Origin of the sequence: Collinsella sp. LCP19S3_B6 (assembly GCF_052121815.1) — a bacterium.
In the GTDB taxonomy this organism is placed as follows: Bacteria; Actinomycetota; Coriobacteriia; order Coriobacteriales; family Coriobacteriaceae; genus Collinsella.
The window spans coordinates 57,672-115,342 of record NZ_JBQKDN010000003.1 but is presented as its reverse complement, the minus strand read 5'-3'; the positions used below and the strand labels follow the sequence as shown (position 1 = coordinate 115,342).

The window sequence follows — 57,671 nt, the reverse complement described above, 5'->3', positions numbered from 1 at the left end:
CTTGGCCTGACGGCGCTCGGCCTCCGAAACGCGGAGGCGGACATACCCCTCGCCAAGGTTTTCCTCGACGCGAAGGTTGCCCTCCCCCGACATCGACGCGATAAATGAGATGAGCTCGTTCGCGTCGCTCATGTTATTTAGCGATATCGACGGCACGGCTCTCGCGAATCACGACAACGCGCACCTGACCGGGATACTCCATCTCTTCCTCGATCTGATGGGCGATATCATGCGCAAGCACCGTGGACTGGGCATCGGAAATCTTGTCCGGCTGAACCATGACATGGACCTCGCGACCGGCCTGCATAGCATAGGTACGCTCGACGCCGTCATGAGAGTTGGCAATCTCCTCGAGCTTCTCAAGGCGCTTGATGTAGCTCTCGGCCGACTCGCGACGGGCGCCGGGACGAGAAGCGGAAACAGCATCGGCAGCCTGGACCAGAACGTCGAGCACCGTGTTGGGGTCGACATCGGCATGATGGGCCTCGATTGCGTGGACGATAACGGGCTTCTCGCCATAACGGCGGGCAAGCTCGGCGCCAATCACAGCATGCGGACCCTCAACGTCGTGGTCGATGGCCTTGCCCAGGTCATGCAGAAGACCCGCGCGCTTGGCGGTCACAACATCCAGACCAAGCTCGGAGGCCATGATGCCGCACAGGTCGGAGACCTCAAGCGAGTGCTGTAGCACGTTCTGACCAAACGAGGTGCGGTAGCGCAGAGCGCCCAGGGTTTTGACGATCTCGGGATGCAGGTCGTGGATTCCGGTATCGAAGGCGGCCTGCTCGCCGGCTTCGAGCACACGCTGCTGAACCAAGTCAGCGGCCTTGTGGTACATCTCCTCGATGCGGGCGGGGTGAATACGACCGTCGGCAATGAGGTTCTCGAGCGCCACGCGGGCGGTCTCACGACGGACCGGATCAAAGCTCGAAAGCACGACAGTCTCGGGGGTGTCGTCGATCACAAGGTTGACGCCGGAAACCTGCTCGAAAGTACGGATGTTACGACCCTCGCGACCGATGATGCGGCCCTTAAGGTCATCGGAGGGAATATGAACGGACGTGACGGTGACCTCGGCGGTATGGTCGGCGGCACAACGCTGGATCGCCAGGGAGAGAATCTCCTGAGCAGTCTTGTGGCACTCGGCGCGGACCTGTTGCTCGGACTCACGGATGATGGTGGCCGCCTCATGGGTAACCTCGCCGCGGACCTTGTCGAGCAGCTCCTTGTGAGCATCCTCGCGCGTAAGGTCGGCAATACGCTCGAGCTCGGAGGTCTGCTTGGCGCAAAGCTCCTCAAGTTCGCGAGAGCGCTTCTCGACCTGACCGGCCTGGCTGGACAGCTGATGCTCGCGCTTATCGAGCGCATCGTTGCGTCGGTCGAGCGATTCCTCGCGCTGCATCACGCGATTTTCGAGCGCGCGAATCTCGCTCTTACGCTGCTTGTCCTCGGCCTCGGCGGCCTGTTTGTTCTTGATGATCTCTTCCTTAGCCTCGAGCAGAGCCTCTTTTTTGAGGGTCTCGGCCTGACGCTTAGCATCACCGATCAGGGACTCTGCCTGCGCGTGTGCCGACTGAATCTTTTCTTCGGCCTCGTGAAGACTACCCTGCTTGGCGGTGCGCATGTAGGCAATGGCGACGATGGCACCCAAAACAATGCCAACGAGCGCTGCAATGATAGGCGGCATGCTCACTCCTTTTTATGGATTCGTTACACAACAAAGCGAACCGTCCATACGAACGGCTCGCGACATTTGAGTAATATGGGCGCAGCTTATGCGGGTCGGATACAGATAAACATATAAACAAACTCATCGCAGATGAGCACATATCACAATGCAAATGACAGTAATTATCCTACGTTGAACCGCAACAACTGTCAAATTAACGCACCCAGCACGGCGCCTATCGAGCGGTGAACGGCAGGAGCGTAACGTGCGCATGCTTAAACGTCGCATTTCTCGCTTAAGGCATCAAGGCGCGCCTTAACGGCATCCGCGGCAATGTGATAGGAAAAGCCCTTGCCCATCAAAAATCTGACGAGCTTTTCGAATGCACGTGCCTCGGGAACGCGACGCTTAGCGAGCAAAGCCGATGCGCGAGCCAAGTCGTCATCCTCGGCAAAATAAGCCTCGGGATACCCTGGAATCTCATCAAGTGCAACATGGCGACGCTTGAGTTCAGTCTCGATTTTGCGCTGTCCCCAACCACGACGCTTACGCTCCTCGATAAAGTACGAGCAAAAGCGGTTCTCATCTAAAAAACGATACTCGATGGCACGATTGACGGCAAAGTCGATCGCGGGCTGACGAAAGCCATAGCGCGCCAACTTATCGCGCACCTCGCCCGTAGCATGATCGCGACGCGAAAGCATCTCGGTCACCATGGTGAGCGCACATTTGCATTCGATAAGCTGTACCGCCTCGCGAAAGTCATCCCAGTCGCAGGGAAGATCGAGACGGTTCTGAACGTACACACGTGCCACACGCACGGGAATCCAAATGGACCGTTCAAAACCGCCCTCCAGATCGCAATCGATATGTGCACAGGGCTTTTTAGACGCATAACCGCTCGAGAACGAGGAGGCCGTCTTCTTATCCGGAAAAACGACCCTAGCCTCGGTCACCGTATACGACATGTCGGCATCCGTTACTCGTCGTCATCGTCGAGCATCGCGGAGCCATCGATGGCATACAGCTCGTCAAACTCCTCGGGGGCGGGCTGATCGGTCAACTCAACCTCGGAGGGGGCATCATCGTCATACTCAAGACCGCAGGCAAGGCGAACCTTGTGCTCGATCTCGTCGGCGCAATCGGGATGCTCGCGCAGGAACGTCTTAGCGGCCTCGCGACCGTTGCCGAGTTTGTCCTCACCATAGGCAAACCAAGACCCCATCTTTTTGCATATGCCGCACTCGACAGCCATATCCAGAATCGAGCCCTCTTTAGAAATGCCGGTGCCATACATGATGTCAAATTCGGCCGAGCGGAACGGAGCAGCCACCTTGTTCTTAACGACCTTGGCGCGTACGCGATTGCCGATAACCTCGTCCTTGAGCTTGATGGTATCGATTTTGCGAATATCGATACGCACGGAAGAGAAAAACTTGAGTGCGCGGCCGCCTGTGGTGGTCTCGGGGTTGCCAAACATGACGCCGATCTTCTCGCGCAATTGGTTAATGAAGATGCAGGTTGTGTTGGACTTGGCAAGCGAGCCGGCGAGCTTGCGGAGCGCCTGACTCATCAAGCGAGCCTGCAGACCCACCGTCGTGTCACCGATCTCGCCCTCGATTTCTGCACGCGGAGTCAAAGCGGCAACAGAGTCGACGACGATGGCGTCGATGGCACCGGAACGCACAAGCATGTCAACGATCTCGAGCGCCTGTTCACCCGTATCGGGCTGGGAAATCAGCACCTCGTCGATATCGACGCCGATGCGCGCGGCGTAGGTGGGATCAAGCGCATGCTCAGCGTCGATAAAAGCCACGACACCGCCCATGGCCTGCGCCTCTGCAAGAATCTCGAGCGAAAGCGTTGTCTTACCGGAGGACTCGGGGCCATAAATCTCAACGATACGGCCGCGCGGCACGCCGCCGATACCCAAGGCGGCATCGAGCGCCAGAGAGCCCGTCGGAATAGCCTCGACCTCGAGCTCGGGACCGCCGTCGCCATACCTCATAATAGAACCCTGGCCGAACTTCTTCTCGATCTCGGCCTTGGTAGTGGCGATCATCTCGTCGCGCTCTTTACCCGTCGTGCGCGTATGAACGGTACGTACGGGACCTGAATTCTTGGCCATGAATAGCCCTCCTCTTAACAACCTGAATCGATGATAAACGAACGGCTGTTCGTGGTCAACCGTTCAGGTTCATCATATGCACCCGTCCATTCCAAAACCCGACCAAACGCCGACCAATCACCGACCAAACGCTTGACCATGCCAATCGCAAATACGAGTGCTCGTTCAAATTAAAGACATGTGCCAGCGCAAGCGCATTCCTTGCCAAAGGTCCCTATCTCCACAATTAAGGGGCCCTAAGGCCCCTTAAAACACGTCTATTCCATGGAATTGAGCACGCGGACAATGCGTTCCAAAGCCTCGGCGACCGCATAGGCACGGACGCACGACCGATCACCCTCGTAGTGACAGCACGCAGACTCAACGACCGTCGCTCCCCCATCGGCCGCGCGATACGCCCAGCCGATATAGAACGTGCCGGCGGGGTCTTGCTCAGTACCGCCGCCGGGCCCAGCGTAGCCCGTTGCGCTCACGGCGACATCGCTCTGATAGAGGTCCAGCGAGCCCGCGGCCATCTCACGCGCCGTCTGATGCGACACGGCGCTAAACCGATCGAGTGTTTCCTGCTCGACGCCGAGCACGCGATGTTTGATCTCATCGCAGTAGGTCACCGCACCGCCACGAAGCACCGCCGAGGCACCCGGGATATCGGCAATCGTCGAGGCGATCATGCCCGCCGTCAGCGACTCCGCCGTCGACACCGTCACGCCGCGGGCACTCGCGCGCTCGACAATATCGCGCGCCAGCTCCTCGTTGTTTGCGGCGATCTGCAAATAAGACTCCGTCATACCCACCAGGACCTAGACCGAAAAGACGATCTTACGGCAGTTCCAGAAGTACTGGGCACCCGAGATAATGGTCAAAATGACGGCGATGACGTACAGGAAGCGCGACACCGAATAGACACCGAGCAGCAACGACGCCGGCCCCAGCTGAAGACCGGCCATCGCAAAGACGCACAGATAGCCACAGATGGAGACCATCGTGGTCGCCGTCTTGTACTTGCCGAGCTTATCGGCGGCAACGACCACACCGGCAGCACTCGCGACCATGCGAAGTGCGCTCACCAACAGCTCGCGGAACAGGATAATGAACACGGACCACACGGTCACCGCGCCAAAATCCAAGAACAGCAGCAAGGCCGAGAACACCAGCAACTTGTCGGCGATGGGGTCCAAGAACTTGCCGAAATCGGTGATCTCGTTGCGTGAGCGCGCCAGATAGCCGTCGACCTTATCGGTGCACGACAGGATCACATACAGAATGAAGGCAGCGGCGGCGAGCGGGCCGTCGAAGGTGCTCCAGTCCGTACAGGCAACGCTCGCGTGAGACAGAGCCGAGACGATCATGAACACCGGAATAAAGACGATGCGAACACACGTCACGATGTTGGCGGGCGTCCAAACGCTCGTCAGTTCCTTATTGCTCTCGTTTGCCACGACGCTCTCCTACTCCACAACATGGCCGATAAGCTCATAGCAGAAGCTATCGGTAAACTCGACGGTCAAAATATCGCCCACGGACGCCTCGCTGGCGTCCAGATGCACCGCGCCATCGGAATCGGGCGCCTGGAACCAGGCATGACCGATCAGCTCGGCGCCGTCCTCGGTCTCCTCGATACCGTCGACGATTACCTGGGCGCGCTCGCCCACATGGGCTGCCGTGGCGGCAAAACCCAGCGACTCGGCCAGATCCATGGCCTCCTGGGCGCGCTCGAGCTTGACCTCCTCATCGACCTGGCCCTCCATATTGGCGGCCAGGCTGCCCTCCTCCCGCGAGTAGGCAAAGACGCTCGTATAGTCAAAGCCGACGGTGTCCATAAAGTCGATAAGATCACGGAACTCGTCGTCGGTCTCGGTCGGAAAGCCGACCATGGCCGTGGAACGAATCACGATGCCGGGGATACGATCACGAAGATCGCGGAACAGTTCCTCGAGCTCCTGACGCGAACCGGAGCGACGCATGGCCTTGAGGATGCGCGCGTCGCAGTGCTGCACGGGGATATCGATATAGGGCAACACCTCGGGCGTATCGCGGATCGTCTCGATAAGCTCGTCGGTCATGCCCTCGGGCTGCAGATAGAGCACACGAACCCAGACGTTGTGCGGGCGCACAGCCTCGGCGACGGCGCGCAGCAGCTGCGCCAGATTGCGCGGTGAGGCCTCAGCGGCGTCCTCATCGGCAAAGTCGGTGCCCCAAATGCCCGTGTCCTGGCCGATCAGCACGATCTCGCGCACACCGCCGGCAACCAGGTCGCGCACCTCGGAGATAATGCTTTCGGCATTGCGCGAATGATAGCGACCGCGAATGTAGGGAATCATGCAGAAGCTGCAAAAACGATTGCAGCCATCGGAGATCTTGACGTAGGCGACAGCGCCCTCGACGGTACGCTTGACCTGCGGGATATAGGCAGCGATTTCACGCTCCACACCAAGAACGCCATCGATGACAGAGACGATACCGTCTTCCTCATCGGCCTTCACAAATGCCGCGACCTCGGGCAGCTCGTCGGGCAGGTCGTCGCCGTAACGAGACGGCACGCAACCGCACATGACAATGGGGCAGGAGCGAACGCCGTCCTGCACCTCGTTAGCGAGCTCGAGCGTGGTCTCGATGCTCTCAGACGTCGCCGAGGTAAGAAACGAGCACGTATTGACAATGGCGATATCGGCATCCTGAGGATCGAATGCCTCCTCGTAGCCCGCAGCGGCCAGCAGCGAACGCATGCGGTCGGTATCGACCTCGTTCTTGGCGCAGCCAAGCGTGATATAGAGTACGGAACCCAACGGAGTATCCATGTTGGAGAGCGGTCCTTTCGAGTAAATTAGCGGTAGTTGGTAAACTGCAGCGGCTGGCCGTAGTCCTGGTCGCGCAGGAACTGAATCACCGTCTGTAAAGCGTCCTTAGAAGCCGAGGAAACGCGCAGCTTATCGGCCTCGATGGTCACCTTGACCTTAAGCTTTTGATCCTTGATGTCTTTATTGATCTTCTTTGCGGTCACCTGGTCGATGCCCTCGACGATATGACCGAGCACGCGCACGGTACCGCCCGAAGCCGCCTGCGGGGTGTCCCAAGAGACAGCCTTGAGGTCGATACCGCGCTTGATGAGCTTGGAGCTCAAAACATCGATGATCTGCTTGGAGACAAAATCGGCCGGAGCGTTAATCGTAAAGAGCTTGTCGCCCTTCGAAAGCTCGATGGTGGCGCCGGAGTCTTTAAGGTCATAGCGCTGGGAGATCTCGCGGGCGGTCTGCTGGAAGGCGTTATCGACCTCCTGCATGTTAACCTCGGACACAACGTCAAAGCTGGAATCTTTAGCCATGGTTCTTCCTTTCGGTACGGGGAGCCTTAGTAGCTGTCGTACGAATAGTCATCTGTATTGTTCACTGTCTGGTCGTCGGATGCCGTGTCGGTGCCGACGGTAGACTGGGCATCGGTGCCGTCGGCATTATCGGTACCGCCGGCATTATCGCCGTTCGCGGAGTCAGCGGTCTCCTTCTTGGGAACGGTAATGGTCACGCGCGCCACACCCGATGTCTTGGTGTCATAGCGAACCTTTTCACCATTCTTGGTGACCGTGACATCGGAGGGCTTGGACGTGGTGATCTCAATCGAGGACTCGGGCGTGTACTCCTGCTCAAAAGGACCGGTCGCTTGAGCGCCATAGACCGATTTACCGTCGACCTTGACCTCGATCCAGGCGGTCTTGCCCTTGGCAACAGAGACCTTGACCTTGGTGACCTCGTCCTCTTCCTTTTCCACCGTCGCCTTGGCAGCATCGGAACCGGCCGCATCCGTCGCCTCGTCGGCGTCTTCATCCTCGTCAGTGGATTCGGTCTTCTTGGAAGATTTCTTAGTCGTCGTCTTGGTAGCCACGGGTGTCTCGGGCGTCGACTCGGGTGCAGCAGAGCCGCAACCACGCAGGAGTACCACGATGAGCAAAATCAACAGTAGCACCACGGCACCGATGCCGACGTAAATAATGCGCGGATCGATCGTGTTGTATTGAGAGGCGCGCCCAACGCCGCGTCCGCGATTGGAGCTACCACGACCATTACCCTGCGGTATGCGGCCGCGACCGCTATCGGGACGACCACGATAGCTACTCTGGCGCTGCGAACCCCGCCGGCCCGGACGCGGCGCAAGCTCGCCACGGCCCTGATAGCCGCGCTGGCCAGAGCGAGGCACCGAAGAGCGCTGCCCATAGGGCTGGGATTGCGAACGGAGGCGCGGCGTCACCTGCGTGGTATCGGCGTCGGAATAGCCATCGCGGGAACGCCCGGCGGGTACTCCGCGATAGCTACGACCGGAGTATCCACCGTCGCCGTAACCGGCGCGAGGATCGCGACTCAACCCGCGAGCGGCGGGAAGCGCACGGTCATCTGGCAGGGGCGTACTGCGAAAACGATCTCGCTGAGAACGAATTTCCTCGCTGGAGCCCGTCTCGGTGATATAGCCCGCCTGCGGAGGGCGCTGGCCGTACCGTGTCGTACGACCACCCTGAACCATCAAAAAACGACCGTTATCGACCGAAGAACGCGAGTTAACGTAGCCGGCAGCATCCTGAAAACGACCTCCCTGCTGCGAGGTATCGCGTTCATATGCCATGAGGTCGTCAAAATAAGCGTTGACGACCTCGCGCGGGTTAAGCCCCAAAAAGCGAGCGTAGCTCGAAATCATGCCCTGCGCATAGCCACGCGGGGGCATCGATGCAAAGTTACCAGTCTCGAAAAACTCGATGATCTGCGGCCTGATTTTGATGGTGTTGGCGACCTGCTGGATGGAAAGGCCCATCCGGCGACGCTGCTCGAGCAGCATGTCACCAAAGCGTGCAGCCATCAGAATCCTCCAAACTCACGATCTTCACGTACCATCTCGGCGTCGACAGACTCCAGCGCGGCAAGCCCTTCGTCATCCAGCAGGACCTCGCGCGGCTTGGAACCGTCGGGCGGGCCGACGACGCCCTTTTCTTCCAGCATGTCCATAATACGCCCGGCGCGCGCATAGCCAACCTTGAGGCGGCGTTGCAGGCCAGATGTGGAGCCAAGCTGCGATTCCACCACAATATGGGCGGCCTCCCAGATAAGCGGGTCGTCATCCTGCGGCTCGGCAACGCCCGTGCGGACAATACCGCCGCCACCAGCCATGGACATGGAAGCAGGCGCCACGGCAGACAGAATCTCCTCGTGGTAGTCGGGCTCGCTTTGCGACTTAACGAACTCGACGATCTCGTTGATCTCGTCATCCGAGACAAAACAGCCCTGGATACGGCGGGGCTTGCCCCAGTCGACCTTGGAGAACAGCATGTCGCCCAAACCGGTGAGCTTTTCGGCGCCCATCTGGTCGATAATGACGCGGGAATCGATGCCCGTGGCCACGTTAAAGGCGATACGATTGGTGATGTTGGCCTTAATGAGGCCCGTCACCACGTTGGAGCTGGGGCGCTGCGTAGCCACGATAAGGTGAATACCGGCGGCACGGCCCAGCTGGGCGATACGAACGATCGAGGCCTCGACATCCTTGCCGGCAACCATCATCAGGTCCGATAGCTCGTCGATGATAATGACCAGATAGGGCATCTTTTGCGGCGGGTTATCGTAGTGTTCGAACTCGCCGGCGGCCTGCTTTTCGTTATACGTCGAGATCTTGCGAACGTTGAGGCGCTCGAAGACCTTCAGGCGACGCTCCATCTCGGACACAGCCCATTGCAAGGCACTCGCAGCCTGCTTGGGTTCGGTCACCACGGGCACATAGAGATGGGGCAGGCCGTTATAGCCGGCAAGCTCAACGCGCTTGGGATCGACCATGATCAAGCGAACGTCCTCGGGAAGCGCGCGCATGAGCAGGGTCGTGATGATGGAGTTGATCATGACCGACTTACCGGAACCGGTGGTACCGGCAATAAGCAGGTGGGGCATCTTGGCGAGGTCGGCGACAACCGGCGTACCCTCGGCATCGCGGCCGATGGCCAGCTCGAGCGGACCGCCCTTCACATAGGGAAGCACGTCGCCCAGGTTAACGTTCTGGCGCTTGCGATTGGGAATCTCGATACCCACAAGCGAGGTGCCGGGAATCGGCGCAAAGATACGCACCGACTGGGCGGCAAGCGAAAGCGCGATATCGTCCTCGAGGCTCGAAATCTTGCTCACGCGCTCGCCCTCGCCGGGCTGCAGCTTAAAGGTCGTCACCGTGGGACCGGCAATCCAGCCGACGACGCGAGCGCTACGGCCAAACTCCAGCAAAGTGGACTGCAGCGACTCGGCCGTCTGCTCCAACTCCTTGTCAGAAGACGCGGCGGACGCCGACTGCGGGTTGGCGTGCAGGATTTCGAGCGGCGGGAGTTTGAGGCCATCCTCTTGCTCGCCCTCGACATCTGCAGCAGTGCCGTCAGCTCCCCCATCGCCGGCTGCAACAGGAGCAGCGGAAGCCGTTGGGGTGGAGGCGTCGGCAACCTTGGGGTGCTTCAGGAAATCGGGGATCTGCGGGGCAGCAGACACGGGGTTCACGGCAAACGGCGGCTCGGACTCGTCGACCTTGTCCGGGTCGTCTTCCATCGAAAGCTGTCCGGTGACCTGTCCTCGCCTGTCTTGCCGACGCGGCAGCAAAGTTGTCTTGGCGGTCTCGAGCGGACACTCGTCATCCTCGTCATCGCCCGCGGTGAGTTCGATTTCGCTATCGGACCAAGACGGGTCGGGCTCACTCGTGTTGAGCTTGGGCGCGGACTTGCCATGCTTGGCATGGCGACGCGGCAGCAGCGTGGTCTTGGCGCGCTCGGCCTCCACAGCCTCGGACACGTCGATAAACGGATCATCGTCCCCGTCGTCATCGTCCAGAACAGGGTCCACATCATTGCCCATCACCGTGGTCACGGCCATATCGGAGCCCTTCTGACGAAGAATGCTCAGGTGCGGACGGGCGACGCCGGGAACCGACAGGGCCTCTTCGTCGCCCCACGGGCTCGCATTGACATCGGCACGACGGCGCTCGGCAAAATCGGCAGCGCGATCGCGCGCAGAGCGCAAAACGCCACCCACCGAAAAGCCGATGATGACAAAGCCAACGACGGCCAAACCCAACAGGACCACCATCGCGATAGGTTTACCCAGGGCATTCTGCAGCGCACTCGCAATAAACGCACCGATGTAGCCACCCGAGGCGGACAGGTTTTGCGGCACAAACATGAGGTCGCACGAATCGCTCGTGCCCGGCACCATCAACGAAAGAATGGAGACGACGGCGATAAAGACAACGGCGCCACCCGCGACCGAGCGAATGTTGAGCGGCGAGTCCTCACCCAAAAAGAGCGTGGAGGCAAACAGCAAAATGACGATCGGCAGCACGTAGGCGCCCAGGCCAAAGCCAAGATGGTAGAAACCGGCAACCGCTGCCGTCACGGGTGCCGTTGCCGGAGAAATCACGGCAATGAAAGACGCAATCGCCAAAACGGCAATGACCACGCCGGCGATATCGCGGTTGGCCGAAGGCTCGACCAGGGGCTCGAAATCGTCGAACTCGGCCTCGTGGCCCTTATTGGCACGAAGATGGGAACCGGCACCCTTAGTAGATGCCGGTTGGTTGTTGGCTTTATTGCCTTTGGCGTTTTGTGCAGATCCGCGCGCCAAACTAAACCTCCATGACGACCGGGATGATCATCGGACGGGTGCGCGTACGGCTCCAAATGAAGTTGGAGAGCGAATCGCGCACGGCCTTGCGAATGGCATCGGAGCCGCTGCTCGTAAAGCTAAACTTGCCCTTCTCGATCGTCTTCATGATGGATGCGGAGGCATCCTCGGAGAACTGATCGTCGATGGCAAATGAAACACCACGGCCCGAGAACTCAATAGCCTCGATCTTCTTATGCTTGAGCGAGACGATGGCGACGGCTGTGACCATACCGTCATTGGCGAGCTTCTGACGATCGCGCAGGACGATGGGGTCGGTATCACCGATGCGCAGGCCGTCGACGTAGACGACGCCGGACTCGACGGGCGTGCCGCGCTTGACAATACCACCGCGCATCTCGAGCGTGTCACCGTTATCGAGGATAAAGATATGATCATCCTTAATACCCATCTTACGGGCAAGCTGGGCATGGGCACGCAGGTGCACGGCCTCGCCGTGAACCGGCATAAAGTAGGTGGGCTTGGCCATGGCCATCAGAAGCTTGAGCTCTTCCTGGCTGCCGTGACCCGAGACATGGACGAGGGCGCGATTCTTATCCCACACGTCGCAGCCAAGCTTGGCCAGGCTGTTGACGACCTGCTGGACGGCCTTCTCGTTGCCGGGAACAGGGGTCGCCGAGAGGATGACGGTATCGCCCTCGTGGATGGAGAGCGTCTTGTGCTCGCCGTTGGCCATGCGGGACAGCGCCGACAGCGGCTCGCCCTGAGAGCCGGTGCACATGACGACAATCTTGTCGTCAGGCAGGTTATCGATATCGAAGGCATCGATGATATCGGCATCGTCGATGTTGAGGTAGCCCAGCTCGCGCGCCACGCGGGTGTTGGTGAGCATGGAACGTCCGGTCACGACGACCTTGCGGCCGCACTTGCGGGCGGCGTCGCAGATCTGCTGCAGGCGATGGATATGGCTCGAGAACGACGCGACGAAAACACGGCCCGGGGCATTCTTGATGGCGTGCAGCAGGTTGGGACCGACCTCGGCCTCGGACTTGGTAAAGCCCGGAACCGTGGCGTTGGTGGAGTCGGAAAGCAACAGGTCGATGCCCTGCTTGGCAAAGCGACTGATGGCGGCATAATCGGGCGTGACGCCATCGATGGGCGTCTGGTCGAGCTTAAAGTCGCCCGTGTGCATAACGGTGCCCTGGTTGGTGCGAATGAATACACCCAAAGCGCCCGGAATTGAGTGCGTCATAGAGAAGAAGTCGAGCGAAATGCCACCAAGATTGACATGGCTACCGCCCTTGACCTCGCGGAACTTGGGCGCGCGGATGCGGAACTCGGAAAGCTTGCCCTCGATGAAACCAAGCGTCAGCTTGCTCGAGAAGATGGGCACCTTGTTGTTGAGGTCCTGCAGCAGGTACGGAAGCGAACCGGTATGGTCCTCGTGGCCGTGGGTGACGATGATGCCGCGGAGCTTCTCCTCGTTCTCCAGAACATAGGTGTAGTCGGGAAGCACCAAATCGATACCGGGCTGGGAGTCGTCGGGGAACATAAGGCCGGCGTCGACGAGCACCATGTCGTCGCCGCACTCGAAGACCGTCATATTCTTGCCGATGCCGTCAAGGCCTCCGAGCGGAATGATCTTCAAAGGAGATGATTTTTTAGCTGCCATAGGTTCGTGCGGTTTCCTTTCTTCGAAACGGGTCTGGAACAACCGACGGGGCGCTTCTGGCAAACCGACCGCCGGGAACGTACAAACATGCATCACGGAGTCGATGCAGTAACCGCATCATGATACCCATTTGCCCACCAACAGACCACCCATGCATCAAAGCCCCATCCAAACCGGTCTATCCCGCCGGTCTGGGGCCATCGGGGGCCGGGGCGGGTTAAGTTTGCTGCTCTACAGTCCTGCGCAAGACGGAAAGCACATTAAGTGCTTTCCTTTGCGTGCGGAACTCGCGACAAACTTAACCCGCCCCGGCCCCCGATGGCCCCAGACCTGCCAAAAAGGGACAGGTTTATTTTGGTCGGTTTTATCTGGGGTAATGCCGCGCATGCGATTATCTAAAGATCTGAATTCAGATAACTGAATAGACTATCTGACAAAATCGAAACCCGCACCAACCAGCGCTTTTGCTATTCCCGGCGGGGGCCGCGGGTAAAGTTTATCGCGAGTTCCGCACGAGCCGGAGAGCACTTAATGTGCTCTCCGTGCGAGCAGGACTGTAGAGCAGGAAACTTTATCCGCGGACCCCGCCGGGAATAGTAAAAGGGCGACCCCTGTCCAGAGTCGCCCTTGTTGAGCCGCTTATGTGTAGCTGTTACTCGGCGTCGTGGTGACGGCGGGGCTTGCGGCCTCCGTTGTCGCCGGGACGGCGCGGACGGTCGCTGCGCTCGGAGCGCTCGCGACGCGGACGCTCACGGCGCTGGAAGTGCTCACCGTCGCCCTCGGAGGCACCCTCGGCACGAGCCGGGGCCTCGGGCTTATCCAGACGATCGAGCGAGATCTTGCCGCGATCGTCGACCTCGATGACGACGACCTTAACCTCGTCGCCCACGTTGAGGACATCCTCGACCTTCTCCACGCGACCCTTGGCAACGCGGGAGATGTGCAGCAGGCCGTCCTTACCGGGCAGCAGGTTAACAAAGGCGCCGAAGGGCTGGATGGAGACCACGCGACCGGTGTACTCCTCGCCCGGCTCGGGAACCTTGATGATGAGCTTGATGCGCTCGACAGCCTGGTCGACGGACTCGCCGGTGCCGCCGACAAAGACAGTGCCGTCCTCCTGGATGTCGACCAAAGCACCGGTCTCGTCTTGGATGCCGCGGATGACCTTACCGCCGGAACCGATAACGTCGCGGATCTTGTCGGTCGGAACCTGGATGGAGACGATGCGCGGAGCGGTGCTGCGCGTGGTGTGGCGCGGCTCGGGGATCACATCGAGCATCTTCTGCAGGATGAAGGCGCGACCCTCCTTGGCCTGCTGCAGGGCGCGGGCCAGGATGTCAAAGGTAAGGCCGGTGGCCTTGTTGTCCATCTGCAGAGCGGTAATGCCCTCGGTGGTGCCGGTGACCTTAAAGTCCATATCGCCCAGGAAGTCCTCGAGACCCTGGATGTCGGACAGGACCACGGTCTTGCCCTCCTCCTGGATCAGACCCATGGCGATACCGGAGACCGGGCGCTTAATGGGCACGCCACCGTCCATAAGGGCGAGCGTGGAGCCGCAGGTCGAAGCCATCGAAGAGGAGCCGTTGGACTCCATGACCTCGGAGACCACGCGGATGGCGTAGGGGAACTCGTTCTCGTCGGGGAGCACCGGAAGCAGGGCGCGCTCGGCCAGGTTGCCGTGGCCGATCTCGCGGCGCTTGGGGCTACCCATGCGGCCGGTCTCGCCGGTGCAGAACGGCGGGAAGTTGTAGTGGTGCATGTAGCGCTTGCCCTCGGTGGGCTCGATGGTATCCAGACGCTGGCCCTCGTTGAGCATGCCGAGCGACAGGACGGAGAGCACCTGGGTCTGGCCGCGCTGGAACAGGCCGGAGCCATGAACGAGCGGCAGGTAGTTGTCCTTCACCATAATGGGGCGAATCTCATCGGCGGTACGGCCGTCGACGCGCTCACCGGTCTCGACGACCATGGTGCGCATGGCCTTCTTCTCGAGCTTCTTGAGTGCCACGGGGATCTCGCGCTCCCAAGCGGCCTGCTCCTCCTCGGTGAACTCGGCACGGATGGACTCCTTCAGAGCCTCGACCTTGCCGATACGGGAGAGCTTGTCGGCGTCGCGAAGGGCGGCTGCCATCTCGTCGTAGTGGGCGAAGATGCGCTCCTGGACCTCCTCGACGGGCTGGTCGAGCGGGTACTCCTTCTTGACGATAGCGCCGTTGACCTGCTCCCACTCGGCAACGAACTCGTCCTGAGCCCGGCAGAAGGCAGCGAGGGCCTCCTGGCCAAACTTCATGGCGGCGAGCATATCGTCCTCGGAGATCTCATCGGCGCCGGCCTCGACCATCGAGATGAAGTCGGCAGAGCCGCCCAGCTCCAGGTCCAGATCGGAGTTCTCGCGCTCCTCATAGGTGGGGTTGACGATAAACTCGCCGGTCTCCACGTTGCGGCCGATGCGCACGCACGCAAGCGGGCCCTCGAAGGGCACGCCGCCGAGCGTCATAGCCAGGGAGGCACCCATGACGTTGATGACGTCGAAGGGGTTGACCTGGTCGGCGACGAGCGAGGTGGCGACGATGTGCACCTCGTTGCGGAAGCCGTCCGGGAAGCTCGGGCGAATAGGACGGTCGATCATGCGGGCCGTGAGCGTGGCCTTCTCGCTGGGACGGCCCTCGCGCTTGAGGTAGCCACCCGGGATACGGCCGGCAGCGTACATCTTCTCGTTGAAGTCGACGGTCAGCGGAAAGAAGTCGTAGTTCTTGCGCTCCTTGGAGACGACCACGGTGTCGAGCATCGTGGTGTCGCCCTGCTTGACCAGACAGGCGCCGGTGGCCTGCTTGGCGAGCTCGCCCGACTCAAAGGTGTAGGTCTTGCCGTACAGCTCAAAGGTCTTGGATACGAGTGTCATTGTTCTCCTTTACCCCGCAGACCCCTTGCCTGCGGGCTTCTCATGTGACGCGGGCCCCCTGCCCCCGCCACGCTTCAGAGCGTGATTGTTCACGCCCTTACACAAAAAGAGCGCCCCGCTGCGCAGGACGCTCTTAGCATGTACAAATCCTTACTGGATGTTGTCGCGGATGCCCAGAGCCTTGATGAGCTCACGATACTCGACGACGTCGTTCTTCTTGATGTAGGAGAGAAGACGACGACGGCGACCGACGAGCATGAGCAGACCACGACGGGTGTGGAAGTCCTTCTGGTGGGACTTCATGTGCTCGGTCAGCTCCTTGATGCGCTCGGTCAGGATGGCGACCTGAACCTTGGGGTTGCCGGTGTCGACCGGGGTGTTACCGAACTGGGCAGTCAGCTCCGCCTTGCGCTCTTTGGAAACAGTCATTGTTTCACCTTTCGTTTCGCGTCGCCCGCGGGCGACTCTATTCGCCTCGGACTGGGAAGCCGCCGGTGGAGCGAGCATCCAAGGTCGAGGTACCAACAGGTCGGTATGTTACCACAAGCGGACCGCGTATGCCCATCATCACCGACCCAACATGAATTCCATCGCGCGAAGACGCTGATCGGTGTGCGTGGCAGCCCAAACATGCGAAAGCCCCAGCAAAAAGGCGGCAGTATGGGGATCGACCCTCTCGGCCATGAGCGCATCGAAGGTCATTGACATGAGGGCGCGCAGCCATGCGACCTCGCCGGTCGACACCAGCTCGGCACCCGGAACGCTCGACGCGCACGACCCGCACATGAGCCCGCCCGCCTGGGGCGAAAAATACGACAGCATAGGGTCTCCGCACAGTACGCAGGCCGAAAAATCGGGTCGATAGCCAACGTGCGACAACAGCTTAAAGACATATGCCGCCACAAGCAGGTCCATATGTGCCGTGTCGAGCCTGCTGCCCACCAGGGCAAGTGCTCGCTGCGTAATGGCAAAGGTAAACGGGTCCTCGGCGTCCTCGAACGAGCACACGCGCGCGACCTCGGCGATCGCGCTTGCGGCGCAGGTCGTCTCGTAATCGGGCGCGGCGCCGAGCGGCGCCTCCATAAGCTCGGCCTGAGAAACCACGTCGAGCGACCGTCCGTGCGCGAGCAGCATATCGACGGTACAGAACAGCTCGCAGCGCGCCGCCAGGCGCCCGCCGGGTTTGCGCGCGCCCTTTGCCACGGCACGGACCTGCCGACCCCGCTCATCAAGCATCGTCAAGATCAGATCGGTCTCCTTGAGCTTGGTCTTATCGAGGACGAGTACCTTTGTGCGATATGTCCGTGAGCCTGCCATGAGCGCCGTGCGCCCTTAGTCCTCGGCGTTGTAGCCAAAACGGCGAATCTGGGCCTCGTCGTCACGCCAGCCGGCCTTTACCTTCACGTCCAGCTCCAAAAAGACCTGCGTGCCAAAGATGCGCTCAAGATCGCGACGGGCGTCGATGCCGATATGCTTGATCATCTCGCCGCCCTTACCGATGATGATGCCCTTTTGGCCCTCGCGCTCAACGTAAATAGTGGCATGCACGCGCAGCACCTTCTTGGTCTGCTCGAGCGCATCGCAGATTACGCCAACGGAGTGCGGAATCTCATCACGGGTGCGGCGCAAGACCTTCTCGCGCACAAACTCGGCAACGAGCGTCTCGTCGGAAGCGTCGGTACCCATGTCCTCGGGGAACCAACGCGGGCCCTCGGGCAAAAAGTGCGCAACGGTCTCGATGAAGGCATCGACGTTGAAGTTCTTGACCGACGACGTCACGATCTCATCGTCATATTCCATGAGCACGTGGGCGGCCTTAAGCTGCTCCATGACCTGTGCGGGGTCGGCCTCATCGGCCTTGGTGAGTACCAGGACCTTCTTGGAACGGGCGCATCTGACGCGCTCGGCAACCCAGGCGTCTCCCCTGCCGATCGGTTTGGTGGCATCAATCAAAAACGCGACGACATCGACATCGTTTAGCTCGAACAGCGCGCTCTTGTTGAGCTCGGACCCTAGACCGTCCTTGGGTTTGTGAATACCCGGGGTATCGACAAAAACCAGCTGGTAGCCGGGGCGATTGACGACGGCGCGCATGCGACGGCGGGTCGTCTGGGCCACCGGCGAGGTGATGGCGACCTTTTTGCCATAGCAGGCGTTGAGCAGCGTGGACTTACCGGCGTTGGGGCGACCGACCAGGGCCACGAAGCCGCTGCGGAAACCGGGCTCAACGTCGCCAAAGCCCGCGAGGCTGTCGTCCTCGTCGCACAGGGCGTCGAGCTCCTCGTCACTCATGCCCTCAAACGGGTCGAACTCCTCGACCTCGCAAGCCTCAGTCGCTTCGGCATCCACAGCATCCAGGGGCTCGTCGTCCAGCGTTTCATCGATAGGCTGCATATTGTCGGACATGAAAATCCCTTTCTAAATAAAGCCGAGCGCGTGGGCAAATACCAACAAGCCCACAATCGCGGCGGTGATGGAAAGAACGTATACGGAGGCGGCGGCGATATCCTTTGCACGCTTTGCCAGCGGATGGAATTCCTGGGTCGCCAAATCGACAATCGCCTCCATGGCGGTGTTGCACAGCTCGCCGTGAATCACCAGGCCGCAGCAAATGATAATCGTAGCCCACTCGGCAATGTCGAGCCCCACGATGCAGCCGGCAATGACAGTGCACACACCCGCCACGAGCATGACCTTAATGTTACGCTCGGTCTTGACGGCGGTAACGAAGCCCTCCATGGCGTAGGAGAACGACTTTAAAAAGGACGGATGGTCCTTGTTCGATCCGGGAATCATAGACGGCTCCTAGTCGTGGGCATGGTTGGTGATGGGGCCGACGTGAACCAGCTTGGGGTCCTCGCCGCGCTCGAGCGCCAAATCGCGCAGGATGGCGTCCTCGCGGGCCTCCATGACCTCGGCCTCGTCGTCCACGATATGATCGTAGCCCAGTAAATGCAACATGCCATGCACGAGCATCAGGCGGCACTCATCGGCAGGGCTATTGCCAAAGCCGGGGGCCTGACGGGCAATGACCTGCGGGGCCAAGATGATATCGCCGAGCTCGAGCGTCTCGTCGGCTGGGATATCCTCGTCAAAGGCCGAGTCGCATTCAAACGAGAGGACATCGGTGGTACGGTCGATACCGCGCCACTCGTGGTTGAGCTCGCGCATCTCATCCTCATCGACATACGAAAGGGAAATCTCGACTTTTCGCTCAACGCCCTCGGCAGCAAGCACGACCTCGCAGATGTGCTCTACCTCCTGCGCGTCAAGCAGCGTATCGAGCTCGGCATCGTTGCTGATCAATACACTCAACGGGACTCCTTTCGGTCGCGCACGCGTTTCTCGCGCACGTCATCATAAGCATCATATGCCTCGACGATTCGCCCCACCAAGGCGTGACGCACCACGTCGGCACGCTCGAGGTGCGAAAACGCGACATCGTCGACACGACCCAAAATCTGCTCAACGTCGGCAAGACCGCCGCGACGACCTACCAAGTCACGCTGGCTCAGGTCACCGGTAATCACAAACTTGGAGTTAAAGCCCAGGCGCGTCAGGAACATCTTCATCTGTTCGGGCGTGGTATTTTGAGCCTCGTCGAGCACCACGAAGGCATCGCTCAGCGTACGACCGCGCATGTAGGCAAGCGGGGCGATCTCGATCACGCCACGCTCCATAAGCTCATCGGTGCGCTCGCGATCCATCATGTCAAAAAGGGCGTCGTAGAGCGGACGCATGTAGGGATCGATCTTTTCCTCGAGGGTACCGGGCAAAAAGCCCAAGTTCTCCCCCGCCTCGACAACCGGACGCGTCAAGATCAGACGGCCCACCTCGTGACGCTTGAGCGCGGCAACGGCAAGCGCCATGGCCAGATAGGTCTTACCGGTACCAGCAGGACCCAAGCCAAACGTGATGGTATGCGAGCGGATGGCATCCACATAGCGCTTTTGACCGAGCGTCTTGGGGCGAATGGCACGACCGCGATACGAAAGCAGCACATCATCGCGAAGCGACGTAGCCCCGTACTCACCGTCGCGCAAGACAGCCAGGCAGCGAGAGACATCGTCGACAGACAGCGTCCGTCCGGCGGCAACCTCGCGAAAAGCATGCTCGAAAAAGCGCGCCACGAGCTCGACCTCGTCCGGGTCACCGCACACGGCGATACTGTCGCCACGGGCGACCACGTGGGCGCGAACCAAGCTCTCGAGCGCACGAAGGACGCCGTCGCCGGCACCCAAAACGCGCGAGGGATCAATTCCATCGGGAACGGTAAGTCTAATCTTCGAGGCTTCCATGAACCTCCCTGCGTGCATGGACCAAGCCGGAATCATCGACTCCGATGATAGCAACATCGAGCAGGCACGGGGCTGTGAGTCCGCAGGTATCGTCAAGACGGGCATGATGGAACGAACCGAGCGTCAGGTTGTCGCCATACTCGAGCACGGCACGCTCGACGGTGCCCACGCGACGGCGGGCGTCGGCAATGGCGAGTTCCTGCGCCGCGGCTCGCATACGACGGCTGCGCTCAGCCATAACCTCGGGCGGCACCTGGTCGGGCATATCGGCAGCAAGGGTACCGGGACGCTTGCTATAGCGGAAGACATGCATGCGCGAAAAGCCCACGCGACGGCACAACGCCAGCGACTCCTCAAATTCCGCGTCCGTCTCGCCGGGAAAACCGACGATGACGTCGCACGAAAGGGACGCCTGAGGCAAGTTGGCGCGGATCATACGCACCGTCTCCTCAAATGCCTCGGCGCTATAGGGACGGCCCATGCGATGCAGGGTCGCCGTGCAGCCAGACTGCACGGGCAGGTGCAAAAACGGGGCGATGCGCTGCGGATAGCGCGCCATGACCTTAAGCAGGGGCTCGGAGATATCCATGGGCTCGACCGAGGAAATGCGCACATGAGGAATAGACGTACGCTCCATGATTGCCTCGAGCAGCTCATCGATCTCGACGTGTTCGTCGGTCGCACTCTTGCCATCGTAGGCGCCCAGGTTCACGCCCGTCAGCACCACCTCGGGCACGCCGGCCTCCTGAGCCTCACGAACTTGTTCGAGCACAGACTCGACCGGCACGGAGCGCTCGGGGCCGCGGGCCTTCCACACAATGCAATAGGTGCAACGATGGTTGCAGCCGTCCTGGATCTTCACACCCAGACGCGAGCGACCGAGCGCATCGACCACATCGCCGTCGCTACAGGCGGCCACACTATCGGACTCAACGCCCAGCACCTCGCAGACGCGTTCGGCGACATCGATCTTAGACGGCTCCGCGATCACGCGGTCCGAAAGCTCCAGAAGCTCCTCGGGGTGCAAATTGACAACGCACCCGGTCACGACCACATAGGGCTCTTTTGGATGAGCCAGCGCATGGCGGACGGCCTTACGGGTCTTGGCCTCGGCCTCGCCCGTAACGGCACAGGTGTTAATGACAATCAGCTCCGCATCCTGAGGCTCCACCATTGCAAAACCCAGGCGCATAAGATCGGCAGTGATACGGTCGGACTCAACCCGGTTGACACGGCAGCCGAGGTTGACAACAGAGATATGAGGTGCGAGCACGCGGGCTCCTTAATCGAGGATGTCGTCGAGAGCGCTCTTAATGCGATCGGTCACCGATTTCTTGCCGGAAGCGACATCGTCGCCCGACTCGGCGGCGAAAGCCTCGAGCAGCTCGCGCTGCTTGGCGGAAAGGTTCGTGGGGACGAGCACGCGCAGCTGAACGATCAAGCGTCCACGCGAGCCGCCACCGCCGATACGGGGCATACCGTAGTTGTTGACACTCACGGTGTCGCCGTACTGCGTACCGGCGGGGACGCACACCTTGACGACCTCGTCGGGCAAAATGCCCTCAACCTTAATCTCGCAGCCGAGCGCAGCCTGCGCAATCGAGATATCGCTCACGAGGTACAGGTCGTCGCCGTTGCGTTTAAAACGCTCGTGATCGGCGACGCGCACGTTGACGATCAGGTCGCCCGAGGGCTCACCACGAAGGCCTGCCTCGCCAAAGCCGCTCACGCGCAGCTGACGACCGGTCGAGACGCCGGCGGGGATATCGATGTCGATCTTTTCGTGCGAAGGCGTGCGGCCCTGACCGTCGCAGGTCTCGCAGGGATGGTCGATGACCGTGCCTTCGCCATGGCAGTCGGGGCAAGGCGAAGAGGACTGAACCTGACCCAGGAACGAGCGCTGGACCGTCGTGACATAGCCCGTGCCGTGGCAACGGCTGCACTGCTTTTCGGCCGCACCCTCGGCCCTACCGGTGCCATTGCAATCCTCGCAGGGGGCAAGGCGGTCATAGCTGATCGTCTTTTTGCAACCGAGCGCCGCCTCCTCAAGGGTCACCGAAAGGGAGATGGCCATATCGCGGCCGCGACGACGCTCGCGGCGATTTCGGGCGCCACCGCCGGCACCGCCGCCAAAGAACGACGAAAAGAGGTCGTCCATGCCCATGCCGCCAAAGATATCGTTAATGTCGACATAGCCGGAGCCACCGGGGCCGTCGGGCGAACCGTAGCGATCGTAGTTTGCACGCTTCTGCTCGTCGGAAAGAACGGAATATGCCTCGTTGAGCTCTTTGAACTTGGCCTCGGCATCGGGGTCGTCCGAAACGTCCGGGTGTACGATACGGGCCTTCTTTAGAAACGCGCGCTTAATCGTCCGCGCGTCGGCATCCTTGTCGACGCCAAGTACCTCGTAGTAATCCCTATTTTCCGACACGACCGAATCCTTCCGACTTTCATTATTGTCACAGTGCGTCCTATACCCAAGCTGGGCCGACCGCAAACAAAGGGTTTGATGTTATTGCATTACGTAGGGCGAAAGCATGGCACGTTGCGAGCAGCTCGCAAACCAAACCGACACGAGAGCAAACATAAATCCGTTGGCAAAACCGTTGGCAAACTGCATCGCGCCGCGCTTCCACCACAGCAGGCTGCGGTGAAGCACGCCGTCCGAGAGCACCATGAACAAGCCCATGGCAAACGGAACAAAGCACATCATGGCAAAGGCCGAGAACACGCCCGAGATGGCCGACAGCACCAAAAAAGGCGCCACGATGCCCATCAGGTAAAAACCGGTACGGGCCTTGCCCTCCAGGCGTTCGGCCTCGACATGGGCGCGCCCGACCAAATCGCCGCCCGAGGCACCGTTGGTGCCGGCGTGACCCATGCCGTCAATATGGATCTCGTCGCCATCATGCGTGCCGGCAGGAAACTCAATCGTCTGCTCGGAGGTCACACGGGTCCGCCCGCTGCCACCGCAATCGGGGCAGGGGTCGGCGACGACCTTACCGGAACCGCCGCACTCGGGGCAGACCGACTGGAACGTGCCGGCACCAAACAGGAAGGACAGGTCGACGTCGATGTGGCCGCGACCGCCGCAGCTCGGACAGGTATGTGCATGCTCGGACGAGACAGAGCCCGAGCCTCCGCAATGACCACAGGTATCGAAGCGCGTATAGCGGACGGTCTTGCGGGCACCGCCCTTGGCCTCCTTGGCGTCGAGCTTAATATCGACGACCACGTTGGCGCCGTTCTCGGGATTATAGGCAGCCTGGCTGCGACGCTGCTGGCCCCAGGCGCCACCAAAGGGAAAGCCGCCCTCAAAGGGATTGCCATAGCCTGCGCTGCCGGCGTAGCCGCCGCCATAGGGCGAAGCAGAAGGAGCGCCGGAGAAGGGATTGCCCGAGCGCATGGCATCATAGCGCGCACGCTTCTGCTCGTCCGAAAGCACGGCATAGGCCTCGGAAACCTCTTTAAACTTTTCCTCGGCATCCGGCTCTTTGTTGACGTCCGGATGGAGCTTGCGGGCCTTTTGCTGAAAGGCCTTCTGTATATCACGCGAGGTGGCGTCCTTGGAGACACCCAAGATCTCGTAGTAATCTTTTTCGTTCATCGTCGCCATGCGCGGCAACCTCCTGCTCACAGCAGCGTATATATTGCGGTAATTCTACCCGAGCGGCCTATGCTAGACCCCAAAACAGCTCGAACAGCATATTTCCATCGAGCCAGCCCAAGTGGGTGGGCGCTAAACGGGCGCGGGCGCGACCTGCTACAACATCTTTTGAGGTGATGCGCCCCGCATGTCCCTCGACATCAATGGGCACCCAGGCGGCAAGGCCCAACTCGAGCGCACGGTCGCAGGACGCCGCCAGCTCGTCTGCAGGAATCACGCTTGCCGAGCGAACCAACAGGTCGGGCCCAATGCCACGCGTCATGCGACAGGCGAGCATCAAATCCTCCGCCGCCGCCTCGCGCTGCGACAGATACTCGGCATCAAACGTCGTCGCGGCATCGTCGCGTTGCACCAGACGCACACGATACGCATCGCCGCGAGCGGGCACGTCGGGATAAAGCCCGGCCAAGCGATCGAAATCCTCGGCGTCGAGCATGCACGCGGCAGAGCGACCCAGGCCCAGATAGCCCCGTCCGGTCCAATAGGCGATGTTATGAGAGCACTCATGTCCGTCGAGTGCATAGCTTGCCACCTCATACGGGTGATAGCCGGCCGCGCCCAGACGCTCGCGCGCCGCTTCCATGCACGCAGCCTGAAAATCCTCGTCGGGCTCGAGCGACTCGTCGTAACACGCCATGCGGTAGAGCGGCGTGCCTTCCTCGAGCGTGAGCGGGTACACCGACACATGATGCGGCGCCGCCGTCAGCACGCCATCGAGCGTGCGCTTCCAACTCGCTGCGGTCTGCCCGGGAAGGCCGCACATAAGGTCGCACGACACATCGAGCCCAGCGTCATTAACCGTCGTGATGGCAGCGAGCGCCCGATCGGCATCGTGAATACGGCCGATGGCGGTAAGTTCGGCATTATCGAGCGTTTGCACGCCCAGAGAGACGCGTGTGACACCAACCTTGGCAAGCGCAGCGGCAAGCTCGGCGGTCAGCGACTCAGGATTAGCCTCGCAGGTAAACTCAACGGGCTTGCACCACATGCAAATACGCCGGGCAAGCTCCACCAGACGCTCTCCCGCCAGCGACGGTGTTCCGCCGCCAACATAGACGGTGCGGACCTGTGCAAGCGCCCCGGTGTCTCCAAAGGCATCAAGGCGCGCATACAGCTGCTCAAAATAGGCATCGAGCGCAGCGCTCAGGTCGCACGGAGCAAAACTGCGTGAGTCAAAGTCGCAGTACCGACACTTTTGAGCGCAAAACGGTACATGCACGTACAGCGCGGTAACGGCCACCGTTAGGCCTCCAGCGGATGGGCGGGCACCGACTCGCCAGCGGCAAGTGCGGCCTCGCAGGCCACCACATCGTGCTCGATATCATCGACCAACGCCATGAACTCCTCATATGTGGAGCAACGCACCACCTGGGCGCGCCAGGCGGCGGCATGGGGCATGCCCTTTAGATACCAGCTCGCGTACGTACGGGCACGCGACATGAGCGGCAGAAGCTCATGCGTCAGCGTGAGATGCTCGCGCAGGGCGTCCAGGCGCTCGACAGAGCTGCGCACCGGCACCGGTACGCCATTGAGCGCAAGGGCGCGAGCATCACCAAAGACCCAGGGATTACCGTAGATGCCGCGTGCGATAAACACCGCGCTGGCACCCGAGTTGCGCAGATGCTCCGCGGCATCCTCGGCCGAGAACACGTCGCCCGAACCGATGACGGGAATCTCGACAGCATCGGCCACCTCATCGACGACCGACCAATCGGCCTGACCCGTATAGAGCTGCGTGGCACAGCGACCATGCACCGCCACAGCAGCGGCGCCCGCCCCCTCGAGCATCTGGGCAAACGTCGCGGCATTGCGATCTTCGGCGTAAAAGCCTTTGCGGATCTTAACGGTCACGGGCACGTGCGCCGCGCCCACCGCCGCCTCGACGATCTTCTCGGCCAGCTCGGGCGTGCGCATGAGCGCCGAGCCCTCGCCTTTGGTAACGACCTTGCGAGCCGGGCAGGCCATGTTGATATCGATCAGCGATAGGCGATCGCCCACACGCTCCTCGACGGCAGCGACGGCGCTCGCAAATTGATCGGGCTTGGAGCCAAAGAGCTGTACGCAGATCTGCCGCTCCTCGTCTGCCGGCAGCACCAGGCGCCACGTCTTATTGCTGGCATAGGCAAGGCCCGCCACGCTCACCATCTCGCTATAGGCAAGATTGACGCCGCGGCGGCGGCACATGATGCGATAGGCGGGATCGGTCACGCCGGCCATGGGAGCCATAAGGAACGGCTGCTCGGCATAGGCACCCAGCAGCCGCGTACTGTATTCGGAAAGCGCCATGGAACTACTCGTCCACCTTGAGGATCGCCATAAAGGCCTCTTGCGGGACCTCGACCGAACCGATGGCCTTCATGCGCTTCTTGCCCTCTTTCTGCTTCTCGAGCAGCTTGCGCTTACGCGAGATATCGCCGCCATAGCACTTGGCCAAAACGTCCTTGCGGCGCGCCTTGACGGTCGAGCGGGCAATGATCTTGTTGCCGATGGCACCCTGAATGGGCACCTCGAACAGCTGGCGCGGAATTATTTCCTTAAGCTTGTCGCACAATCCGCGGGCCAGGCCATAGGCCTTGTCCTTGTGCACGATAAACGAAAGCGCGTCCACCTCGTCGCCCGAAAGCAGGATATCGAGCTTGACGAGCTCGGAGGGACGATACTCGTTGAACTCATAGTCGAGCGACGCATAGCCCTTGGTGCGGCTCTTGAGCTGGTCAAAGAAGTCCAGGATGAGTTCGGCGAGCGGCATGTCGAAGCGCATCTCGACCGATTTGCTCGTGAGGTGGATCATGTCGGTCGTAATGCCGCGGTGCTCGATAGCGAGCTGCATGACGGCTCCCGTATACTCGGGCGGGCAGATAATCTTGGCCTTGAGGTAGGGCTCCTCAATGCGCTCGATGCGCGTAGCCTCGGGCAGATCCTGCGGGCTGCGGACATCAATCATCTCGCCGTCGGTCTTGTAGACGTGGTAGTCCACCGAAGGGCTCGTGGCGATGAGGTCCAGGTTGAACTCGCGCTCCAGGCGCTCCTTGACGACCTCCATATGCAGCAGGCCCAAGAAGCCAACGCGGAAGCCAAAGCCGAGCGCCACCGAGGTCTCGGGCTCCCACACCAACGAAGGGTCGTTGACATGCAGCTTATCGAGAGCGTCGCGCAGGTTCTCATAATCCTTGTTGTCGATCGGAAACAAGCCCGTATAGACCATGGGCTTGGCCTCACGGTAACCGGGAAGCGGCTCAGGGCAGGGATTCGACGCCCACGTGAGGGTATCGCCCACGCGAACGGCCTCAGGGTCCTTCAGGCCCGTGACCACGTAGCCCACCTCACCGACCGTCAGCGCGTCGACCGGAGTCTCGGCGGGACGCTTGACGCCCACGCCATCGACCAAAAAGTCGCCCTCGGCCTGCATCATGCGCAGGGTATCGCCCTTCTTGATGGAGCCGTCAAAGACGCGGACCGTGGCGACGACGCCGCGGTACTCGTCAAAATACGAATCCAGGATGAGCGCCTTGAGCGGAGCCGTCGCATCGCCCTTGGGCGGTGAGATCAAAAAGACGATGGACTCCAGCAGATCATGGATGCCCTCGCCGGTCTTGCCCGATACGCATACGGCATCGTCGGCAGGAATCGCAAGGTCATCCTCGATCTCGGTCTTAACCTCGTCGGGGTGTGCCGACGGCAGGTCGATCTTGTTGATAGCCGGCACGATATCCAGGTTGGCGTTCATGGCGAGCGTCGCGTTGGAGACGGTCTGCGCCTCGACGCCCTGCGTGGCGTCGACGACGAGCACCGCACCCTCGCAAGCGGCAAGCGAACGCGAGACCTCGTAGGTAAAGTCCACGTGGCCCGGCGTATCGATCAGGTTGAACTGATACGTCTCGCCATCGTCGGCGTCATAGGAAACGCGAACGGCATTGGACTTGATCGTGATGCCGCGCTCGCGCTCGATATCCATGGTGTCGAGCAGCTGCGATTCCATGTCGCGCTCGTCGACGGTATGGGTGAGCTCGAGGATGCGATCACTGATCGTGGACTTGCCATGGTCGATGTGCGCAACGATCGAGAAGTTGCGGATGTGGGAAATGTCAATTGAAGTATTCATGCGGACTATCTTACCCGAGCGGTACAAAAAATGGAGCCTGTTCCATAAAACAGGCTCCATTTATGCGCGTAATCTGTGTGGTGTGAAATTTACAACTTAGGCGTTGATGCTGTTCACGAGCTTGGCAAGACCGGACTTGCGGTTGGAAGCCTGGTTCTTGTGGATAACATGCTTGGCGGCAGCCATGTCGAGACGCTTGGTAACGGTCTTGAGGGCAGCCTGGGCCTTCTCGGCGTCGCCCTCGGCGACGGCGGACTGGACGTGCTTGGTCAGCGTCTTGAGCTCGGACTTGACAGCCTTGTTACGCATGCGAGCTGCCTCATTGGTGCGGATACGCTTCTTCTGAGACTTGATGTTTGCCACTTCTGGAGTTCCTTTCGAGTTCCTTGCAAAAAATGTATGACACCTCTGAGACACGGTGAGGTCATGCAAGCGCCTACTATAGCACGCTCCCCCTCAAAGGGATAGAACGAATTTGTCAAATAGACAGGTATCATCACGATTTTCTCAAGATGTTCGTAATCCAGAGCAAAAGCGCGTTCTGAGAATCGGCCGAACCCTTAAGAGCGAGCTCAACATCGACCGCGCCCTCGAGCGCCGCGACGAGCTCCGCCATCGAAAAGCGGCGTGCCCAGGTCAGGTGATTCTTAACCTGCCAGGGTTGAAGCTTGAGCGTCGCGGCAAGCTCGCGACCCTGCCCACGCGCATCGAGCGCCTTGGCGACGATAAGCTCGCGAATGCGTCCGCACAGCAGCGTGTAGGTCCACACATAGCTCTTGGCGGGTAGCAGCCCAAAGAGCTCAAGCGAGCGGCGCATATCACGAGCCGAGACCGCGTTGAGAAAATCCCAGGGCTGAACTTCGGCCGTGCGCACGATCCAGCGTTCCACATCGGCAAGCTCAATTTGCGGCTCATCGACCATCTGGGCTAGCTTGGCCAAGTCGTTATCGAGCATGCGAGTGTTTTCACCCGAACGCGAGACGAGTTCCTCGGCGGCCGCCGTCGAGATCGACTTGCCGTGCTGCGTCGCCATCTGCTGCACGCGGCGCGGTAGCTCCCAGCGCTTGGTGCCGGAGCAATCGATCACGGCCTTCTTGTCGATCTTGGCGATCGCCTTATACAGGCGCGTGTTCTTGGCAAGCGAGTCGGCGATGATGAGACAGACCGTTGTGGGGCTTGGACTCGCTAAATACTCGACAAGCGGCTCCGAGACCGCCTTGGCGAGCTTTGAGCAGCCGTCAAGGATTACCAAGCGAAACTCGCTGCCCATGGGAAAAGTGTTGAGCGATCCGATAATGGACTCGATATCGGGGTCCTTGGTCATGTCGCGCTCGTCGAGGTTGAACTCGACCATACCCGACTTTTCCAGACGTGCTTTCATACGCGAGACGGCGTGGTCGCGCTTGACTCCGTCGGTACCGACGATCAGATATGCCGGCAGCAGACCGGTTTCAGACATCGCGCTCCCCTCCCGCAGGCTCTCCTGTTCGTACCGTGCCATTCTATCCCACGGGTTGGTCCCGCGCCAACGGCAGCATCACGGTCGCTGACATCGCATGGCAAAACCGGCCGCAGTCGGCGAGACGGTAATGTCGCCTCTCTCGATAGTGCATGCGAACGCGCCGCACGCATCGCTAACGGCATCGATGCAGGCATCGGATGGATGGCCGTAGCGGTTGCCCTCGCCCGCGCTCGCAATAGAGAGCTCGGGCTTAAGGGTTTCCAGCAGGTCTGTATCGACAGAATCTTTTGAGCCGTGATGCCCCAGCTTGAGCACATCGATATCACCCACCTCCTGTACAAACTCGCACTCCTGATCGAGCTCGGCATCACCAGTGAGGAGCATACGCAGGCTTTTGCCTTCCTGAGCATAGGAGAGCAGCAAGACAAGCGAGTCCTCATTGCCCTCACCGTCAACCGTATCAAACGGCCACATCACACGAGCCCGAAATGCGCCGATATCGACTGTGTCTCCGCGAGCCACCTGCCGATACGTGACGCTTGGGCGATTCAGAACCTCAGCAGGCGCGCTACCCAGCGCATCCGCCGCAACCGCAATGGTTCCCACCGAAAACCGATCGAGTACGTCGGGAAGACCGCCCCAATGGTCTTCATCCCAATGTGTCACGAAGACGGCGTCGATATGGTGGACGTTATTGCGAACCAACGCCGACACCACGCGGTCGTCGAGCCCACAGTCGACGAGCGCCACGGTGCCACCCTGACGGACCAGAATCGCATCGGCCTGGCCAACATCAAGGACTGTCACCGAAGGCGGCGCACATCGATCCCAATAGACATACGGAACGCCCGCTGCAAGCATCAAACACAGCAGCCCCACTGCCATGGGCCGCGCGCTGGGGCGTGGCCACAAGACCAAGAGGACCACCAGCGAAAAAGGCACCACGTATACCAAGGGCGTATCGGGCGGCACGCTTACGGATGCGCCCGGAACGGCAGCAAAGAGCTGCTCAAAGAACAGGGCGCAGCGAGCGATAGCCATGGGCACCACAAGCGCCCCGTGACGCAAGAGCGGCACAAGCGAGCAAGGCACCAGTACAACCGAAGATGCGAGCAGAACGCTTATCACCGGACCGATCACGGCATTTGCAAGCGGGGCAATGAGCGAAAACATCCCAAATGCGGGAATGGTTACGGGAAGTGTCGCGATCTGTGAGCACAGCGTGACGGACAAAATGCTGGCAACCCCCGATGGCACGCTCAGCTCGCCCAAGGCGTAGGTAGCGTAGGGGCAAAAACAAAGGATGGCAAAAACACTGGCGCACGATAGCTGAAAACCCATCTCGAACAATACTGTCGGCCGCAGCAACATAAAGATTGTCATGGTCAAAAATAGAGCCGAAAGGCCATGCCGACGACGTCCGGCACCGTTGACGACAAGCGTCACCGCCACCATACAGCACGCGCGCACGGCCGAGGGCGAAGCGCCCGTAAAGACGGCATAAGCAGCGAGGGACAGCACCAACAGCCCCCTCTGCAGCCCACGAGAGAGGCGAGTCTTTTGCAGGGCGCTCTCAATCACAAACCCAACGATGGCAAGATGGCTGCCCGAGACGGCGATAAGATGTGCGGTGCCCGTTACCGAAAACAAATCGCCCGCCGGCTGGGCACGCAGCTCGGAGGAGCGTCCGCAGACAACGCCGGCAATGAGCGAGCGCGCCGGATCGGTCTCGGGCGCGATAACGGCAAGGAGCTCGTTTCGCAGCCAAGGCAACGGCCCCGGAAAGCCTTCGTCAACCGATACCAACCGGATGACCTTAACTTTTCGAAGCTCGCCCCGAAGCACGCGTGAGCGCCCATACGCATCATTCTCAAAACGCGAAATTCGACCGATAGCACGTACGTGCGAACCGGCGCCGAGATCACGGTCACACGACAGCCGTATCTCGCCCAAGCGCTTTTCGCCCGCATATGAATCACAGGTATAGGAGTACGTCCCGTCATTGATGGATGGGTCACCCTGCACAACAAACTCGAGACTGCTCGCAGCTCGATTATCCAGTGCCCCCGAAGCACGCAGCGCCCCTATCGCCCAACCCGCGGACACGACCGCTCCCGCCAGGAGGCCGAGGGCCGCGGCATACAGCCATCGCCTCCACCGCACAAGACGCATACAAAACCGAGCCAATACGATGCACGCGGCAGCCGCAACGGGAATGGCCATAAGCAATGTGACGGGCGCTGCCCGCTCTCCCAGCAGCAAATCGGCTGCCACATTAAGTACCAGGCCGCAGCTCGCACACAAACCAGAACAAAGGGCCATCGTCCACGGCATCAGGGGCCGCGGCGGCATCACATGCTCGCACTCGGACACACTCATACGCAGATGCAATCTTTAATTTTGGCGAGCTTTTTCTCACCGATCCCCGATACGCGCATGAGGTCATCGACCGAGGCAAAGGCCCCGTTTTGAGTCCGCTCATCGATAATCGACTGGGCCGTAGAAGGCCCGATGCCCGAAAGCGTCTGCAGTTCCGCCGCACTTGCCGTATTGATATTCACAAGCCCCGACGAAGATCCCGCACCAGCAGTCATGGCAGCACCGCTATCGACCCCGCCGACCGCCGCAGCCGCTTGTTGCTCCCCCACCATCGGAACATAGATCTTTTGACCATCTGTGATCTTGGACGCACGATTAAGCCCTGTCACATCCGCCTCAGCCGTAAGCCCTCCGGCGGCATCGATCGCTTGGGACACCCGCGCTCCGTCTTTGAGCCGGTACACGCCAGGCCTCGCAACGGCGCCATCAACATCGACGTACACCTCAGCAGCAGAAGAACTCTTGGCAGACGACTCATCGGCATCATCAGGTAACCCATCCCCGGCCCCGCGCACATCCGAGGCGCCCGCCTCATCACTACGCTCAAACGACACGCCGCTGGAGCGGCTACCAAAACTTGCCATCGCCAAGCCGCTCGCGGCGGCAATGACAATCAGAATCGCCACGACCATCGCCTTATGGCCGAGCAGCTTTTCTGCCCAGCGGTCCATCCGTTTAACCCGTTCGTGTTGCTCGCGTTGCGCCATAGCAAACACCTCCCAACACCATCGTGTCAGGAAACGAGCGCCGTAGCCTCCGCACGCCCACACCGGTTATCGAAGTCAAACCAAAAGCTGACCAAAACCTTGCAGGATAGTGTCCATTTATTCAGATACACGTCGACAAATGAACCGTTTATCGCCTAATGCCCAGGTAGATTAAGACCGACGATGCAAATGCACCGCCGGTCTATACACAACATTATTCGTGATCTTGGTAAATCTCACGTGGAGCAAGCTGAGGATGTTTACGTTTTAAGGTCTTAGGGGCCTTGTACGTGTTGCTCTCGAAGTCGATGTACTCGGTCTGTTTGAGCAAGCGCTCAATCATCTCCTCGTGATCGAACAGCTCCCACGCCTCATGCACGGCATCGAGTTTTGCGTGCGTCTCGGGGCGGCGCGGCATAAAGAGCGTGCAGCAATCGGGAGCAGCCTCGGTCGAGATATCGAAGGTACCGATTTCCTCGGCACGCGCGATGATCTCCTGCTTGTCCGAACCGATCAGCGGGCGGAACACGGGGATCTTGACGGCCTCGTTGACGGCCATAATGTTCTCGAGCGTCTGGGAGGCAACCTGACCGAGCGATTCACCGGTCACGATAGCCTTGGCGCCCTCGATATGCGCAATGCGCTCGGCAACCGAATACATAATGCGGCGATACATGATCACGCGCAGGTTGCTGGGGCAGGTGACGGAAATCTCACGCTGGCAATCGCCAAACGGCACCACGTACAGGCGGCCGATCTGGACGCCCGGCGCAAGCGCACGGATAATGTCCTGCACCAAATACTCGCTCGTATCGGGTGTCTGCGGACGACCGGAGAAATGTACCGGCACGCACACCGCGCCGCGACGCGCGAGCATCCAGGTCGCCACCGGAGAATCGATGCCCGACGACAGAAGCGTCACAACCTTGCCGGCGGAACCCACCGGCAGACCGCCCACGCCGCGCTCGGAGCGCGCATACACGTAAACGCTACCCTGGACCACCAGTACGTGCACCATCGCGTCGGGGTCGTGCATCTGGACCTTTTTATCGGGGAAGGCCTCGCACAGTACCTCGCCAACCTGACGATTGATATCAATCGAGGTGAGCTCGTAGTCGGTGTTAGAGCGTTTGGCATGCACCTTAAACGAATCGAAAGGACCAAACTCACGCAGCGCCTTCACGGCGGCGGCGCAGTACTCCTGCGGGTCGCGGTTGGTGTGATATGCCAGGGACACGCGGGCAACGCCGGGGACGGTGCGAATGACACGCGCCGCCTCGTCGGCCTGATGCTCGTTAAAGGTCACGAGGATATAACCGGAAATTCGAGACACGGCATTCACGGAAAAGGCGGCCAAGGCCGCCTTGATGTTATCCATGAGGATATGCTCAAAATGTGCGCGGTTCTTGCCCTTCAGTCCAACCTCGTGATAGTGGACCAGGCAGACGCGAGCTGCCATTTAGGCTTCAGCAACCTTGTGGCCGAGCGCCTTCTTGTAACGAGCCTCGTCGTAGGAGATATCGCCGTCGACAATCTCGTCCATAGCCATCGAGATGGTATCGGCGCCGGAGAGGCCAATGGTAATGTCATCGACATCCTGAACGGCAAGCACGCGGTTGTGCTGGCCACGCAGCATGCTGTTAATGTCGCAGGCGCGCTTGGAGGCAAGCGAGGCGAGCAGGAAGCGGTTGTGATCGGTCTTCTCCAGAAGATCGTCAATACAAGGCTTTACAACGGACACGGACCTCAGATCCTTTCATGCATATCGAGAACGCGAACGAGCTCATCGGTCGCGCGGTCGAGATCGTCATTCACCACGACGTCGTCGTAGCGGTCGGCAAGGGCAAGTTCATCGGCGGCGTTTGCCATACGCAGCTCGATCGTCTCGGGCGTCTCGGTACCGCGACCGACCAGGCGATCGCGTAACACCTCAAGCGAAGGCGGCTTGATAAAGATCAACACGGCCTCGGGGAAACGCTCCTTGACCTGCAGGGCACCCTGGACATCGATCTCCAGGATCAGAGACGAGCCAGAGGCGAGCTTGGATGCAACCTCGCTCACCAACGTGCCGTAGCAGTTACCGTGGACCTCGGCCCACTCAACAAACTCACCGTTTGCCACGCGGCGGTCGAACTCCTCGCGCGTCAGGAAAAAGTAGTTGACGCCGTCGACCTCACCTTTACGTGGCGCTCGCGTGGTAGCCGAAACCGTCAGGCCCAGGTTCGAGCGGCGCTCGCGCACACGACTGACGAGCGTCCCCTTGCCTGCACCTGACGGTCCAGAAATCACAAAGAGCTTTGAATCCTGAGCGCTCACTTATTTGGTCAGCTGCTCGAGGAGCTGCTCGCGCTGACGGACGCCGAGGCCCTGGACGCGACGGGTAGCGGAGATGCCGAGCTCCTCCATGATCTTGGCGGCCTTGGCCTTGCCATAACCGGGCAGAGACTCGATGAGGGTGGAAACCTTCATGCGGGAAGCGATGGGGTCATCGGAGTTGAGCACGGACTCGAGAGACTTCTCGCCCTTCTTGATCTGCTCGCGAAGCTCAGCGCGGGCGTGACGTGCGGCGGCAGCCTTCTCAAGAGCCTGCTTACGCTGCTCGTCGGTAAGCTGAGGGAGTGCCATTCGAACCTCCAAATAGTTGGGTTATATCTGATGTAATAATTGGCATTTTAGCACGTCAAACGCACTAAATGCCCAATCGACGGCTCCATAGGTTAGACGATACCTGCGAAAAGTGCAATATACGGAGGTCAAAGTTGAGCCCCTGACCTGTGATTCCACACAAAGGATGGGAAAGTTTTCGCAGGCACAAAGGCTAATTTGTGCTAATAAGACCCAAAAGTGGTGACTTGAGGGAATCTTTTACGCGACGTTTTCGACCAGCTCGGCGACGATGGCATCAAAGGCCGCAACCGGATCGTCGGAGCCGATAATAGGACGGCCCACCACGATGTGGCTCGCACCGCGCTCGATAGCCTGGGAAGGTGTCGCCACACGGGATTGATCGCCCAGGGCGGCACCCACCGGACGCACACCCGGAGTCACGATCAGCGCGTCGGGGCCGAGTAGCTCACGCATGTCGTGAGCCTCCATCGGCGAGCACACGATACCGTCGATGCCGTTGGCCTGAGCGAGCTTTGCCAGGCGAGCGGCCTCCTCGGCCACGGGCGACTCGACGCCGATCTCCGCCAGCGCATCCTGATTCATACTCGTAAGTACGGTGATGGCGACGAGCTTGGCGCGGTCCTCGCGCGCCTCCTCGGCACCCTCGCGGCAGGCAGCAAGCATGGCGCCCGAACCCAAGCCGTGGACCGAGAGCAGGTCGGCACCGGCAAGCGAGGCCGAGCGAGCGGCACCGCGCACCTGATGCGGAATGTCATGGAACTTGAGGTCGAGGAAGACCTTAAAGCCCAAATCCTTGAACGTCTTGACGATCTCGGGACCCTCGGCGTAATAGAGCGTCATGCCCACCTTGAGCCAGACGGCATGGCCCGAAAGCTCATGGGCGAGCTCGAGTGCGCGCTCACGCTCGCAGTCGAGGGCGACGATAACACGGTCGCGGGCATCGGTCTCTAGCATTCGAACGCACCTACCAGCTCGTTGATGTCCTTTACGCCCTGGGACTCCGCCCAGGCCTCGAGCTCGTGCGCGATCTTAAGCGAAGCACACGGGTCGACGAAGTTGGCCATGCCGACCGACACGCAGGTGGCGCCGGCCAGGATAAACTCGGCCGCATCCTCGCCGGTCATGACACCGCCGACACCGTTGATGGGGATATCGACGGCCTGGGCGACCTCCCAGACCATGCGCACGGCGATGTGGTGGCACAGCGGGCCCGAAAGGCCGCCCTTGGGCTTGGCCACACGGGACTTGCGGGTGTGCACGTCAATGGCCATGCCCTGGATGGAGTTGATGACCGAAAGGCCGTCGGCGCCGGCAGCCTCGAGGGCGCGGGCGATCTCGGCGACGTTGACCGGAGCCATCTTAACGAACAGCGGCTTATCGGTCACCTTGCGGCAGGCAGCCATAACGGAAGAGGCGCCCTCGGGCGTGGAGCCCATGGCGGCGCCGCCGGCGGCAATGTTGGGGCAGCTCACGTTGATTTCATATCCGGCAGCCCAGGGGCACAGCTCGACATACATCTCGAGCGCGCGCACGAACTCATCAACGGAGTGACCGGCAACCTGGCAGATGACCTGGCAACCGTCCTTGGAGAGCTGCTCGAGCCACGGACCGGACTCGCGGGCGAAAGCGGCCACACCGGGGTTCTGCAGGCCCACGGAATTGATCATGCCGCCGGGGATCTCGGCCATGCGGGGTGCGGGATTGCCGGGCCAGGGCTCGGCAGCGCAACCCTTGGTGGTGATGGCACCCAGCTGGGAGACATCAAAGAAGTTCTGGAACTGCCAACCGTAGCCAAAGGTGCCGGCTGCGGTGTTGATGGGGTTCTGCATCTTGACGCCGCCGAAATCGACGGACATGTTCACGGTACCCACTAGAAGACCACCACCTTGGAAGCATCAAACACGGGGCCGCACATGCAGGCACCCTTCATACCGTCGACCGTCTCGACATTGCAGGTGTTACAGGCACCAAAGCCGCAGCTCATCATGCGCTCGAGCGACACCTCGCAGTACGCGCCGGCCTCGGCGGCAGCGGCGGCGACTTTCTTCATCATAACGGCGGGCCCACAGCTGGCGACATAGTCGTAACCGCCCTTGCCGAGCAGCTCAGCGGCAGGATCGGTGCATAAGCCGTGCGTACCCAACGAGCCGTCGTCGGTGCACACGTTGACCGTGGCTCCCAGCGCGCGGAACTCATCGACGCCCACGACCTTGGACGCGGTGCCAAAACCCAGGCACACGTCAACGGCCACGCCCTGCTCGGCAAGCATGCCAGCGAGGCACAGCACGGGCGGAACACCGATGCCGCCCGCCACGAGCAGCGCCTTCCTGGTGCCCTCGGGTACCAGCCAGCCGCGGCCGCCAGGGCCCAACAGGTTGGACTTGGAGCCGGGGCCCATCTGCGACAGACGACGGGTGTCGTCGCCCACGACGGCGTACCACAGCTCGACGGTACCGGCCTCGGCGTCAGAGCGATAGAAGCTCAAGGGCACGCGAAGCAGCGAAGAGGCATCGCCGGGCACGGCGATGTTCACAAACTGACCGGGCTTGAGCGCACTTGCAAGCTTGGGGGCCGAAATAACGAGCGAGAAGATGCCGTCGGCGATCTCCTGGTTCGAGACGACCTCGAAGTCGTGCATGCGTGCAGTGGAAGGTGTGGGCATAGACGCTCCAATCCCCCATGCAGTTGCATGGACCAAACGAACAGAAAGCGCGGCACCGCAAGGGCACCGCGCGCAAAAGCGATAAGGCTATGCTAGCAGATGCAGCCGTCGGCAAGCGTCTGTTTACCGCCGACAAACACATCGGTGGCACGACCGGTGAGCGTGCGGCCGGCAAAACCGGAGTTCTCGGCGCGCGACTCGTAACCGTCCTCGCCGACCGTCCAGGTGACAGACGCGTCGAAGACGGTCAGGTCGGCAACAGAGCCCGCCTTGACCTGAACCTGATCGAGGCCCAGGATCTCACGCGGCTTAATAGCCATGAGCTCGACCATGCGGCCCATACCCATCTTGCCCGTGTTGACCAGCTCGGTGAGCACGAGCGAAAGCGAGGTCTCGAGGCCGATCATGCCAAAGGGCGCGAGCTCGAACTCACGGGCTTTCTCCCACGGCGTGTGGGGAGCGTGATCGGTGACGATGACGTCGACGGTGCCGTCGATGACACCCTGGCGGATGGCCTCGGCATCCTCGTCGGTACGCAGCGGCGGGTTAACCTTGAGCGAGGTGTTGTAGGTCTCGTCCAGGTCGTTCTCGGTCAGGAACATGTGATGCGGGGTAGCCTCGCAGGTAACCTGAACGCCAGCGGCCTTGCCGGCACGCACGAGCTCCAGGCCATGGGCGGTGGAGATGTGCTGGATGTGCAGCTTGGCACCGGTCAGTTTTGCGATCTCGATGTCGCGGGCGATCTGGAGCTCCTCGCCGGCAGCCGGCCAGCCCTCGAGGGCCAGACGAGTCGAAACCTTGCCCTCGTTGATCTGGCCGTGGCCGACCAGGTCCTCGTCCTGGCAATGGCTCATGAAGACCTTGCCGAACATCTTGCCGTAGTCCATGCAGCGACGGAGCATGCCTGCACCCTGCACGCCGCGACCGTCGTCGGTGAAGGCGACGGCGCCGTGGGCGACCATATCGCCCATCTCGGACATAGCCTCGCCCTTTAGACCGCGGGTCATGGCGCCAGAAGGATAGACGCGGCAGTGGCCGACCTCGGCAGCGCGGGACTTGACGAACTCAACAACGGTACCGTTATCGGTAACGGGGTCGGTGTTGGGCATGGCGCACACGCCAGTGAAGCCGCCCTTGGCAGCTGCGCGGGTGCCGCTCTCGATGTCCTCTTTGACCTCGTAGCCGGGCTCGCGCAGGTGGACGTGCATGTCCACCAGGCCAGGGACAAGGTACTTACCGGAAAGGTCGCGGACCTCGGCTCCCTCGGCGGCGAGGTTCTCGCCGACCTCGGCGATCTTGTCGCCGTCGATCAGGACGTCAACGACCCCGTCAAGCTCGACGGACGGATCGACGACGTGGGCATTTTTAAGAAGCAAGGCCATTATCGGCACCTCCAAGCAGCAGATACAGGATAGCCATACGCACGCAGATACCGGCGTAGACCTGCTCCAGGATGACGGAGCGTTGCGGGTGGTCGGCCATATAGGAGTCGAACTCGACGCCGCGGTTGATGGGGCCCGGGTGGCAAATGATCGCGTCGGGCTTCATGAGCTTCTCACGGTCCTTGGTCAGGCCGAAGAGCTTGTGGTACTCGCGAATGGTCGGGAACGGGGCACCCTCGAGGCGCTCCTGCTGTACGCGCAGCATGTAGACGACGTCCAGCTCGGGCAGGACGGAATCGAGGTCGCTCGTCACGTGGTCGCAGCCCAGAACCTCGGGCGCCGGCGGCAGCAGCGTGCCGGGGGCGACGGCGTAGGTCTCGCAGCCCATGATCTTCAACGCGGGTATCAGCGAGCCGCAGACGCGGGAGTGGGCGATGTCGCCGACGACGGCGACTTTCAGACCGTGGAAGTCACCCTTGTGCTCCCAGATGGTGTACAGGTCGAGCAGAGCCTGCGTGGGGTGGTTGTGCTTACCGTCACCGGCGCAGATAACACTCGCGGGCGAATTCTGCGTGACAATGTAGGGAGCACCGGCATGTTTGTCGCGCACGACGATGCAGTCGATCTTGTAGGCGTTGAGCGTCTCGACGGTATCGACGAGGCTCTCGCCCTTGACCGTGGAGGTCGAGGAGCCGCCAAAGTTGAGGCTGTCGGCCGAAAGACGCTTCTCGGCGAGCTCGAAGGAGCTGCGGGTACGCGTCGAGGGCTCGTTGAACATATTGACGATGGTCTTGCCCTTAAGCGTGGGGACCTTCTTGATGGCACGCTCGTTGACCTCGGAGAACGCCTTGGCGGTCTCGAGGATGAGCTTGATGTCCTCTTCGGAGTACTCGGTAATGTCGATCAGGTGCTTATGATTGAACGCCACGGTACTACTCACCTCCCAGCGGCGCGGAGCCCACGTGGGAACCCGGCGCGACGTCGTTGATCTCGACAGCGGTACGGCCGTCGACTTCCTTCATATATAGGTGCACGCTCTCCTCGTGCGACGAGGGAACGTTCTTGCCGACAAAGTCCGGCGAGATAGGGAGCTCGCGGTGACCGCGGTCAACGAGAACTGCCAGCTCGATGCGGCTCGGACGGCCCAGGTCCATAACGGCGTCCAGAGCGGCGCGGATGGTGCGGCCCGTGTACAGGATGTCGTCCACCAAAACGACGCGCTTGCCGTCGACGCTGAAGGGAATGTTGGTAGCGTGGATCGCGGGAGCGAAGTTAGTCGCATAGTCATCGCGATAGAAGCTGATGTCCAGGCTGCCGAGCGGAACGTCAACACCCTCGATCTCCTTGATCGCCTCGGCGAGCTTCTTTGCCAGAAGGTCGCCGCGCGTGACGATGCCGACCAGAGCGAGGTCTTCACAGCCCTCGTTGCGCTCGAGAATCTCGTGCGCGATGCGGGTCATCGCTCGGTTGACGGCGGTCTCGTCCATGATGACCGCCTTGGGGGAAGTCGTGCCCATCGATCTCCTTCCTCACATGTCTTGACTGCTGATACAGTCAAAAAAATAGATGCCCGACCGCTCAAAGCGGACCAGACACCCACAGGAAGGACTGCACTATGGCAGCAATATAAATCCATGTGGGTATCTCGTACCCCTTTAATGGTCAAGGGATAGTGTAGCCAACCCCGAGCTTAATTGCGAGCATTAATACGGAGCAATCCGCAAACGGACTCAACGCTCCATAAACCTATATATATTTGCGGGACAAGCTTGAAAACGTCGATGCGAGCTGGCATAATCCCCTCTGCTACACGCAAATCGGATCTACGTCCAGGGCCGTAGCGTGGGCACTATCGCCATAAGAGAAATATCTCTGTGTAGATTACGCACAGGGAGCTGCTTCTGTGCTATAGTTCAGGCTTGTTTGTTAACGCGACATGTTCGTTTGTCGCCCAAGGAGGGTCAGTTATGTCCAAAGTTTGCGAAGTTTGCGGTAAGCACCCCGTTGCCGGTCGCTCCATCAGCCACTCTCACCGCGTCACCAACCGTAAGTTCCGCCCCAACATCCAGCGCGTCTACGTCGTCGTCGATGGTCACCGTCGCAAGATGAACGTTTGCTCCACCTGCCTTAAGTCTGGCAAGGTTGCGCGCTCCTAAATAAGGTCTTACCAACAAGTACCTCGGACTCTCCGGGTCAAAGACCTCGCGTTCACATAGAACTTACCAAAGGCGTCCTCTCTTGTGGAGGACGCCTTTTTGCACTCATTGGGGACAGACTTACATGGGTGTTTTCACTCATTGGGGACAGACTTACATGGGTGTTTTCACTCATTGGGGACAGACATGATGCGTGTCTGCGGTGCCCCGACTAGCTCCGGCCCCTGCCTCACGCAGCTTCCTTCCAGCCTGCAGTGGCCTTAGTCACACTTGTAGCGCCGATACCGGTGATACGGGCAATTTGCTTGACCGTGAGATGTGCCTGCCTGAGCCTCAGCAGGCAGGCATCGCGTTCGGGGCGTGGCAGGGCCTTAAGCAGCGTAGGATCTATGCTCGGCAGGACTTCGCGCGCAACGGAAAGGGCCTCCTCATCGGGGATCCGACGGCGTGGAAGAACCTCCACCGACCAGATGCGCCCGGCAGCTTCCTTAAGATGCTCGCAATAGCAACGGGAGCCTCCGACAATATCGAGCATAGGGGCCGCATCACAAATGTCAAAGGGATCGTAGCCCAGCTGATATGCCTTGAAGCTTGACCATCGGTACGCCTCGAGTGAGTCGAGCGCACCTTTCACAGGATTGAGATGAATATAATCGAGCAGCTGCACCGCCATAACAGGTCCAGAACAGCGAAATGGCAAAACTATGTCTGTCCCAAATGAGTGAAAGCACTCATATAAGTCTGTCCCCAATGAGCGGGCCGATGCCAGGCTGATATTTATAATTAAAACGCTTCAGTAGATTGAAGCGTTTTAGTGTGCCTTTTACGGGAATCTTACCGTTCGCCGAATAATTTCTTGCTATCATGCAACACGTAGGGTAAATCTCCGATCGCAAGGAGACACAAATGGTGAAAAAGTCACCGGAAAACACTACTCCCGCAATTGTGGACAACGTAGAGGCGCTTGAGGCTAAACTCGCTCAGATGCGAGAGGCCCAGGCGCTTTTTGCTACGTACACGCAGGAGCAGGTCGACAAGATCTTCTACGAGGCCGCCATGGCCGCCAACAAGGCTCGTATCCCGTTGGCGAAGATGGCCATCGAGGAGACCGGTCGTGGCGTTCTTGAGGACAAGGTCATCAAGAACCACTACGCCGCAGAGTACATCTACAACGCTTACAAGAACACCAAGACCTGTGGTGTCATTGAGCGCGACGAGGCCTACGGCATCACCAAGATCGCTGAGCCCATCGGCATCGTGGGCGCCGTCATCCCGACGACCAACCCCACCTCCACCGCGATCTTCAAGACGCTGATCAGCCTGAAGACCCGCAACGCCATCATCATCTCCCCGCACCCGGCTGCCGCCAAGTGCACCATCGCCGCCGCCAAGCTCGTGCTTGACGCCGCCGTCAAGGCCGGCGCCCCCGAGGGCATCATCGGCTGGGTCGATGTCCCCTCCATCGAGCTGACCAACATGGTCATGCGCGATGTCGACATCATCCTCGCCACCGGTGGCCCGGGCATGGTCAAGGCCGCCTACTCCTCGGGCAAGCCCGCCCTGGGCGTTGGCGCCGGTAACACCCCGGTCGTCATCGACGACACCGCCGACGTGCTGCTCGCCGTCAACTCCATCATCCACTCCAAGACCTTCGACAACGGCATGATCTGCGCTTCCGAGCAGTCCGTGACCGTCATCGACACCATCTATGACCAGGTTAAGGCCGAATTCCAGAAGCGCGGCTGCTACTTCGTCAAGCAGGGTGCCGAGATGGAGGCCCTGCGCGGCGCCATGTTCAAGAACGGCGCTCTCGATCACCGCATCCCCGGCATGGCTGCCGCCAAGATCGCCGAGCTCGCCGGTATCGAGGTTCCCGCCAAGACCAAGATCCTGATCGCCGAGGTCACCTCCACCGACCCCGCCAAGGAGGAGTTCTCCCACGAGAAGCTCTCCCCTGTCCTGGCCATGTATCACGCCAAGGACTTCCAGGAGGCCGTCGACAAGGCCGAGCACCTGGTACTCGCCGGTGGCCCGGGCCACACCGCCTCTCTGTACGTGCATCCCGCCCAGGCCGAGAAGATCAGCCTGTTCGAGCATGTCATGAAGGCCTGCCGTATCGTCATCAACACCCCGTCCTCGCACGGCGGCATCGGTGACCTGTACAACTTTGGCATGAAGCCGTCTCTGACCCTGGGCTGCGGCTCCTGGGGCGGCAACTCCGTCTCCGAGAACGTTGGGGTGAAGCACTTGATCAACGTTAAGACTGTGGCCGAGCGCCGTGAGAACATGCTGTGGTTCCGCGCTCCCGAGAAGGTCTACTTCAAGAAGGGTTCCACGCCCGTCGCTCTCGACGAGCTGGGCAGCGTCATGGGCAAGAAGCGCGCCTTTATCGTCACCGACCAGTTCCTCTTCAAGAATGGCAACACCCGCGCCATCGAGGCCAAGCTCGACGAGATGGGCATCGCCCACGACTGCTTCTACGACGTCGAGCCCGATCCGTCGCTGCAGTGCGCACGTCGCGGCGCCAAGCAGATGGCTCTCTTTGAGCCGGACGTCATCATCGCCGTCGGCGGTGGCTCCGCTATGGACGCCGGCAAGATCATGTGGATGATGTACGAGCACCCCGAGTGCAAGTTTGAGGACATGGCCATGGACTTCATGGACATCCGCAAGCGTATCTTCACCTTCCCCGAGATGGGCAAGAAGGCCTACTTCGTCGCCGTCCCGACCTCTTCGGGCACCGGTTCCGAGTGCACGCCGTTCGCCATCATCACCGACAAGGAGACCGGCATCAAGTGGCCGCTCGCCGACTACGCGCTGCTCCCCAACATGGCTATCGTTGACGCCGACAACTGCATGACCGCCCCGCGCGGCCTGACCGCCGCCTCCGGCATCGACGTCATGACCCACGCCATCGAGTCCTATGTCTCCATCATGGCCTCCGACTACACCAAGGGCCTCTCCGAGCGCGCTGCCAAGCTCGTCTTCGAGAACCTGCCCTCCAGCTTCGAAAACGGCGCCAAGGACCCGCATGCCCGCGAGGAGATGCACAACGCCTCCTGCATGGCCGGTATGGCCTTCGCCAACGCCTTCCTGGGCCTCAACCACTCCATGGCCCACAAGCTCGGTGCCTTCCATCACCTGCCCCACGGCATCGCCAACGCCATCATCCTGACTCGCGTCATGCGCTACAACGCCGCCGAGGCTCCCGTCAAGATGGGCACGTTCTCCCAGTATCCTTACCCCAACGCGCTGCACAACTACGCCGAGATGGCCAAGTACTGCGGCATCGAGGGCAAGGACGACAAGGAGGTCTTCGAGAACTTCATCACGAAGCTCGAGGAGCTCAAGGACTTCATCGGTGTCAAGAAGACCATCGCCGACTACGGTGTTGACGAGCAGTACTTCCTCGACACCCTCGACGAGATGACCGAGCAGGCATTCAACGACCAGTGCACCGGCGCTAACCCGCGCTACCCGCTCATGAGCGAGATCAAGGAGCTCTACCTGGACGCCTACTATGGCCGCGAGCCCCAGGACTACGCCGTCTGCTAGTTTTTAGCACGGTTATTTCGGCGGGGGTGAACGGGCGCACGCACGCCCCCGCCGCTGCTTCTATCGCATCGTTGAAAGGATGCAATCATGCTGCTCCCCGAATCCAAGACCGAGCTCGTCCGTCGCGGCAACAAAGTCGTTTACGACCTGGGCGACAAGATCGTCAAGGTCTTTAACGAGACCAAGCCCGTCTCCGACGTGTTCAACGAGGCTTTGAATCTTGCCCGCATCAATGAGTGCGGCATCCGCAGCCCCAAGGCTCTCGAGGTTTCTCAGCTCGAGAACGCCAACGGCTGGGCGCTCGTGACCGAGAAGGTTCCGGGCACCACCCTTGCCGAGAAGATGGCTGCCGAGCCCCAGCGCTTTGGTGAGTACCTCGAGATGTTCGTCGACCTCCAGATCGAGATCCACGGCTACACCTCCCCGCTGCTCAACCGTCAGCGCGACAAGTTCGCCCGCATGATCGACAGCCTCGATCAGCTCAATGCCACCACGCGCTACAACCTTCAGGAGCGTCTGGACGGCATGACCAAGGAGTTCAAGGTCTGCCACGGCGACTTCAACCCCTCCAACGTCATCGTTGGCGACGACGGCCAGCTGTACGTCTGCGACTGGGCACACGCCACCCAGGGCTCCCCTGCTGCCGACGTTGCCACCACCTACCTGCTCTTTGCCCTCAACAGCAAGGACCAGGCCGAGGCCTACCTGGAGCTCTACTGCGATCGCGCCGACATGCCCATGCAGGTCGTGCGTCAGTGGACGAGCATCGTCGCCGCTTCCGAGCTCGCTCGTAAGCGCAACGTGAACGATGAGTTCCTTAAGAACTGGATCGACGTCGTCGATTATCAGTAATATCTGAGCGATTTATTTCGCATCGGAGGCACAAAGGAAAACCCCACAGCTCGCATGGGCTGCGGGGTTTTCCTTTTAGCAACAAATGTCCCTTAGACGCAAAAGCGGCCCTGCATCTCTACCTCGAGAGACGCAGGGCCGCTTAACAAGTGCACTAAACGCAGCGGGCTCGATTAACGACGGGCTGCTTTCACAAGCTCAGCGACCTTGGCGACAATCTCATCGATCGCCACATCCTCGCGCTCGCCCGTGGCACGATCCTTGAGCTCGACGGTGCCGTTCTTAAGGCCGCGCTTGCCGAGCACCACCTGATAAGGGAAGCCCATAAGGTCGTTGTCGGCAAACTTAAAGCCGGGACGCTCGTCACGGTCGTCAACGACAACCTCGATACCCTCGGCGCACAGACCCTCGACGATTTGCTCGCAAACGGTAGCGCACTCCTCCTTCTTGGGGTCGAGCGGAATCACCGCAACCTCGTACGGGGCAACAGAGACCGGCCAAACGATACCGTGCTCGTCGTTGTGCTGCTCCACGACGGCAGCGAGCGAGCGGGACACGCCCACGCCGTAGCAACCCATGATAAGCGGCTTCTCCTTGCCGTCCTCGTCCATAAAGGTGGCACCCATGGCCTCGGAGTACTTGGTGCCCAGCTGGAAGACCTGGGAAACCTCGATGCCGCGAGCAGCGGAGAGCGGCTTGCCGCAGTGCGGGCAAGGGTCGCCGGCAACGACGGTAACCAGGTCGGCCCACTCGTCGACGGTAAAGTCGCGCTCGGGGCAGGCACCGGTAAAGTGATAGTCGACTTCGTTGGCACCGCAGGCCCACTGCTTGGACTCGCGCAGGCTCTCGTCGCAGACCAGACGAATGCCCTCGGGCAGGTTAACCGGTCCGATAAAGCCCTTATGCAGACCGTAGGTCTGGAGCTCCTCGTCGGTCATCATGCGATAGCCCTTGCCAAAGACATGCTCGGCCTTGCAGTCGTTGAGCTCATGATCGCCCGGAACGATGGCCACAACCGGCTTGCCCTCGGCGTCGATGAGAGCCAGCGACTTGCGCGTACCGTTCTCGGGGAAGCCGAAGAACTTGGCGACGGCCTCGATGGTGCCCATACCCGGAGTCTCGACCTTGGTGAGTGTGCCGTCGCCGGGGCCCTCGGTCACAACGACCTTGGTGCTTGCCGCCTCGTCATCGGCAGCAAAGCCACAATCGTCGCAGTAGACCAGCGAAGCCTCGCCGGCCTCTGCCAGCGCCATGAACTCGACGGAGGTATCGCCACCGATCTCGCCGGAATCGGCGACGACGGGCAGGGCCTTGATGTAGCAGCGCTCGCAGATATTGGCGTACGCCTGCTTCATCTTGTCGTACTCCTCCTGCAGGCTCTCCTGCGTGGCAGAAAAGCTGTAGGCGTCTTTCATGATGAACTCGCGACCGCGCATCAGGCCAAAGCGGGGACGGAACTCGTCGCGGAACTTGTCCTGGATGTGATAGAGATTCACCGGCAGTTGCTTGTATGAACGCAGCTCGTTGCGCACCAGGGCAGTCACGGTCTCCTCGTGCGTGGGGCCGAGCACGAACTCGCGGCCGTGGCGGTCATCAAAGCGCACGAGCTCCTTGCCATAGGCATCGATACGGCCGGACTCGCGCCACAGCTCGGCATCGACCATGATGGGCATCATGAGCTCCTGGGCGCCGGCGGCGTCCATCTCGTCGCGCACGATGTTCTCAATCTTGCGAATCGAGCGCCACGCGAGCGGCAGATAGGAATAGAGACCGGCGGCCTCCTTGCGGATCATACCGGCACGGAGCAGCAGGCGATGGCTCGCAAGCTCAGCGTCGGCCGGATCCTCTTTGAGCGTCGGAGCATACAGCTTAGACATATACATTGCTCGGGTCATTTATTTCTCCTCAATAAGCTTGTCGACCTCGGCCATAAGCGCGTCGACAATTTGGTCCTCCGCTACTTTACCAATGATCTGGCCGTGCGAAAAGAGCAGGCCCTGACCACGTCCGCAAGCAACGCCCAGGTCGGCATCAGAAGCCTCACCGGGGCCATTAACGGCGCATCCCATGACGGCAATCGAAAGCGGCGCGGCACAGTTCTTAAGCCGCTCGGTTACTTCCTCGGCGATTGCGATCAGGTTAACCTGACAGCGGGCGCACGTTGGGCACGAGACAATCTCGGGGCCGCGGCGACGCAGGCCCAGCGACTGCAAAATTCCCCAGGCGACCGGCGGTTCCTCAACCGGATCGGCCGTGAGCGAAACGCGCATGGTGTCACCGATTCCCTCGGACAGCAGGATGCCAAGGCCCACCGAGCTCTTGATGGTGCCCTGCAGCTTGGTACCCGCCTCGGTTACGCCCAGGTGGAGCGGAACGTGGGGAATCTCACGCGACAGGGCACGATAGGTGTCGAGCGTCGTTTGCACGCTATGGGCCTTGGCCGAAAGCACAATGTTCGTAAAGCCGCGGTCTTCGAAATGCTTGACGAAACGTTCGCTCGACATCACGAGCTTTTCGGGCTGCGTGAGGTCATCGCGCTCAGCGATATCCTGCTCAAGCGAACCAGCATTGACGCCGATGCGAATCGCACAGCCCGCGGCACCCGCAGCATCGATTACCGCGTCAACCTTGGCCCAATCGCCGATATTGCCGGGATTGATGCGCAGCTTGGCAGCACCGGCCTCAACGGCACCAATGGCGAGCTTATGGTTAAAGTGGATATCGGCAACGATCGGCACCGGAGACTCGGCACAGATGGTGCGGAAACCCTCAAGTGCGGCCTCGGTGGGCACGCTCACGCGCACGATATCGCAGCCAGCCTGCGCCAACGCGCACACTTGCGCAAGCGTTGCCTGGGCATCAGCGGTATCGATGCAGGTCATGGATTGGACCACCACCGGCGCGCCTCCACCGATCTGCACGCCGCCCACATGCACGGGGCGCGTCAACTCGCGAGGCAAAGGATGGGATAAAGACAATCCAAACACTCCCCTACAGAATAAATCGAAGGATGTCGGAACGAAGCATATAGACAAACAGCAGCGCAAAGAGCGCGATGCCCACATAGCTCACAATCGTCTGGACCTTGAGCGGAAGCTCGCGGCCCGCAATCTTTTGAATGATCTCGATGAGCAACTTGCCGCCATCGAGTGGCGGGATAGGCAGCAGGTTCATAAAGCCAAGCGAGAACGAAATGAGAGCGGCAAACGAAAGGAACGTGGCAGGGCCGGCTGCAGCAGCTTGTGAGGACATAACGCTAATACCCACGATCGAAGAGGACTGATCGAGAATCTCCATCGTATGCTGCGGCTGGAGCAGGCGCATCACGCCCTCCGCTGTCTGCACGACATAGGAGAACGACAGGCGAGCCGACGTGATGGGGTCTAAACGAACCACCTGCGTAGAGACATACACACCTAGGCGTTCGTCCTCTTTGAGCGCAACCGTGGTCGAATGCTTCTTGCCGTCACGCTCATACTCAATGGCGATATCGTCCTTACCAGCAGCCTTGCCAATGGCATCGTAAACGTCCATCCAGGTAGAGCACGATATTCCGTCGACCGAAAGAATCGCATCGCCATCCTCGATTCCCGCCGCGGAGGCAATCGAGCCTTCGTCAACCTGGCCGATCACATTGGTGTCCACCGGCACCGTGACACCCGCGATGGAATAGATGCTCATAAGGAGCAAAAAGCCCGTCAGGATATTGACGATAATGCCCGCAAGCAGCATAAAGGCTCGCTTGACAAAGACCTGACCCAAATAGGTGTGCGAGCGCTCGCGTGCAAGGAATTCGGCCTCGCCGCACGGCAGTTCCCATACATCGCCCTCGGCAGTCGCGTGCTCGCGATCGAACCGACGGCCGTCAAAGGTGGTATAACCCGCCGCATCACGCGGCAGGGTCTGGTACTTGGTGGGATAGTAACCAGGCGAAGGCTTTTCCCCTTCTTCATACCAAGGAGCTATGGAGCCCCAACCCAGCAGCAAAGCACAGGCCTCGAGCACATCCTCCTCGGACAGCTCAAGCTCGACGGCAAGATCGGCCACCGTCACACGGCCGTGGCGATAGATGGCGGCAAGCACGCGATCGGCATACGAGACATCGGTCGGATCCATGCCACAGATGGCAGCATACCCACCCAGCAACAGCGGGGTCACGCCAAACTTGGTGCCGATCCGACGAGACGTATGGTGAATATCAAAGCGACACGGCAGGCCCAAAAAGAACTCAGTCACCCGGACGCCGCAGGCACGCGCCGCCAAAAAGTGGCCGCCCTCGTGCAAAAACACGAGGACGGAAAGCATCAGCAGGCCCCAAAAGACCGATGAGAGAACGCTCAGAACAGTTTCCATAAAACGAAAAAGCAATCCTTATGGGTTAAGAACGGGTTGCGACGAGCACTTGCGCGGCCTTTTCACGCGCCCACGCATCGATACCGCGAAGCTGTTCAAACGAATCGACCGTCTGCGCATCATGCGCATCCATACAGGATTCCACAATGCGATCGATATCGGTAAAACTGCAGCCATCATGCAGGAAGGCATCGACGGCGACCTCGTTGGCGGCATTGAGCACGCACGGCATGGTGCCGCCCGTCTTGCCCGCACGCTCGGCCAGCGCCAGGCAGCGGAACGTATCCATGTCGGCCGCATCAAAGGTAAGCTGACCCAACTCGCGGAAATTGATGCGCGGAGCCGGAGTATCCCAGCGCTCGGGATACGAGAAGGCAAACTGGATGGGAATGCGCATGTCAGATGCCCCGAGATGCGCCATCACGGAGCCGTCGGCAAACTCGACCATCGAATGAATCTTTGACTGGCGCTGAACGACCACGTTGATAAAGTCGAGGTCGCAACCGAACAGGTGCATCGCCTCGATACGCTCCAGGCCCTTGTTCATGAGGGTAGCGGAGTCAATCGTGATCTTGGCACCCATAGCCCACGTAGGGTGCGCCAGGGCATCGGCGCGCGTCACACGGTCGAGTTCCTCGCGCGAACGGCCAAAGAACGGACCGCCCGAGCAGGTAAGCCAAATACAATGGGCCTCGCGCGGATTCTCACCCAGATAGCATTGGTAAATTGCAGAGTGCTCGGAATCGACCGGGATAAGCTGACCGGGCTGAGCCAACGGCATCAGCAGGTCACCGCCAACAACGAGCGACTCCTTATTGGCAAGGGCAAGGCGCTTATTCGAGGTCAAGGCCGCATGGCTCGCCTCGAGACCGGCGGCGCCCACAATAGCGACAAGCACACAGTCAACATCGTCGCGACGCGCGAGCTCGCAAACCGCTTGCGCACCTACGCCGAGCTCCGTTCCCTCGGGCAACTCCTGCAGCACGGCGTCATCGCCATGAGCGACATCGGCCACGGCAACCGCCGGAACCGAGAACTCGCGGGCAGCTGCAACGAGCTCGGAGGTGCTGGAATTAACGGAAAGCGCCGTCACCTGCAGACGATCGGCATGCTGACGGCAAACATCGAGCGCCTGAGTGCCGATAGAGCCCGTACAGCCCAGGATGGCAACACGAAGGCGTCCATCGGAGCCATACGTCGTCTGGAAGGACATTACAGCACGCCTCCGATCATCAGCATCAGCTGCGCGGTGATGCAGCCGAAGATAAGCGAATCGCTACGATCGAGCATGCCGCCGTGGCCCGGGATAAGGTTACCGGAATCCTTGACGCCCACACCGCGCTTGATGCGCGACTCGATAAGGTCGCCGATAACGCCCAGGATGGACACAACCACGCCACAAAGCAGCGCATAGGGCAAGCTCAGCTTATAGAGATGCGTCACCCACAAAATGAGCCAGATGAGAACCGAGCCCAAGATGCCACCAACAAAGCCCTCCCAGCTCTTGTTGGGAGAGATCTTGGGGACCATCTTGTGTTTACCGATACGACTGCCCACGATGTAGGCAAACGAATCGGAGACCCAAAGGGACGCGCAAACACCCACTGAAAGCAGGGCGCCGGCAAAACCGGGCACGGCATCGCGCAGCAGCACAATAGCCGACAGCATAAAGCCTGTGTAGATGGGACCCATGAGCGTCACGGCCACATCAGAGATGCGGGTACGCGGCGACCAAACATACCAAATGCCCACCGCGAGCATCAGTGCAAAAAGCAGGGCGTTCAGCAAAAGCGAATCGCCAAGCGCCGATAACGGAAAGAGCACGGCGGCAATAATGCCCAGGTGCTCGTTGGCGACCTTGCCATCGAGCCTCGTCATACGGAAAAACTCAAAGCAGCAAAGCCCGCTCATGACAGAGACAAAAATGGCGGTGGGCACGATACCCAAAACCAGGCACAGGATAAAGACGACGGCGTAGACGATACCGGCGGCGGCACGGGTAATAAAGCCCGCAAGCCACGAACCGGTGCCGCTCTTCGCTGCAGGCGCTCCCGCAGTGGCAGCTTTGCGCGCAGCCGTCTTGGGAGCGGATGCCTTGGGACGATCGGACACGATTAAGCCTCCTCGGTCTTGCTCAGTCCACCAAACCTACGGTCACGGCCCTGATAGGCCAAAATGGCGTCAACAAGGCCCCAACGATCAAAGTCAGGCCAATAGGTATCGGTGACATAGAACTCGGAATAAGCCACCTGCCACAGCAGATAGTTCGAAAGGCGAAGCTCACCAGAGGTGCGAATGACCAGCTCGGGATCGGGAAGACCGGCGGTGTACAGGTGCGAAGCAACCATATCATCGTCGATAGCAGCAGGGTCAATCTTGCCGGCGGCAGCATCGAGCGCAAGCTGACGGGCGGCACGGGTAATCTCGGCACGCGCGCCGTAGTTGACGGCAAGCGCCAGCGTCATACCGGTGTGATCAGCGCACTCGGCAAGACCGCATTCAAAAACGTCGCGGGTCTTCTTGGGCAGCGCGGAAATATCACCCAAAAAGACAACACGGACGTTTTCGCGCTTCAGAAGCGGCAGCTCATCGATAAACGTCTTGGCAAACAGATGCATCAAGACGTTGACCTCATGCTGCGGGCGGTTCCAATTTTCGGTTGAAAACGCATAGGCGGAAAGCACGTCGACGCCCAGACGCACGCAGGCGGTAATGACCTCACGAAGGGAGACGATACCCGCCTTGTGGCCCTCGGTACGGGCAAGACCTCGCGCCGTAGCCCAGCGACCGTTACCGTCCATGATGCAAGAGATATGGCGCGGAATGTTATTGAGGTCAAGGTCGGAAAAACCGACGCCCGCAGGGGCGTCGGCAAAGTACTCGACCAGTTTGTTCTCGTCGTATTGCACCTTAGATCTCCATGACCTCGGCTTCTTTTTCCTTCAGAAGCTCCTCGACCTTGGCGACATACTCGTCGGTATGCTTCTGCACCTTGGCCTGCTCACGGCGGACGTCGTCCTCGGTGAGCTCCTCATCGCGCTCGAGCTTGTTGTTAAAGTCGCGACGGATGTTACGGATAGACACCTTGGCCTGCTCGGCGTACTCGCGGCACTCCTTGACGAGCTCGCGACGGCGCTCCTCGGTGGGAGCCGGGAACGGAAGACGAACAACGGTGCCATCGGAGTTGGGGGTAATACCCAGATCGGAAGCGCCGATGGCCTTGACGATGGCGTTGATAAGCGCCTTATCCCACGGCTCGATGAGCAGCATGTGGGCCTCGGGGGTCTTTACGGCGGCAACCTGCGTGACCGGCGTGGGAACACCGTAATAATCGACGGTGATGTCGGACAGAATGTTAGCGTTGGCTCGGCCGGTACGGACCTTGGAGAAGTTGTGCTTGAGGGACTCGAGCGACTTGTCCATGTGGGCGGTGATGTTCTCTGCCATGCTTAATCCTCCTGATAGACGAGCGTGCCGACGGGCTCACCCGAAAGCGCGCGCTTGACGTTGTCCTCGCCATCGATGTTGAGGACCAAAATGGGCATACGGTTATCCTGGCACAGGGCCGTAGCCGTGGAATCCATAACCTGCAGGCCGCGGACGAGCACCTCGTGATAGGTGATCTTGTCAAAGCGGACGGCATCGGCGCACTTGACGGGATCTTTGTCGTAGATACCGTCGACCTTGGTGGCCTTAATCAGAATCTCCGCACCGATCTCGCAGGCACGAAGGGCCGCGGCGGTGTCAGTCGTAAAGTACGGATTGCCCGAGCCGGCTGCGAAGATAACGACATTGCCCTTGGACAGGTGATTGATGGCGCGACGACGAATATAGGGCTCGCAAATCTCGTTCATCTGGATGGCACTCATAACGCGGCAAGGAACATCGTTATGCTCGAAGGCATCCTGCAGGGCGAGCGCGTTCATAACGGTTGCAAGCATGCCCATGTAATCGGCCTGAGCACGCTCCATACCGCCGGCAGCTCCAGCCATGCCGCGGAAAATATTGCCGCCGCCGACAACGATGCCGACCTCATGGCCAACGGCGAGCAGCTCCTTGACCTGCTTGGCAAGATGGTCGGTAACCTTGGGGTCGATGCCATAGTGGCCATCGCCCATCAGTGCTTCGCCGGAAAGCTTCAAAAGCACGCGTTTATATCGGATGTCGGACAAAGCGATCCTCCTTTAATTAGACTCTCAATATGATATCAAAGGCTCTGCTTAGAGGCATGAAAAAGCAGGCTGTGAGTAAAACCCACAGCCTGCTCATTACCAGCTACAAGAGCTTATTTACTCGCCACGGACCAGACGGTCGAAGGCAACGACGGTAATGGTATCGCCGAGCTCCTTGGAGACCTGCTCAGCGTACTTCTTGATGGTGAGGGAGCTGTCCTTGATGAACTCCTGCTCGGTGAGCACGGACTGCTTGTAGAACTTCTCCAGGCGGCCAACAGCCATCTTCTCCTGGATGGCCTCGGGCTTGCCGGACTCGGCAGCCTGAGCCATGTAGATCTGCTTCTCATGCTCGACGGTCTCGGCCGGAACCTGATCGCGGGTAGCGCAGATCGGAGCGACAGCGGCAACCTGAAGGGCAACGTCGTGGGCAAAGGTCTTGAAGGACTCAGCCTGAGCGGTCTCAGCCTTCTCGAAAGCAAACTCGACGAGGACGCCGATCTTACCACCCATGTGGATGTAAGAAGCGAGAGCGCCGTTCTCGGCCTTGCGGGCGGCGAAGCGGGAGATCTTCATGTTCTCGCCCATGATGTGAATCATCTCGGTGAGCTCGGAGGAAACGGTCTCCTCGCCCATCGGCTTCTCGAGCAGAGCGTCGACATCGGCCGGCTCGGTGGTGGCGACAACCTCGGCGACCTTGGAAGCAAAGCCGGTGAACTTGGCGTTGGAGCCGACGAAGTCGGTCTCGCAGGAGAGCTCGAGCAGAGCGCCGGTCTTGCCATCCTCGGAGACGAACGCGGCGACAGCGCCCTCGTTGGTCTCGCGGCCAGCCTTCTTGGCAGCCTTAGCGAGGCCGTTCTTACGCAGAACGTCAACAGCGGCGTCCATGTCACCGTCAGCCTCGACGAGAGCCTTCTTGCACTCCATCATCGGGGAGTCGGTCATCTCGCGGAGCTGCTTGACCATAGCGGCGGTAATCTGGGCCATTGTGGTTCCTTTCAAAGAGATGAAAAAGACTTAAATAGGACTGATTTACTCGGCCTTGGGCTCAGCGGCCATCTCGGCCTCGGAGACCTGCTCCTTGCCGGAGCCAGCGAGGCAAGCGTCGGCCATGAGCTCGCACATAAGGGTGACAGCGGAGATGGCGTCATCGTTGCAGGGGATGCCGTACTCGACCTCGTCGGGATCGGAGTTGGTATCGATCAGAGCGACGACGGGGATGTTCAGGCGCTGGGCCTCCTTGATGGCGTTCTCCTCGCGCTTAGTGTCGATGACGAAGAGAGCCTGGGGCAGACCCTTCATGTCGCGGGCGCCACCGAGGTTGGTCTGGAGCTTAGCGAGCTCCTTACCCAGAACAGCCTGCTCCTTCTTGGGAAGAACAGCCATGCGGCCGTCCTCGACCATGGCCTCGAGCTCCTCCATGCGGTTGATGCGGGAGCGGATGGTGACGAAGTTGGTCAGCATGCCGCCGAGCCAACGCTGGTTGATGTAAGGCATGTTGGCGCGCTCAGCGGCGTTCTTGACGGCCTCCTGAGCCTGCTTCTTGGTGCCGACGAACAGCACGTTGCCACCCTTGGCAACGTTCTTGACGAAGGTGTAAGCCTGGTCGGCGTCAAGAATAGTCTGCTTGAGGTCGAGGATGTAGATGCCGTTGCGCTCACCGAAGATGAACGGCTTCATCTTGGGGTTCCAGCGACGGGTCTGGTGACCGAAGTGGCAGCCGGCCTCGAGCAGGGTGCGGATATTAATCTTGGTAGCCATGTTAAACCTCCTGTGGTTTGCCTCCGCGCGGGGTCATCCTCCAAAACCAACCCGGACATGTGCTACCAAAGCCCGGGCACCACGGTATGAAGTAGCCGCGCGTGCGTGATAAAAACCTGTTGCCGTGAAGCAACCCGATGAATGATAGCAGGATTACATCTTTCTGCCAACCCGAAATCAAAACCACACACACGGACGCGCGATCGATTGGATAGAACCCCTCTCCTGCCTTACTCGCCGCGCGGAAGGGCTTGGGTAACGGCGCGTTTGAGCCGATCGGGCGTGAGATGCGTATAAATCTGCGTGGTGGACAAGCTTGCATGCCCCAGCAACTCCTGGACAGAGCGCAAGTCCGCTCCGCCCTCGAGCAAATCGGTCGCAAAAGTATGGCGCATCGCATGCGGGGCGATATCGGAAGGAATGCCCGCAAGCGTCGCCAACATATGAAACCGTCGCCTAAGCATGGCGGCGCTCATACGGTTGCCGCGTGCCGAGATAAACAGCGGATGCACACCGTTCGTACCGTCGCCACGCTTTGCCTGAGCAAGAAGCTCCGGTCTTCCTTCCTCAATATAGCGGCGGGTCGCATCGAGAGCACGCCGATACAGGGGCACGATACGCTCCTTGCTCCCCTTACCCCAAAGCCGCAGCGTTCGCTCGGACCAAGCAATGGACTCAACATTGAGTGCCGCAAGCTCGGAGATGCGAGCCCCAGATGCATAGAGCAATTCGAGCATCGCCGCATCGCGCAGTCCCGCAGGCGTTGAAACGTCTGGCGCTGCAAGCAGTGCCTTAACCTGCTGGGTGGTCAGCACCCCGGGCAAATCGCGTGGAAGCTTGGGCGAGGCAATCGCAGAGACAGCGTCTCCATCGATAAGACCCTCGGCAGCCATCCATCGATAGAACGAACGAATGGCAGACAGGTGCGCCGCAATCGTCCTGGGCGCCACCTGCTCGCGCGACAGCTCCGCCAGATACATGCGAACGGTACGTACGTCCGCCGTGCGTGCATCGATATCCCCACGCTCGCACCAAGCGGCAAAACGCTCCAGACGAGAGCCGTAAGCGATAACAGTGTTAGAAGAAAGCCCCTCGACGCGTGCAATATAGGCTATGAACGAGTCGACGGCACCGTACAGGTCAAAGGCTATGGCCGGTCGCCCCCAAACAGGTCGGAGCGCGATTCCAGATAGGAATCCAGGGCCTTAAGGGCGCGATCCGCATAGGCCTGATAGCGATCACGTTTGCTGCGGCGCTTACCGTCCTCGAGGGGAGGCACCAGGCCAAAATTAACATGCATGGGCTGATATCCGACCGTAGCAGGATCGGTCGCATAGCCCACGAGCGCGCCGAGAGCGCCCACGCGCGGCAGCTCGACAGGAGCAACCTCGATAGCCTCGGCATAGGTATTGAGCGCAGCGAGGAGACCCGACGCGACCGCTTCCATGTAACCCTCCGTACCGGTAATCTGTCCGGCAAGGCGCACGCCCGTGCCGGGCACGGCGAAGGTCCCATCGAGCACATGGGGCGCATCGACAAAGGTAT

Annotated in this window: 54 protein-coding genes (2 of these 54 cut by a window edge); 3 read left to right on the top strand and 51 right to left on the bottom strand. The window is 60.3% G+C overall.

Annotated features, from left to right (window positions below; translation table 11 throughout):
* The 38 genes from ACTQWD_RS02255 to pyrR form a co-directional block, all read right to left on the bottom strand.
* Positions 1-132: the 5' end (the start) of an ATP-binding protein gene (locus ACTQWD_RS02255; protein WP_441559145.1), read on the bottom strand. 954 nt of this gene lie to the left of the window's left edge; only the first 132 of its 1,086 coding nucleotides appear in the window; it begins with the start codon at positions 130-132; its stop codon lies off the left edge, out of view.
* Position 133: 1 nt separating this feature from the next.
* Complete coding sequence (gene rny / locus ACTQWD_RS02250; RefSeq protein ID WP_154516337.1) at positions 134-1,687, bottom strand: ribonuclease Y; 1,554 nt, start codon at positions 1,685-1,687, stop codon at positions 134-136.
* Positions 1,688-1,944: 257 nt separating this feature from the next.
* Positions 1,945-2,637, bottom strand: coding sequence for a regulatory protein RecX (locus ACTQWD_RS02245; protein WP_154516334.1), 693 nt, complete (start codon positions 2,635-2,637; stop codon positions 1,945-1,947).
* 11 nt (positions 2,638-2,648) lie between these two features.
* Positions 2,649-3,797 (bottom strand): recombinase RecA, encoded by a 1,149-nt coding sequence (gene recA / locus ACTQWD_RS02240; protein ID WP_154516331.1) that lies wholly within the window; start codon positions 3,795-3,797, stop codon positions 2,649-2,651.
* 257 nt (positions 3,798-4,054) lie between these two features.
* Positions 4,055-4,570 (bottom strand): CinA family protein, encoded by a 516-nt coding sequence (locus ACTQWD_RS02235; RefSeq protein WP_441041347.1) that lies wholly within the window; start codon positions 4,568-4,570, stop codon positions 4,055-4,057.
* A gap of 27 nt (positions 4,571-4,597) precedes the next feature.
* A complete protein-coding gene (gene pgsA, locus ACTQWD_RS02230; protein ID WP_441041356.1) occupies positions 4,598-5,146 on the bottom strand; it encodes a CDP-diacylglycerol--glycerol-3-phosphate 3-phosphatidyltransferase in 549 nt (182 codons plus the stop codon).
* Positions 5,147-5,245: 99 nt separating this feature from the next.
* Complete coding sequence (gene rimO / locus ACTQWD_RS02225) at positions 5,246-6,595, bottom strand: 30S ribosomal protein S12 methylthiotransferase RimO (protein ID WP_427748025.1); 1,350 nt, start codon at positions 6,593-6,595, stop codon at positions 5,246-5,248.
* A gap of 26 nt (positions 6,596-6,621) precedes the next feature.
* Positions 6,622-7,119: a YajQ family cyclic di-GMP-binding protein gene (locus ACTQWD_RS02220; protein ID WP_441041349.1), complete on the bottom strand. Its 498-nt coding sequence runs from the start codon at positions 7,117-7,119 to the stop codon at positions 6,622-6,624.
* Between the two features lie 26 nt (positions 7,120-7,145).
* A complete protein-coding gene (locus ACTQWD_RS02215; RefSeq protein ID WP_441041351.1) occupies positions 7,146-8,636 on the bottom strand; it encodes a RodZ domain-containing protein in 1,491 nt (496 codons plus the stop codon).
* Entirely contained in the window at positions 8,636-11,419 is a 2,784-nt protein-coding gene (locus tag ACTQWD_RS02210) for a DNA translocase FtsK 4TM domain-containing protein (protein ID WP_441041353.1), read from the bottom strand. The genes ACTQWD_RS02215 and ACTQWD_RS02210 overlap by 1 nt, the downstream gene beginning before the upstream one ends.
* A 1-nt stretch (position 11,420) precedes the next feature.
* Positions 11,421-13,091, bottom strand: coding sequence for a ribonuclease J (locus ACTQWD_RS02205; protein WP_117654800.1), 1,671 nt, complete (start codon positions 13,089-13,091; stop codon positions 11,421-11,423).
* 652 nt (positions 13,092-13,743) lie between these two features.
* Complete coding sequence (locus tag ACTQWD_RS02200) at positions 13,744-15,990, bottom strand: polyribonucleotide nucleotidyltransferase (RefSeq protein ID WP_441041555.1); 2,247 nt, start codon at positions 15,988-15,990, stop codon at positions 13,744-13,746.
* 150 nt (positions 15,991-16,140) lie between these two features.
* Positions 16,141-16,419: a 30S ribosomal protein S15 gene (rpsO, locus tag ACTQWD_RS02195; RefSeq protein WP_154516313.1), complete on the bottom strand. Its 279-nt coding sequence runs from the start codon at positions 16,417-16,419 to the stop codon at positions 16,141-16,143.
* 138 nt (positions 16,420-16,557) lie between these two features.
* The gene (recO, locus tag ACTQWD_RS02190) at positions 16,558-17,307 is read right to left on the bottom strand and encodes a DNA repair protein RecO (protein ID WP_154516310.1); all 750 of its coding nucleotides are present in this window, start codon (positions 17,305-17,307) and stop codon (positions 16,558-16,560) included.
* 15 nt (positions 17,308-17,322) lie between these two features.
* Positions 17,323-18,396, bottom strand: coding sequence for a GTPase Era (gene era, locus ACTQWD_RS02185; protein WP_441041558.1), 1,074 nt, complete (start codon positions 18,394-18,396; stop codon positions 17,323-17,325).
* Between the two features lie 12 nt (positions 18,397-18,408).
* On the bottom strand, positions 18,409-18,786 hold the full coding sequence (locus ACTQWD_RS02180; RefSeq protein WP_427726826.1) for a diacylglycerol kinase family protein: 378 nt from the start codon (positions 18,784-18,786) through the stop codon (positions 18,409-18,411).
* 9 nt (positions 18,787-18,795) lie between these two features.
* Entirely contained in the window at positions 18,796-19,305 is a 510-nt protein-coding gene (ybeY, locus tag ACTQWD_RS02175; protein ID WP_427726828.1) for an rRNA maturation RNase YbeY, read from the bottom strand.
* Positions 19,302-20,288, bottom strand: coding sequence for a PhoH family protein (locus tag ACTQWD_RS02170; RefSeq protein ID WP_427717503.1), 987 nt, complete (start codon positions 20,286-20,288; stop codon positions 19,302-19,304). The genes ybeY and ACTQWD_RS02170 overlap by 4 nt, the downstream gene beginning before the upstream one ends.
* Positions 20,269-21,561: a MiaB/RimO family radical SAM methylthiotransferase gene (locus tag ACTQWD_RS02165; protein ID WP_370450600.1), complete on the bottom strand. Its 1,293-nt coding sequence runs from the start codon at positions 21,559-21,561 to the stop codon at positions 20,269-20,271. The genes ACTQWD_RS02170 and ACTQWD_RS02165 overlap by 20 nt, the downstream gene beginning before the upstream one ends.
* Positions 21,562-21,570: 9 nt before the next feature.
* On the bottom strand, positions 21,571-22,719 hold the full coding sequence (gene dnaJ, locus ACTQWD_RS02160; RefSeq protein ID WP_441041560.1) for a molecular chaperone DnaJ: 1,149 nt from the start codon (positions 22,717-22,719) through the stop codon (positions 21,571-21,573).
* An 81-nt stretch (positions 22,720-22,800) separates the two neighbouring features.
* A complete protein-coding gene (locus tag ACTQWD_RS02155) occupies positions 22,801-23,904 on the bottom strand; it encodes a DnaJ domain-containing protein (protein WP_441559144.1) in 1,104 nt (367 codons plus the stop codon).
* Positions 23,905-23,962: 58 nt separating this feature from the next.
* A complete protein-coding gene (locus ACTQWD_RS02150) occupies positions 23,963-25,195 on the bottom strand; it encodes a coproporphyrinogen-III oxidase family protein (protein ID WP_441559143.1) in 1,233 nt (410 codons plus the stop codon).
* Between the two features lie 2 nt (positions 25,196-25,197).
* Positions 25,198-26,241: a tRNA dihydrouridine synthase DusB gene (dusB, locus tag ACTQWD_RS02145; protein WP_441559142.1), complete on the bottom strand. Its 1,044-nt coding sequence runs from the start codon at positions 26,239-26,241 to the stop codon at positions 25,198-25,200.
* Between the two features lie 4 nt (positions 26,242-26,245).
* Positions 26,246-28,057: a translation elongation factor 4 gene (gene lepA, locus ACTQWD_RS02140; RefSeq protein WP_154516289.1), complete on the bottom strand. Its 1,812-nt coding sequence runs from the start codon at positions 28,055-28,057 to the stop codon at positions 26,246-26,248.
* Positions 28,058-28,153: 96 nt separating this feature from the next.
* Positions 28,154-28,420: a 30S ribosomal protein S20 gene (gene rpsT, locus ACTQWD_RS02135; protein ID WP_022094714.1), complete on the bottom strand. Its 267-nt coding sequence runs from the start codon at positions 28,418-28,420 to the stop codon at positions 28,154-28,156.
* 133 nt (positions 28,421-28,553) lie between these two features.
* The gene (gene holA / locus ACTQWD_RS02130) at positions 28,554-29,516 is read right to left on the bottom strand and encodes a DNA polymerase III subunit delta (RefSeq protein ID WP_441559141.1); all 963 of its coding nucleotides are present in this window, start codon (positions 29,514-29,516) and stop codon (positions 28,554-28,556) included.
* 78 nt (positions 29,517-29,594) lie between these two features.
* On the bottom strand, positions 29,595-31,292 hold the full coding sequence (locus ACTQWD_RS02125; protein WP_441559140.1) for a DNA internalization-related competence protein ComEC/Rec2: 1,698 nt from the start codon (positions 31,290-31,292) through the stop codon (positions 29,595-29,597).
* A gap of 602 nt (positions 31,293-31,894) precedes the next feature.
* Complete coding sequence (locus ACTQWD_RS02120; protein ID WP_427795673.1) at positions 31,895-32,605, bottom strand: helix-hairpin-helix domain-containing protein; 711 nt, start codon at positions 32,603-32,605, stop codon at positions 31,895-31,897.
* A 214-nt stretch (positions 32,606-32,819) separates the two neighbouring features.
* Positions 32,820-34,064 (bottom strand): tRNA uracil 4-sulfurtransferase ThiI, encoded by a 1,245-nt coding sequence (gene thiI / locus ACTQWD_RS02115; protein ID WP_427794782.1) that lies wholly within the window; start codon positions 34,062-34,064, stop codon positions 32,820-32,822.
* Positions 34,065-34,346, bottom strand: coding sequence for a DNA-directed RNA polymerase subunit omega (locus ACTQWD_RS02110; protein WP_370450597.1), 282 nt, complete (start codon positions 34,344-34,346; stop codon positions 34,065-34,067).
* 5 nt (positions 34,347-34,351) lie between these two features.
* Positions 34,352-34,921 (bottom strand): guanylate kinase, encoded by a 570-nt coding sequence (gene gmk, locus ACTQWD_RS02105; RefSeq protein ID WP_427794783.1) that lies wholly within the window; start codon positions 34,919-34,921, stop codon positions 34,352-34,354.
* Positions 34,922-35,230, bottom strand: coding sequence for an integration host factor, actinobacterial type (gene mihF, locus ACTQWD_RS02100; protein ID WP_006236130.1), 309 nt, complete (start codon positions 35,228-35,230; stop codon positions 34,922-34,924). It lies immediately after the preceding gene.
* 240 nt (positions 35,231-35,470) lie between these two features.
* Complete coding sequence (pyrF, locus tag ACTQWD_RS02095) at positions 35,471-36,187, bottom strand: orotidine-5'-phosphate decarboxylase (RefSeq protein WP_441559139.1); 717 nt, start codon at positions 36,185-36,187, stop codon at positions 35,471-35,473.
* On the bottom strand, positions 36,181-37,089 hold the full coding sequence (locus ACTQWD_RS02090) for a dihydroorotate dehydrogenase (protein ID WP_427717595.1): 909 nt from the start codon (positions 37,087-37,089) through the stop codon (positions 36,181-36,183). Before ACTQWD_RS02090 ends, pyrF begins: the two co-directional genes overlap by 7 nt.
* Before the next feature lie 14 nt (positions 37,090-37,103).
* Positions 37,104-37,871: a dihydroorotate dehydrogenase electron transfer subunit gene (locus tag ACTQWD_RS02085; protein WP_154516544.1), complete on the bottom strand. Its 768-nt coding sequence runs from the start codon at positions 37,869-37,871 to the stop codon at positions 37,104-37,106.
* A 116-nt stretch (positions 37,872-37,987) separates the two neighbouring features.
* Positions 37,988-39,277: a dihydroorotase gene (locus ACTQWD_RS02080; RefSeq protein ID WP_154516264.1), complete on the bottom strand. Its 1,290-nt coding sequence runs from the start codon at positions 39,275-39,277 to the stop codon at positions 37,988-37,990.
* Complete coding sequence (locus ACTQWD_RS02075) at positions 39,261-40,205, bottom strand: aspartate carbamoyltransferase catalytic subunit (RefSeq protein ID WP_035138537.1); 945 nt, start codon at positions 40,203-40,205, stop codon at positions 39,261-39,263. Before ACTQWD_RS02075 ends, ACTQWD_RS02080 begins: the two co-directional genes overlap by 17 nt.
* 4 nt (positions 40,206-40,209) lie before the next feature.
* Entirely contained in the window at positions 40,210-40,794 is a 585-nt protein-coding gene (gene pyrR / locus ACTQWD_RS02070) for a bifunctional pyr operon transcriptional regulator/uracil phosphoribosyltransferase PyrR (RefSeq protein WP_441559138.1), read from the bottom strand.
* 450 nt (positions 40,795-41,244) lie between these two features.
* Between pyrR and rpmB the strand changes: the two genes are divergently transcribed.
* Positions 41,245-41,433: a 50S ribosomal protein L28 gene (gene rpmB, locus ACTQWD_RS02065; RefSeq protein WP_022094725.1), complete on the top strand. Its 189-nt coding sequence runs from the start codon at positions 41,245-41,247 to the stop codon at positions 41,431-41,433.
* Positions 41,434-41,662: 229 nt separating this feature from the next.
* Here the strand turns inward: rpmB and ACTQWD_RS02060 are convergent, their stop codons facing one another.
* Complete coding sequence (locus ACTQWD_RS02060) at positions 41,663-42,106, bottom strand: hypothetical protein (protein WP_441548254.1); 444 nt, start codon at positions 42,104-42,106, stop codon at positions 41,663-41,665.
* 233 nt (positions 42,107-42,339) lie between these two features.
* On the opposite strand from ACTQWD_RS02060, the gene adhE reads away from it, so the two are divergent.
* Positions 42,340-44,988 carry a bifunctional acetaldehyde-CoA/alcohol dehydrogenase gene (gene adhE, locus ACTQWD_RS02055; protein ID WP_154516260.1) on the top strand — a complete coding sequence of 883 codons (2,649 nt, stop codon included), beginning with the start codon at positions 42,340-42,342 and terminating at the stop codon, positions 44,986-44,988.
* A gap of 87 nt (positions 44,989-45,075) precedes the next feature.
* On the top strand, positions 45,076-45,840 hold the full coding sequence (locus ACTQWD_RS02050) for a phosphotransferase (protein WP_427717541.1): 765 nt from the start codon (positions 45,076-45,078) through the stop codon (positions 45,838-45,840).
* 173 nt (positions 45,841-46,013) lie between these two features.
* Here the strand turns inward: ACTQWD_RS02050 and ACTQWD_RS02045 are convergent, their stop codons facing one another.
* From ACTQWD_RS02045 to trmFO, 12 genes are all read right to left on the bottom strand, one after another.
* Complete coding sequence (locus ACTQWD_RS02045) at positions 46,014-47,723, bottom strand: proline--tRNA ligase (protein ID WP_441559154.1); 1,710 nt, start codon at positions 47,721-47,723, stop codon at positions 46,014-46,016.
* 12 nt (positions 47,724-47,735) lie between these two features.
* Complete coding sequence (gene ispG, locus ACTQWD_RS02040) at positions 47,736-48,818, bottom strand: flavodoxin-dependent (E)-4-hydroxy-3-methylbut-2-enyl-diphosphate synthase (protein WP_441559137.1); 1,083 nt, start codon at positions 48,816-48,818, stop codon at positions 47,736-47,738.
* Between the two features lie 13 nt (positions 48,819-48,831).
* A complete protein-coding gene (locus ACTQWD_RS02035; protein ID WP_441559136.1) occupies positions 48,832-50,193 on the bottom strand; it encodes a M50 family metallopeptidase in 1,362 nt (453 codons plus the stop codon).
* A gap of 25 nt (positions 50,194-50,218) precedes the next feature.
* Positions 50,219-51,406, bottom strand: coding sequence for a 1-deoxy-D-xylulose-5-phosphate reductoisomerase (gene dxr, locus ACTQWD_RS02030; protein WP_427793446.1), 1,188 nt, complete (start codon positions 51,404-51,406; stop codon positions 50,219-50,221).
* Complete coding sequence (locus ACTQWD_RS02025) at positions 51,406-52,305, bottom strand: phosphatidate cytidylyltransferase (RefSeq protein ID WP_441083439.1); 900 nt, start codon at positions 52,303-52,305, stop codon at positions 51,406-51,408. The genes dxr and ACTQWD_RS02025 overlap by 1 nt, the downstream gene beginning before the upstream one ends.
* Before the next feature lie 2 nt (positions 52,306-52,307).
* Positions 52,308-53,102 carry an isoprenyl transferase gene (locus tag ACTQWD_RS02020; protein WP_441048376.1) on the bottom strand — a complete coding sequence of 265 codons (795 nt, stop codon included), beginning with the start codon at positions 53,100-53,102 and terminating at the stop codon, positions 52,308-52,310.
* Between the two features lies 1 nt (position 53,103).
* Entirely contained in the window at positions 53,104-53,640 is a 537-nt protein-coding gene (frr, locus tag ACTQWD_RS02015; protein WP_006236112.1) for a ribosome recycling factor, read from the bottom strand.
* Positions 53,641-53,642: 2 nt separating this feature from the next.
* Positions 53,643-54,365 carry a UMP kinase gene (pyrH, locus tag ACTQWD_RS02010; RefSeq protein WP_427717558.1) on the bottom strand — a complete coding sequence of 241 codons (723 nt, stop codon included), beginning with the start codon at positions 54,363-54,365 and terminating at the stop codon, positions 53,643-53,645.
* A gap of 117 nt (positions 54,366-54,482) precedes the next feature.
* The gene (gene tsf / locus ACTQWD_RS02005; RefSeq protein ID WP_022094736.1) at positions 54,483-55,352 is read right to left on the bottom strand and encodes a translation elongation factor Ts; all 870 of its coding nucleotides are present in this window, start codon (positions 55,350-55,352) and stop codon (positions 54,483-54,485) included.
* A 45-nt stretch (positions 55,353-55,397) separates the two neighbouring features.
* Positions 55,398-56,126, bottom strand: a complete 729-nt coding sequence (rpsB, locus tag ACTQWD_RS02000; RefSeq protein ID WP_055285135.1) for a 30S ribosomal protein S2 — start codon at positions 56,124-56,126, stop codon at positions 55,398-55,400.
* Positions 56,127-56,356: 230 nt separating this feature from the next.
* Positions 56,357-57,265 (bottom strand): tyrosine recombinase, encoded by a 909-nt coding sequence (locus ACTQWD_RS01995; RefSeq protein WP_441535824.1) that lies wholly within the window; start codon positions 57,263-57,265, stop codon positions 56,357-56,359.
* A gap of 8 nt (positions 57,266-57,273) precedes the next feature.
* On the bottom strand, positions 57,274-57,671 hold the 3' end of the coding sequence (gene trmFO, locus ACTQWD_RS01990) for a methylenetetrahydrofolate--tRNA-(uracil(54)-C(5))-methyltransferase (FADH(2)-oxidizing) TrmFO (protein WP_441559135.1). The gene runs 940 nt beyond the window's last position; 398 of the gene's 1,338 nt are visible here — the last part of the coding sequence; its start codon lies off the right edge, out of view; it ends in the stop codon at positions 57,274-57,276.

Excerpts from the sequence above, each read along its gene's own strand:
- rny (WP_154516337.1), bottom strand. The coding sequence starts at position 1,687 with ATGCCGCCTATCATTGCAGCGCTCGTTGGCATTGTTTTGGGTGCCATC.
- ACTQWD_RS02245 (WP_154516334.1), bottom strand. The coding sequence starts at position 2,637 with ATGTCGTATACGGTGACCGAGGCTAGGGTCGTTTTTCCGGATAAGAAG.
- recA (WP_154516331.1), bottom strand. The coding sequence starts at position 3,797 with ATGGCCAAGAATTCAGGTCCCGTACGTACCGTTCATACGCGCACGACG.
- pgsA (WP_441041356.1), bottom strand. The coding sequence starts at position 5,146 with ATGATCGTCTCGGCTCTGTCTCACGCGAGCGTTGCCTGTACGGACTGG.
- rimO (WP_427748025.1), bottom strand. The coding sequence starts at position 6,595 with ATGGATACTCCGTTGGGTTCCGTACTCTATATCACGCTTGGCTGCGCC.
- ACTQWD_RS02220 (WP_441041349.1), bottom strand. The coding sequence starts at position 7,119 with ATGGCTAAAGATTCCAGCTTTGACGTTGTGTCCGAGGTTAACATGCAG.
- ACTQWD_RS02215 (WP_441041351.1), bottom strand. The coding sequence starts at position 8,636 with ATGGCTGCACGCTTTGGTGACATGCTGCTCGAGCAGCGTCGCCGGATG.
- ACTQWD_RS02205 (WP_117654800.1), bottom strand. The coding sequence starts at position 13,091 with ATGGCAGCTAAAAAATCATCTCCTTTGAAGATCATTCCGCTCGGAGGC.
- ACTQWD_RS02200 (WP_441041555.1), bottom strand. The coding sequence starts at position 15,990 with ATGACACTCGTATCCAAGACCTTTGAGCTGTACGGCAAGACCTACACC.
- rpsO (WP_154516313.1), bottom strand. The coding sequence starts at position 16,419 with ATGACTGTTTCCAAAGAGCGCAAGGCGGAGCTGACTGCCCAGTTCGGT.
- recO (WP_154516310.1), bottom strand. The coding sequence starts at position 17,307 with ATGGCAGGCTCACGGACATATCGCACAAAGGTACTCGTCCTCGATAAG.
- era (WP_441041558.1), bottom strand. The coding sequence starts at position 18,396 with ATGTCCGACAATATGCAGCCTATCGATGAAACGCTGGACGACGAGCCC.
- ACTQWD_RS02180 (WP_427726826.1), bottom strand. The coding sequence starts at position 18,786 with ATGATTCCCGGATCGAACAAGGACCATCCGTCCTTTTTAAAGTCGTTC.
- ACTQWD_RS02170 (WP_427717503.1), bottom strand. The coding sequence starts at position 20,288 with ATGGAAGCCTCGAAGATTAGACTTACCGTTCCCGATGGAATTGATCCC.
- ACTQWD_RS02155 (WP_441559144.1), bottom strand. The coding sequence starts at position 23,904 with ATGGCGACGATGAACGAAAAAGATTACTACGAGATCTTGGGTGTCTCC.
- dusB (WP_441559142.1), bottom strand. The coding sequence starts at position 26,241 with ATGGCGCTTTCCGAATACAGTACGCGGCTGCTGGGTGCCTATGCCGAG.
- lepA (WP_154516289.1), bottom strand. The coding sequence starts at position 28,057 with ATGAATACTTCAATTGACATTTCCCACATCCGCAACTTCTCGATCGTT.
- holA (WP_441559141.1), bottom strand. The coding sequence starts at position 29,516 with ATGTCTGAAACCGGTCTGCTGCCGGCATATCTGATCGTCGGTACCGAC.
- ACTQWD_RS02120 (WP_427795673.1), bottom strand. The coding sequence starts at position 32,605 with ATGGCGCAACGCGAGCAACACGAACGGGTTAAACGGATGGACCGCTGG.
- thiI (WP_427794782.1), bottom strand. The coding sequence starts at position 34,064 with ATGGCAGCTCGCGTCTGCCTGGTCCACTATCACGAGGTTGGACTGAAG.
- mihF (WP_006236130.1), bottom strand. The coding sequence starts at position 35,230 with ATGGCACTCCCTCAGCTTACCGACGAGCAGCGTAAGCAGGCTCTTGAG.
- pyrF (WP_441559139.1), bottom strand. The coding sequence starts at position 36,187 with ATGCTAGAGACCGATGCCCGCGACCGTGTTATCGTCGCCCTCGACTGC.
- ACTQWD_RS02090 (WP_427717595.1), bottom strand. The coding sequence starts at position 37,089 with ATGTCCGTCGATTTCGGCGGCGTCAAGATGCAGAACCCCATCAACACC.
- ACTQWD_RS02085 (WP_154516544.1), bottom strand. The coding sequence starts at position 37,871 with ATGCACGACTTCGAGGTCGTCTCGAACCAGGAGATCGCCGACGGCATC.
- ACTQWD_RS02080 (WP_154516264.1), bottom strand. The coding sequence starts at position 39,277 with ATGGCCTTGCTTCTTAAAAATGCCCACGTCGTCGATCCGTCCGTCGAG.
- pyrR (WP_441559138.1), bottom strand. The coding sequence starts at position 40,794 with ATGGGCACGACTTCCCCCAAGGCGGTCATCATGGACGAGACCGCCGTC.
- rpmB (WP_022094725.1), top strand. The coding sequence starts at position 41,245 with ATGTCCAAAGTTTGCGAAGTTTGCGGTAAGCACCCCGTTGCCGGTCGC.
- ACTQWD_RS02060 (WP_441548254.1), bottom strand. The coding sequence starts at position 42,106 with ATGGCGGTGCAGCTGCTCGATTATATTCATCTCAATCCTGTGAAAGGT.
- adhE (WP_154516260.1), top strand. The coding sequence starts at position 42,340 with ATGGTGAAAAAGTCACCGGAAAACACTACTCCCGCAATTGTGGACAAC.
- ACTQWD_RS02050 (WP_427717541.1), top strand. The coding sequence starts at position 45,076 with ATGCTGCTCCCCGAATCCAAGACCGAGCTCGTCCGTCGCGGCAACAAA.
- ACTQWD_RS02045 (WP_441559154.1), bottom strand. The coding sequence starts at position 47,723 with ATGTATATGTCTAAGCTGTATGCTCCGACGCTCAAAGAGGATCCGGCC.
- ACTQWD_RS02035 (WP_441559136.1), bottom strand. The coding sequence starts at position 50,193 with ATGGAAACTGTTCTGAGCGTTCTCTCATCGGTCTTTTGGGGCCTGCTG.
- dxr (WP_427793446.1), bottom strand. The coding sequence starts at position 51,406 with ATGTCCTTCCAGACGACGTATGGCTCCGATGGACGCCTTCGTGTTGCC.
- frr (WP_006236112.1), bottom strand. The coding sequence starts at position 53,640 with ATGGCAGAGAACATCACCGCCCACATGGACAAGTCGCTCGAGTCCCTC.
- tsf (WP_022094736.1), bottom strand. The coding sequence starts at position 55,352 with ATGGCCCAGATTACCGCCGCTATGGTCAAGCAGCTCCGCGAGATGACC.
- rpsB (WP_055285135.1), bottom strand. The coding sequence starts at position 56,126 with ATGGCTACCAAGATTAATATCCGCACCCTGCTCGAGGCCGGCTGCCAC.